The organism is Nocardia transvalensis NBRC 15921 (assembly GCF_000308875.1).
In the GTDB taxonomy this organism is placed as follows: domain Bacteria; phylum Actinomycetota; class Actinomycetes; order Mycobacteriales; family Mycobacteriaceae; genus Nocardia; species Nocardia transvalensis.
Window position 1 is genome coordinate 1 of sequence record NZ_BAGL01000019.1, and the last position, 55,554, is coordinate 55,554.

Sequence of the window (55,554 nt, forward strand, 5' to 3'; positions counted from 1 at the left end):
GCCTACACTCGCTCCAGACGTTAGTTTGTCCAAAGCACAGGAGGCCCAGTGCCCAGCCATGCCAGCGCGCAGATCACGAAGGTCCTGATTGCCAATCGGGGCGAGATCGCGGTGCGTGTGATCCGGGCCGCCAAGGATGCCGGTATCGCCAGCGTCGCGGTGTACGCGGAACCGGACGCTGATGCGCCGTTCGTGAAAATCGCCGACGAGGCGTTCGCGCTCGGTGGCCAGACGTCGGCGGAGTCGTACCTCGTGTTCGACAAGGTCCTCGACGCCGCTCGCAAGTCCGGCGCGGACGCCATCCACCCGGGCTACGGATTCCTGTCGGAGAACGCCGATTTCGCGCAGGCCGTACTCGACGCGGGGCTGATCTGGATCGGGCCGAGCCCGCAGTCCATCCGCGACCTCGGCGACAAGGTGACCGCCCGCCACATCGCGGAGCGCGCCCAGGCGCCGATGGCCGCCGGCACCAAGGACCCGGTCAAGGACGCGAACGAGGTCGTGGAGTTCGCGAAGACCTACGGCGTGCCCGTGGCGATCAAGGCCGCGTTCGGCGGCGGTGGCCGCGGTATGAAGGTCGCGCACACCATCGAGGAGATCCCCGAGCTGTTCGAGTCCGCGACCCGCGAGGCGACCGCGGCGTTCGGCCGGGGCGAATGCTTCGTGGAGCAGTACCTGGACAAGGCCCGCCACGTCGAGGCGCAGGTGCTGGCCGACCAGCACGGCAACGTCATCGTGGCCGGAACTCGTGACTGCTCGCTGCAGCGCCGCTTCCAGAAGCTGGTCGAGGAGGCCCCCGCGCCGTTCCTGTCGGACGAGACGCGGGCGAAGATCCACGAGTCGGCCAAGCGGATCTGCAAGGAGGCCGGCTACTACGGCGCCGGCACGGTCGAGTACCTGGTCCAGGGCGATACGGTCTCGTTCCTCGAGGTGAACACCCGCCTGCAGGTCGAGCACCCCGTGACCGAGGAGACCTCGGGCCTGGACCTGGTGCGCTGGCAGTTCCGCATCGCCAACGGCGAGGAACTGACCATCACCGAGGATCCGACCCCGCGCGGGCACGCGATCGAGTTCCGGATCAACGGCGAGGACGCGGGCCGCAACTTCCTGCCCGCTCCGGGTCCCGTGACCGTGTACAAGGAGCCGACCGGCCCCGGTGTCCGGATGGATTCCGGTGTCGTGGCCGGTTCCGTGATCGGCGGCCAGTTCGACTCCATGCTCGCCAAGCTGATCGTGGTCGGCGAGACCCGCACCCAGGCGCTGGAGCGGGCGCGGCGCGCGCTGGACGAGTACGAGATCGAGGGCCTGGCGACGGTGCTGCCGTTCCACCGGCACATCGTGTCGAACCCGGCCTTCGTCGGCGACGGCACCAAGTTCGACGTCTACACCAAGTGGATCGAGACCGACTGGGACAACCCGATCGAGCCCTACACCGGTGGGCAGCCGATCGAGGACGACGAGGCCGAGGCGCGCCAGAAGGTGGTCGTCGAGGTCGGCGGCCGCCGCCTGGAGGTCTCGCTGCCGGGTCAGTTCACCGTCGGTGCGGGCGCGGCGGTCGCCGCGGGCAACGGCGCCGGCGTCATCCGCAAGAAGCCCAAGGCGCGCAAGCGCGGTGGCGCCGGCGGCGGCGCGGCCTCGGGTGACGCGGTCACGGCCCCCATGCAGGGCACCGTGGTCAAGGTCGCCGTCGAGGAGGGCCAGTCCGTCGAGGCCGGCGACCTGATCGTGGTCCTCGAGGCCATGAAGATGGAGAACCCGGTCAACGCCCACAAGGCGGGCGTGGTCACGGGCCTGTCCATCGAGGCCGGCTCCGCCATCACCCAGGGCACCGTGCTTGCCGAGATCAAGTAGGTAGTAGCGCTTTCGCCGGGCCCGGCCACTCCATCGAGTGGGCCGGGCCCGGTGGTTTCCGGGGGTTCCCTCTCTTCGCGGCGTTCCGCTACTTCATTCCTCGGGGCGTTTCCTACTTCATTCCTCGGGCGTTCCCCACTTCATTCCTCGGGCGTTCCCCACTTCATTTCTCGGGGCGTCCCCTACTTCATTTCCCGGCATGCTTTTGGCCGGGATCTCCCGATGGATTCCGGCCGAAAGCGCGCCGGAATCAGGGTCTACTGCCCTCGTGGAGGAGGGAACGTGGGGAACGGGATCTGGAATGTGCTCGGGAAGACGGTGGGGAACGGCAGGGTGAATCCTGGTGGCGGCCAGGTGTTTCCGTTAGGCGTGGTGGTGGGCACCTGGGTGGTGCGCGGCTCGTTGGGGGCGGTGGTCGACGCGGCGGTGGCGGCGGGTCCCTGATTCGGCTGGCCCCCACCGCCCTGGAGCACCACGGCGGTGCACGCGGCCACGAGCGCGAATCCGAGCAGGGCTACCACTGCCAGCACAGCCACGATCTTGCCCACGGACCGTTGCTTTCGCGGCTGCTGCTGTGGCGGGGCCGGTGCCTGCCGAGGCGCTCCCACCCCGGTCGGCAACATCCGTGTCGGGTTGAGTGGCGGTCGCCCTGAACCGACCTCGGCATCCGGATGACCCGGCAGCATGCGTGTCGGGCGAGGCTGCTGCGTCGGTGTATACGCCTGTGCGCCAGGGTGTTCGGGAAGCGCCCGGGTCGGCCGGGGAGATATCTGTGCGGCAGCACTGTCGGGCAGCGCGCGGGTGGGCTGCGGGGAGCCCGATGTATTCGCCTGGGCGGCAGAGTTATCCGAGAGTACGCGGGTTGTCTGCTCCGAATCTGTTTTCGTCCAAGGCGATTCGCCCGGAGTCGACTGTTCGGGGAGTGGTGGGGTGCGAGGCACAGGGTGGGGCATGCCGACGGCGGCTCGGGCGGCCGCGGCGAGTTCGCCTGCGCTGGAATAGCGATCCTCGGGTTTCTTGGCCATGCCGCGGGCGATGACCGCGTCCAAGGCCGCCGGAATCGCGGAATTGCCGGACGACGGGCGCGGCGGGTCGGTGCTCAGGTGCGCGTGCAGGGCCTGGACCGGGTCGGTATCGCCGAACGGGCGCTGCGCGGTGAGACATTCGAACAGCACGCAGGCCAGCGAGTAGATGTCCGAGCGGGGCTCGGCGTCGCCGGTGAACCGCTCGGGAGCCATGTAGGCCAGCGTCCCGATGGTGAAACCCGTTGCGGTGATGGTGGTCTGGTTCGGCGACCGCGCGATCCCGAAATCGATGAGATACGCGAAACCACCGGAGTGCACGATGATATTGGCCGGTTTGACGTCGCGATGGACCAGCCCGGCGGCATGCGCGGCATCGAGGGCCTCGGCGATCTGCGAGACGATATCGACGGCCTCCGGCACCCCGATCGGCCCGGTGCGCAACCGCACCGACAGATCGGTGCCCGGCACGTACGCCATGTCCAGGAACAGCCGGCCGTCCTGCTCGCCGAAGTCGTGGATCGGCACGATGTGCGGATTCCGCAGGCTCGCGCCGACGCGCGCCTCCCGCTCGAAGCGCTGCCGGTAGCCCGGATCCTCGCCCGCGGTGATCGTGAGGATCTTCAACGCCACCTCGCGATCGGCGGCCGTATCGCGGGCCAGCCATACCTCGCCCACCGAGCCCCGCCCGATCAACCGATCGAGCCGATATCTGCCGAACTTCCGTGCCACTCTCAGGGCCTCCGTGTGACTGCGCGCGATGGGTTCCGAGTGGTTGTCGACCCTAATCGGGCAAAGCGGTCCGAGACCAGTGCGGGGGTCGGGCGACGCCGGTCGGCACGCGCTAATCTCGTGTCATGGCTGATTCTCCCGACATCCGCATCGGCACCGCGGAGCGCGAGCAGGCCATGCGACGACTGTCGGATCATTTCGCCGCCGGACGTCTGTCGGTGACCGAATTCGACGAGCGCAGTGCGGTCGTCGCGGCCGCGGTCACCCGCGGCGACCTGGTCCAGGTCTTCGCCGACTTGCCGGAATCGTCCGCCGCCGAGGAGAAGAAGCCGGAGCAGCCCCGCCCCGGCGGCCCGCCGGCATTCCGCGGTCCGGCCATGGGGCTCGTCGTCATCCTCGCGATCGTGCTGTTCTTCGTCACGAACACCTGGCTGTGGTTCCTGATGATCCCGGCGGCGGGCATCGTCTTCGGCGCCCTCGGGCAGGGACGCGAAGATCGCCGCCACGACGCCGAGGGGCGGCGGCAGATCGCCGAGGAGCACCGCCAGGAACTCGAGGAGCACCGCCAGGAGGCCCAGGCGCACCGCCTCGAGATCGAACAGCGCCGCCGGGAACTGAGGCACCAGTCCCGGGAACTCCGGCACCAGCGCCGCGATCGGCGGCGGGGTCGCTGATGGAGCCGATCGAGATCAACGCCGGCGGCTGGTACCTGCGCGCCCTGCGCGCCGACGACCGCATCGACGACCGCCCCGCGCTCGCCGACGGCGGCATCACCGATCCGGACTACGTGGCCCGCCGCGCCCGCGGCTGGGACGAGCAGACCTGCTACTCGTGGGCGGTGTGCGAGCCCACCACCGCCGAGATGGTGGCCGAGGTCGTCGTGACGCCGAATCCCGATGGCACCGCGGATGTTTCGGGCTGGTCCCGGGAGAATTACGAGGCCGCACTGGAATCCGGGGACCAAGCCGTGCGTCGCTTCGTCGCCGGCGCACTCGGGCTGCAGCCGGTCTGATCCTACCGTCTTGTGCGGCAGCGTCATTCGGTGCCGCGGGGGTGCCCGGCGAAAATCGCTGTCGCGGCGCGGGCGCTCTACGTTACGGTGGAGTTACCCCGAAATCGAGCGCAGGGGAGGCGCGTCATGTGGGAATGGAGCAGAACCGTCGCCGAAAGAGCCGCCGCCGCGGTGTGGACCAGGCAGGCCGGTGAACCGCAACCGACAGTGGTCGACCCGGAGGAGTGGAGGGACTCCGCAGACCACAACGACGACATGCCCGGCCCCGTGGCCATCGGGGAGTACTGCCTCATCGGGTGAGCGCGCCCGGCGGCCCCGCAGGCCGGCAGTAGTAGCCTGCGGGGTGTGCAGAGGCCACCGTTGGATGCCGACCTGTTGCGGCGCAGTATCGCCGAACACCCCGACCTGTCCCTGTTCTCCCACGTCGACGTGGTGGAATCGACCGGGTCCACGAACGCGGATCTGATCGCCCGGGCCGATGATCCCGGCTCGGACGGCCGGGTGCTGCTCGCGGAGTGTCAGGTCAGCGGGCGCGGACGGCACGAGCGCGTCTTCGTCAGCCCGTCACGGGCGCAGATCTCGCTGTCGATCCTGGTGCGCCCGCGCGGCGCCGACCCGGCGGTGCTGGGCTGGGTGCCGCTGCTGGCCGGGGTGGCCGCGGTGGACGCCGTGCGTGAGACGACCGGCCTGCGGGCAAACCTCAAGTGGCCCAACGATGTTCTCATCGACGGCCGTAAGGTCGCGGGCATCCTGGCCGAGGCCGCCTTCGGCAGCGGGACACCGGCCATCGTCGTCGGCACCGGGCTCAATGTCAGCCTGACCGAGGACGAACTGCCGGTGCCGCACGCCACCTCACTGGTCCTGGCCGGTGCCGAGGAGGTCGACCGGACCGCGCTGGCGCTGTCGATGCTGCGCGAATTCGCTCGCCAGTACACCGCCTGGCGCACCGCCAACTGGGATATCACCGGCCTGGCCGAGGAGTACCGCAAGCGGTGCGCCACGCTCGGCACCGAGGTCCGCGCCGAGCTACCCGGCGGCGAGGTGCTCACCGGCGTCGCCACCGATGTGGACGACCACGGCCGGCTCCTGATCGGCGGCCGCGCCGTGGCCGCGGGCGACGTCACGCACCTGCGCGCCGGATACTGAACCGGCGCACCGGGTCACACCACGGCCATATCGCGGGCCCGCTCCCGCGCCAGCAGACGGTCGCGCTGCTCCTCGAACTTGATCACGTCCCGCGCCAACTGCTCCAGGTGCGCGGCCAGCCGTTCGCGGTCCTGTTCGCCGCGCGGCCCGAAATCGTTGCGGTCGAAGATGTTCCAGTGTTTCAGCACAGGCTGCACCACCTCTTCGAGGTGCTGGCGCAGGTCGTAGATGCCGTGCTTGGCCATCAGCACGCCGTTGCGGCGGAAGTTGGGCATGCCGTGGCCGGGCATGGTGAAGTGCGTGAGCACCTTCGTGATCGCCGCCATCGCCTGGTCGGGCGCCAGGTCCAGGCCCGCGGCGCACATCGTCCGGTAGAAGATCATGTGCAGGTTCTCGTCGGCGGCGACGCGTTGCAGCATGCGGTCGGCGATCGGGTCGTCGCACACCTTGCCGGTATTACGGTGCGACACACGCGTTGCCAGCTCCTGGAAGGTGACATAGGCGACATTCTCGAGGAAGCCGCCCCAGTCGTCGGGGGAGTGCGCGCCGTTGGTCATGTGGATCATCCGGGCCTCTTCGAGGGCGACCGGATCCACGCCGCGAGTGACGACGAGATAGTCGCGAATCACGATGCCGTGCCGGTTCTCCTCGGCGGTCCAGCGGCCGACCCAGGTGCCCCAGGCGCCGTCCTGCGAGAAGTTCTCGGAGATCTCGCGGTGGTAGGAGGGGAGGTTGTCCTCGGTGAGCAGGTTCGTGACCATGGCGACCTTGGCGACCTCGGTCAGCCCGGACTGCGCCGGATGCCAGTCCTCGCCGCCCAGCGCGGCGAAGTTACGGCCGTTGTCCCAGGGCACGTAGTCGTGCGGGTGCCACTCCTTGGCCATCGCCAGGTGCCTGTTGAGATTCTGCTCTGCTACCGGCTCGAGCTCGGTCAGCAGTTCCAGCTGAGTCAGTTCCTTGGTCACGCACGCCTCCGCTATCGCAATCGACATGGAAAAGCCGGGCAGTACTTCGTGCAGGGAAGAGCCGTCGAGATGACGCGCGCCGATTGTGCAGCACAACGTCGTTCGCTGTCAGGGGATTCTCGCATCCGGACGCGGTAGGGTTCGCGTATGGGTTATCCGGAGGAGCTGCTGGCGCCGGAGGAGCGTCTGCTGCTGCATCGTCATCCGCATTGGAAGATGCTGTTCTGGCCGGCGGTCACATTGATCGTGGCGACCGCGCTCGCCGGATTCGCCGGGGGGTACGCGTCGCGCAATACCGAGGGCACCACCCGCAGCGCCGTACTCATCGCGGTCGTCGCGATCTGGGCCGTGCTGGTGGTGTGGCGCTGCGCCGGCCCCGTATTGCGCTGGAAGTCAACGCATTTCATCATCACCGACCGTCGCGTGCTGGTGCGCGAGGGCGTGCTCACCCACACGGGCATCGATATCCCGATGAACCGCATCGCGAATATCCAGTTCCGCCACGGCCTGTCCGACCGGCTGCTCGGCACGGGCACGCTGATCATCGACGCGGCCTCCGGCGATCCGCTGGAGTACGACGACATCCCGCAGGTGCAGAAGGTCCACGCCCTGCTGTACCACGAGGTCTTCGACAACCCGCAGAACCCGCCCTACGACCCCCGCTACGACCGCGGGCAGCAGGGGCGGCATTGATACCGGCCACCACGGTTTGCGGCGCGGCCCGATTTTCCGAGGTCGCTGCGCAAGCGACGCAGGAGCGAGCAGCGGCCTCGGAAAATCGGGCCTTCCGGGCGCCGCAAACCCGCGTTGTCGGAGACGACGCAATAAACCCTGCGTAATCTTGGGGCGTGACCGTCGTACTGCTGGCCGAAGACGATGAGGCCATCGCAGCCCCACTCTCGCGGGCATTGGGACGCGAGGGCTATTCGGTAACCGTCGAGAGTTTCGGGCCGGCGGTGTTGCAGCGGGCGCTCGAAGGCGGCCACGATCTGCTGATTCTCGATCTGGGCCTGCCCGGTATGGACGGCCTGGAGGTGTGCCGCCAGGTGCGGGCCCGCGGTGCGGATCTGGCCGTGCTCATGCTCACCGCGCGCACCGACGAGGTCGACTTCGTGGTCGGGCTGGACGCGGGAGCCGACGACTACGTGGGCAAACCCTTCCGGCTGGCCGAACTGCTGGCGCGGGTGCGGGCGCTGTTGCGGCGCAGCGGGATCGGCGACGAGGCGGTCGAGGTCGGCGGCATCCGGCTGGAGCCGCAGGCTAGGCGCGTCCTGGTCAACGGCCACGAGGTGAATCTGGCCAACAAGGAGTACGAACTGCTCAAGGTGCTCATCGACCGCGCCGGCCAGGTCGTGCCGCGCGAGACCATCCTGCGCGAGGTCTGGGGCGACGCCGACCTGCGCGGATCCAAGACGCTCGATATGCACATGTCCTGGCTGCGCCGCAAGATCGGTGACGAGGGCCCGGTGGCCGAGCGCCGGATCGTGACCGTCCGGGGCGTCGGCTTCCGGTTCAACACCGACTGAGGAGCACATGCGGCGCCGAATACTGCTGTCGATGCTGGCCGCCCTGACCCTCACCACGGTGGTGCTGGGCATCCCGCTGGGTTTCACGGCCTGGCAGTGGGTGGCCGACATCACGCGCGGTGACCTGCGCGCCCGGCTGGATCGGATGGCGGTGGAGATCGTCGCCCAAGAGCGTGACGACGGGCAGGTGCACGGGACGCTGGACCTGCGGTCGGTGCGGCCGCTGATCCCGCCGGGCGGGCGGCTGACCATCGTCTATCCCACGCCGGAGGATGCCGCGATGCGGATCGACGTGGGCGTGGCGCAGGTGGGTGATCCGGTGGTGGAGTCGCTGTCGATGGGCACCTCGGGATCGCTGCGGCTGGAGGTGCCGGCGCGGCCCATGCATTCCATGCAGCGGCAGGCGGTCGGGGCGGTGGCGCTGGTCGCGCTCGCATCGCTGGCCGCGGGGGCCGCGGTCGCGGTGGTGACCGCGCGCCGGGTCGCCGATCCGCTGCGCGATGTCGCCGCCCGCGCCGCGCGGATCGCGGTCGGCGACTTCCGGCTGGACGCGCGCCGCCACGGCATCACCGAACTGGATCGCGTCTCGGATGTGCTGGATTCGGCGGCCGTCGAGATCTCCGGCCGGTTGCAGCGCGAGCACGCGCTGGTGGCCGACGTCTCCCATCAGCTGCGCAGCCGCCTGACGGCCGTGCGGCTGCGCCTGGACGAGCTGTCGGCGCACACCGATCCGGATGTGGTGCACGAGTCGGAGGAGGCGATGGCGCAGGTCGACCGGCTGACCGCGGCCATCGACGATCTGGTGCGCGCGTCCCGGGACGAGGGCGCGACCGACCGCGATCCCGTGCCGGTGGTCGCGGAACTGCGTGGCGTGGTGACCGAGTGGCGGCACCCGTTCGCGGAGGCCGGGCGCAAACTGATCCTGTCCGGCGATCCGACGCTGACCGCTCCGGTCACCGGATCCCGGCTGCGCGAGGCGGTGGCGGTGCTGGTGGACAACGCCCTGATGCACGGCGGCGGCGACTGCACGGTCTCGGTCCGGACGGTCTACGGCGGCCCCGACCGCGAGCCGCTGGTAGCCGTGGAGATCGCCGACGAGGGCGACGGCGTCAGCGACGACCTCGCCCCGCACATCTTCGACCGCGGCTTCTCCGGCGCCGGCTCCACCGGCGTCGGCCTCGCCCTGGCCCGAGCCCTCATCGAAGCCGACGGCGGCCGCCTGGAACTACACCGCCGCCGCCCCGCCCTCTTCGCCGTGTTCCTGGGCAAACCCACAGCCGGACGAGCAGACAACGGCGGCACCATCAGCGAGCCCAGATGAGTAGTGGACCCTATAGGTCGCGGCCCGCCCCGAGTCTGGACTGACGGAGCGGGGGAGCGAAGCGGAGGAGCGGAGGAGGGAAGACTCGGGGCAAGAGGGCCGCGACATGCGGCGGCGGAGCCGACGCCGAATCAACTGTGCCCTAGCTGCTCTTCCTCTTCGTACAATTCCTCGAATTCCTCTACGAGGGTGTCGATTTCGTTGGGGAAGACCCAGCGGCGCATGGACCAGAAGCGGAATACCATCTGCAGGAGATTGCCGATGATGTAGGCGCTGAGGAAGTCGGTGATGTTCTCCGTCATCAGGCTGACGTTGGGCACCTGCAGGTTGAACACGTACCGCGAGGCCCACAGGGGCAGGAAACTGAGGACGACGCCGATGCCGCTGACTACGAAGAACAGCAGCGCCTCGTGATGCTTCTCGCGCCCGCCGCGGCCCTTGAACGACCATTCCCGATTGAGAATGTAGGACGCGATGACCGCGATCACACCCGAAATGATCTTCGCGGTGATCGGCTTGGGCGACAGTACGGTCAATTTCAGGATGTAGAAGATGCCGCTGTCGATGACGAACGTGGTGGCGCCCACAATCGCGAACTTGATCAGTTCGTGATGGCGTTGGACGAGATCCCGGACGGTTCGGGGTAGGGCGCTGACCACGTCGTCGACGATTGACACCACCCGAGTCTACGTGCCGCGATTTTCCGGTAACCAACCCGCACGCGATTACCGTGCACCCGCCATGACACCATTGAGGGCCGTGAACGAGCACAGCGAGCGAGCCGCCGATCCCGGTTCCCGTCCCTTCGACGCCTCCGTCATGCCGACCGTGACCATGATCGGCGGCGGTCAGCTGGCGCGCATGACCCATCAGGCCGCCATCGCGCTGGGCCAGCGGCTCCGCGTGCTCGCCGAGCGCCCCGACGATCCGGCCGCGCAGGTCACCCCCGAGGTCGTGATCGGCTCGCACACCGATCTGGCCGCGCTGCGCAAGGCCGCGGTGGGCTCGCACGCCCTGACCTTCGACCACGAGCACGTGCCGACCGAGCACCTGCTGGAGCTGGTCGCCGAGGGCGTGAACGTGCAACCGCCGCCGCAGGCGCTGGTCTTCGCCCAGGACAAGCTGGCCATGCGCCGCCGGCTCAGCGAACTCGGCGTCCCGGTCCCGGCCTTCGCCCCGGTCGAATCCGTCGCGGACGCGGTCGCGTTCGGCGACGCGCACGGCTGGCCCTGCGTGCTGAAGTCGGTGCGCGGCGGCTACGACGGTCGCGGGGTGTGGATGCCTGAATCGGCCGCCGAGGCGGAGTCGATCGTGAACGACCAGCTCGCCCACGGCGTCTCGCTGATGGCGGAGGCCAAGGTCGCGCTGCGGCGGGAGCTGTCGGCGATGGTGGCGCGCTCGACGTTCGGCCAGGCCGCGGTGTGGCCGGTGGTGGAGACCGTGCAGCGCGACGGCCAGTGCGCGGTGGTGATCGCCCCCGCCCCCGGGCTGCCGGAGCACGCCTCCGACGAGGCGTCCGCGCTGGCGCTGCGGCTGGCCGCCGAACTGGGCACCACCGGCGCCATGGCGGTGGAGCTGTTCGAGACCCACACCGGCGACCTGCTGGTGAACGAGCTGGCGATGCGCCCGCACAATTCCGGCCACTGGGGCATGGACGGCGCGGTGACCGGCCAGTTCGAACAGCATCTGCGCGCGGTCCTGGACTATCCGCTGGGCGATACCGCGCCGCTGGCCCCGGTCACCGTGATGGCCAATATCCTCGGCGCGCCCGAGGCCCCGGCGATGTCGATGGACGAGCGGCTGCACCATCTGTTCGCGCGCATGCCGGAGGCCAAGGTGCACCTGTACGGCAAGGGCGAGCGCCCGAACCGCAAGATCGGGCACGTCAACATTCTCGGCGACGACGTGGCCGAGGTGCGCGAGAAGGCCGAGCGCGCGGCACGCTGGATGTCGCACGCGGAATGGACCGACGGATGGGATCCGCATGGGGAATGAAACGGAAGCCGAAGCTGTGCCCGATGGTCGCTCCGCAGGCTCCGCTCCGCAGGTCGGCCTCATCATGGGCAGCGACTCCGACTGGCCGACCATGGAGGCGGCGGCGGAGGCGTTGGCGGAGTTCGGAATTCGCTTCGAGGTCGGGGTGGTCTCGGCGCACCGCACCCCGCAGCGCATGCTCGACTACGCGCGCGAGGCCGCCGGGCGCGGCATCCGGGTGATCATCGCGGGCGCGGGCGGCGCCGCCCACCTGCCCGGCATGGTGGCCTCGGCGACCCCGCTGCCGGTGATCGGCGTCCCGGTGCCGCTGAAGTACCTCGACGGCATGGATTCGCTGCTGTCCATCGTGCAGATGCCCGCCGGCGTCCCGGTGGCCACGGTCTCGGTCGGCGGCGCCCGCAACGCCGGGCTGCTGGCCGTGCGCATTCTCGGCGCCGCCGACCCCGAATTGCGTTCGCGCATGGAGCAATTCCAGGCCGGGCTGGAAAAGATGGTGCTGGAGAAGGACGACGCGCTGCGCACCCGGCTGCTGGGCTGAGCGGGCGGGCACGAGCCGATGAGCACCGCCGGGGACTCCGGGTTCAAGCTGGCCGTGGTCGGCCACGCGCTGCGGTTGTTCGCCGAGAAGGGTTACGAGGCAACGACGGTCGACGAGATCGCGGAGGCCGCCGGCATCTCGCGGCGCACCTTCTTCCGGCAGTTCCGGTCCAAGGAGGACGTCGTCTTCGCCGACCACGAGGCGCAATTGGCGCAGGCGCGGGCGTATCTGTCGGCGGCGCAGGACGATCCGTGGGATGCGGTGTGCGAGGCCGTGGTGGGCGTCTTCGAGCGATTCACCCAGACGCGGGAGCTGGCGGCGCGGCGGTACCGGGTCGTGCGTCAAGTCCCGGCGCTACGAGATCGGGAGATCGTCACGGTCTTCCGGTACGAGCGGCTGTTCACCGACTATTTGCGGCAGCGGCTACCGGAGGCGTCGGATCTGGCCCTGATCCAGTTCACCGCCGCGGTCACCGCGACGCACAACTACCTGTTGCGCCGCATGGTCCGCGCGACCCCGGCCTCGGGGACGGCGCCGGTGTCCGCGCCGGATGCGAGCGCCGCGGATCTGCGGTCGGCGCTGGCGGCCATCCCGCGCGGCGGGGCCACGGCGGCCGAGGCGGACATGGTGGTCGCGGTATTTCCGCGGGACATGCCGCCGCGACAGGTCGCCGACCTGGTAGCGCGTCGGCTCGGTAACCTCGATACGTAGAGATCATCGGTGCCGTGACACTCGGTGCCACGTGAAATTGGGAACATCCGCGCATGTGGCCGCGATGTTCGGTCCTATACTAGATCGTGAATGGCACTGAGTGCCGACATGCTGGAGATTCGCGGAATCAGGCGATCCACCCCCGACGACCAGGAGCGCACCCATGACGGGCAACCCCGACTTCGACCTGTTCAAACTCGACGACGTCCACCACGAGTTGCGCGAGGCCATCCGCGGCCTGGCCGAGAAGGAGATCGCCCCGCACGCCAAGGACGTCGACGAGCACGCCCGCTTCCCGCAGGAGGCACTGGATGCCCTCAACGCCGCCGGATTCAACGCGGTGCACGTCCCCGAGGCCTACGGCGGCCAGGGCGCGGATTCGGTCGCGACCTGCATCGTGATCGAGGAGGTCGCGCGGGTGTGCGGCTCGTCGTCGCTGATCCCGGCCGTGAACAAGCTCGGCACCATGGGCCTGATCCTGAAGGGCTCCGAGGAGCTCAAGACCAAGGTCCTCGCCGATATCGTCGACGGCAAGATGGCCTCGTATTGCCTGTCCGAGCGTGAGGCCGGATCGGATGCCGCCGGCATGCGCACCCGGGCCCGCCGCGACGGCGACGACTGGGTGATCAACGGCTCCAAGTGCTGGATCACCAACGGCGGCCAGTCCACCTGGTACACGGTCATGGCCGTGAGCGACCCGGACAAGGGCGCCAACGGCATCTCGGCGTTCATGGTGCACAAGGACGATCCGGGCTTCGTCGTCGGCCCGCTGGAGCACAAGCTGGGCATCAAGGGTTCCCCGACGGCCGAGCTGTACTTCGAGAACTGCCGCATCCCGGGTGACCGCCTCATCGGCGCCGAGGGCACCGGCTTCAAGACCGCCCTCGAGACCCTCGACCACACCCGCCCCACCATCGGCGCGCAGGCCGTGGGCATCGCGCAGGGCGCGCTGGACGCCGCGATCGCCTACACCAAGGAGCGCAAGCAGTTCGGCAAGGCCATCGCCGACTTCCAGAACACCCAGTTCATGCTGGCCGATATGGCGATGAAGGTGGAGGCCGCCCGCCTCATGGTCTACACCTCCGCCGCCCGCGCCGAGCGGGGCGAGAAGAACCTGGGCTTCATCTCCGCGGCGGCGAAGTGTTTCGCCTCCGACGTGGCGATGGAGGTCACCACCGACGCGGTGCAGCTGTTCGGCGGCGCCGGATACACCACGGACTTCCCGGTCGAGCGAATGATGCGCGACGCCAAGATCACCCAGATCTACGAGGGCACCAACCAGATCCAGCGCGTGGTCATGTCCCGCGCGATCCTGCGGTAGTCCGGTCGCGCGGGTCGGCTGCGCACAATCCTGTGGCAGTCCGGCCGCGCGCAATCCCCGCGAGCCGGCTGCGCGCAATCCTGCGGTAGTAGGCTCGCGCGCAATCCCGTGGTAAACCAACCGCCCATGATCCCGGCGTGCTTGTGGCCGGGATCTGTTCTTACATACGTACTTTCAGTCGCAATCGGGCGAATTGGGGCTATCTAACCGGCCGTGTACGGAGCACTATTGATGCATGGCCGGCGTCGAGATCAACGACAGATTCGTCCGGCGCACGTTGGACAACGGACGGATCGAAGAGGTGGCATGGCACGACCTCACGGAGGTGCGGATCATCACGACAGCGGACGGACCGTTCGCCGACGATGTCTTCTTCGTGTTGATAGGCGCCCAGGGAAATGGTTGCGTCGTGCCACATTCGGCGGCCGACTCGGCCTTTCTCGTGCGCCTGCAGCGGCTGCCGGGTTTCGACAACAGCAAGGTGATCGAGGCGATGGGTAGCGTCACGGACCGGCAGTTCCTGGTGTGGCGGCGCAAGAGCTCGAACGCGGGCACCTCGCCCACCAGGAATTAGCGCCGCTCAGGCGACCAGGTCGGCGTATTCGCGGTGCTCGCCGATGAACTTTTCCACATACCAGCAGGTCGGAATGATGGCGAAGCCCGCCTCGCGGGAATCCCGCAGCGCGTATTCGACGACCTGCGCGGCCACGCCCAAGCCGCGGAATTCCGGGAACGTCAGGGTGTGCTGGAGATCCCGGGCCTTCCGATCGCCGACGACCACTTCGCTGTAGTCGGCATAACCGGCGAGAGTGTCGTCGAGGTAGATCTCGTATCGGGTGTCGTCGACGTTGTGTTCGAGCCTGGTCGTCATGTGCGGTGAAACTCCTCGGTGGTATCCGTTTGTTCCTACAGCACCGCGCCGGGATTGAGAATGCCGTGCGGGTCGAGCGCGTCCTTGATGCGGCGGGTCAGGTCCATCACATCGGGGCCGAGCTGATCGGGCAGCCATGCCTTCTTCAGGCGGCCGACGCCGTGCTCGCCGGTGATGGTGCCCCCCAGGGCGATGGCCAGCTCCATGATCTCACCGAAGGCGAGGTGGGCGCGGGCGGTCTCGTCCGGGTCGTGCGGATCGTGCACGATCAGGGGGTGGGTGTTGCCGTCGCCGGCGTGTGCGATCACCGACACCAGGACGTCGCGGCGCGCGGCGATCTCGGCGATGCCGGCCACCAGCTCGCCCAGCCGCGGCAGCGGCACCCCGACGTCCTCGAGCAGCAGCGTGCCGCGGCGTTCCACCGCGGGGATGGCGAATCGCCGTGCGGCGGTGAACGCCTCGCCCTCCTCGGCGTCCTCGGTGCTGAAAACCTCCACCGCCCCGGCCTTCTCGCACGCGGCGACGATGACGGCGGCCTCCTCGGCCGCATGCTCGCCCGGTGCGTCCGAGCGGGCCACCAGCAGGGCGGCGGCGGAACGGTCCAGGCCCATGCGCAATTCGTCCTCGACGGCGTTGATCGCCACCGAGTCCATGAATTCCAGCATCGAAGGGCGCAGCCGGCCGGTGACGCCGAGGATCGCCTCGGTGGCGGCGGTGAGCGTGGAAAACGTTGCGACGACGGTACTCTGGGGCGGCTGCGCGGGCAGCAGGCGCAGGGTGAGTTCGGTGATGATGCCGAGGGTGCCCTCGCTGCCGACGAACAGCTTGGTCAGCGACAGTCCCGCGGAATCCTTCAGCCGCGGGCCGCCCAGGCGCACCGCGGTGCCGTCGGCCAGCACGACCTGCATCCCGAGCACGTAGTCGGTGGTGACGCCGTACTTCACGCAGCACAGGCCGCCGGCGTTGGTGGCGGCGTTGCCGCCGATCGAGCAGATCTCGAACGAGGACGGGTCCGGCGGGTACCACAGCCCGTGCTCGGCGACGGCCCGCTTGACCTCCGCGTTCAGCAGCCCCGGCTGCGCGATCGCCGTCCGGGTCACGGGGTCGACGCTGATCTCGCGCATGCGCTCGGTGCTCAGCAGCAGCGCGCCGTCCTGAGCCGTGGCGCCGCCCGACAACCCGGTCCCCGCCCCGCGCGGGACCACGGGCACGCGATTCTCGTTCGCCCACCGCACGGTCTCCGACACCTGCTCGGTGGTCGTGGGCCGCACCAGCGCCAGCGGCGTCCCCGCCTCCGGATCCAGCGCCCGATCCTGCCGATACCCGGCGAGTATGTCCGGATCGGTGATCACAGTGCCCTTGGGAAGCAGCGCGGCAAGGGTGTTCACATCCACACCTCCGAAACTACGTGCTCACGGGCTGAACGAGCGTCCCCGCCCTTGATTCCGGCACGCTTTTGGCCGGAATCCACCGGAAATCTCCCCCTTCCGCGGGAGTACACTGCCGCGGTGCCCGATGCCAAGCTAGAGATCCAGATGCTGCACGACCGGGTCATGGTGCACGTGGCCCAGGAGTCCGGGGAGCGGCGCAGCAGTGGAGGCATTCTGATTCCGGCCACCGCGCAGGTCGCCAAGCGCCTCGTCTGGGGCGAGGTATCCGGCGTCGGCTCGCACGTCCGCAGCGTCGCCGTCGGCGACCGCGTCCTGTTCGGCGCCGAGGACCAGTTCGAGGTCGAGCTCCAGGGCCAGACCTACCTGGTCCTCCGCGAACGCGACCTCCACGCCGTCGCCAGCGAGCGCCCCGAACACGGCACCGGCCTCTACCTCTAGCGCAGTACGGCACTCAGGCCGCCACGGCACTCACCTCACCACCCCATTGTCCCGGCACGCTTTTGGCCGGGACCTACCACCTGCGTGCAGTAGATTCCGGCCGAAAGCGCGCCGGAAAACGGAGTACCGGCGGGCTATGCGGGCTGACGGGGGAGGGTGAGGGCGGCGGCCAGGACCGTCGCCAGGACGGCGAGGCCGGCCAAGGCCGCGGCCTGCATGGCGAAGACGTAGTCGCCTGTGCCGTGGGCGGTTCCGAGGGCCGAGAAGTAGATGGTGCCCAGAACCGTTGCGCCGATGGCATTTCCGAACTGCTGTGAGGTGGTCAGCACCCCGGCGGCCATACCGGCCTGCTGCGGCGGGATGCCCGAGGAGAGGACCGCGCCGATCGCCGAGGGGATGGTCAGCCCGTTGCCGATGCCCACGATCATCATGCCGGGGATGAGCGCCCACACGCTGAGATCCGTTCCGGCCCAGGTCAACACGATCAGAATCAGACTGATCCCGACCAGGCTGGTGAGCGTGCCCGCCACCATGACCCGATTGCCGATCCGATTCGCGACCGGGCGGGCCAGGAAGAACGAGCTGCCCGCGAAGCACAGTCCCAGCGGCGCGAAGGCGAGCCCGGCATGCAGCGGCGTCAGCCCGAGCCCGTTCTGCAACAGCAGCGTCAGGCACAGCATGAATCCGGCGAAGAAGGTCAGGTAGCCGCCCGAGATCACCAGGCCGGACCGGAACACCCGCTCGCGCACCATGGCGAGATCGATCACCGGCTGCCCGCCGCGGCCCGGCAGCCGGCTCTCGTAGCGCAGCGTGAGCGCCATGACCGGGACCGCGGCCGCCATCGACAGCCACGTCCACAGCGGCCAGCCCACGGTGCGGCCCAGCGTGATCGGCACCAGCACCAGGGCCAGGGCACCCGAAATGCCCAGGGCGCCTATCGGATCCAGCCGGGGACGCTGGGTGCGCTCGTGCCCTGGCAGCCAGCGCACGGCCAGCGCCGCGGCGGCCAGCCCGACCGGCACATTGATGTAGAAGATCGTGCGCCAGCCCCAGCCGAACAGGTCGGCATCCAGCAGGATGCCGCCGAAGACCTGACCCGCGACCGCTCCGAGACCGACGGCGGCGCCGTAGGCGGCCATGGCCTTGGCGCGCTCGGCCACGGGGAACAGGGTGTTGATGAGGGCCAGCATCTGCGGCACCATCAGCGCGGCCGTCGCTCCTTGCAGGATGCGGAACGCCACCAGTGCCCAGGCATTGGGCGCCAGCCCGCACAGCAGTGAGGCGGCGGCGAAGGCGACCATGCCGATCACGAACAGCCGGCGGTGACCGTGCAGGTCACCGAGCCGGCCGCCGGTGATCAGCCCGGAGGCGAACGCGAAGCCGTAGCCGCCGACGATCAGCTCCAGCGCCGCTTCTCCGGCGTGCAGGTCGGTCTGTAGCGAGGAGGCCGCCACATTGACCACGAACCAGTCGAACATCGCCATGAAGATGGCGCTCAGCACCACGGGAAGGACCCGCCACCGCGCCGGGTACGGATCGGGTGCGGTGTGGACTGTCGCTGGGAGGGAAGGGGATTCGAGCATGGACACGTCGTGCTCCCGGAATCTGGGTGGGGCCGATAAGGCGCGACGTTGCGCCGTGGGGAGTGAGGCGCGTGCCTCACGAAAGCTGTAACTAACCGGTTGGTTGAAACTATTCCAGCGTCCCGCGGCCTCTGTCAACCAATTAGTTGGTTACCATCGACACCATGACTCCCCGAGATCCCGAGGCGACGAAGGCCCGCATCTTCGACGCGGCCACCAGCGAATTCGCCGCGTACGGGATCGCGGGCGCCCGGGTGGACCGGATCGCTCGCAACGCCAAGGCCAACAAGCAGCTGATCTACGCCTACTTCGGGGACAAGCAGGCCCTGTTCCAGCAGGTGCTGGAGAAGGCGATGGTCGACGTGGCCGCCGCGGTCACCACCGATATCAGCGATCTCGACAACTGGATCGACCAGCATCTCGACTATCACCGCGCGCATCCGGAGTTCCTGCGGTTGCAGATGTGGGAGGCGCTGGAGGTGGGCGCGAAGGACGCGGTCGCCGGTGAACAGCGGGCGGCGCGGTACGCGGACAAGAAGGACAAGGTCGCGGACGCGCAGCGCCGGGGGCTGATTCGCGACGACCTCCCCGCGGGGCAGGTGCTGACCCTGCTGATGGGCCTCATGAACTATTCGGAGGCGGTGCCGCAGGTCCGCCGATTCCTGGTCGGCGACGACTTCGATCCGGACGGGCTGCGGCCCGTCATCAAGGATGCCGCCCGGCGCGCGGTGGCTGCCCCGGACGAGAGCTGAGCTAGCCGGTCAGCACCTCGACGCGAGGCCCGTCGACTACCACCGCATCGTGGTCGGTGAGCGCCCAGTGCGCGACTCTTTCGGTCCGGTAGCGCTCGACCAGCCGGTTACTGGATCCGGTCGGGTCGGTATCGGGGGAGTTCACGTGCGGCACGATGCGATGATCGACCAGACCCAGTCCGTCCCACCGAGGTTCGATGCCGCAGGCGGTCCTGACCTCGGCGGGATCGTCGGCCTCCTCCAGCCCGTGCAGGTCGGGGGTGAGCAGGCACGCGCCCGCGCTGTATCCCGCGTACGCGAGGGCGTCCTCGGTCAGCAGCTGTGAAATGACCAGATCCGCTGCGCTGCGGGCGAATTGGGCGCGCAGGACGAAGGTGTTCCCGCCGCGCACCCACAGCAGAGGATAGCCGCGCAGGGTGCGCTCCAATTCCGCTGCGCGGCCGATGTATTCACGCAGATCGACCACGTCGGGCCGAAAGCCCAACCGGCGCAGCGGAACCACGTCGCTGGTCACCGCGCCCTGCCAGGCCGCGGGCCACGCGTCGCAGGCGTTCGGAATCACAGCCACCCGGCCGGGCGCGTCGATCAGCGCGGCGAGCCGGTCGTAGTGGGCGCCGAATCGGTAGCTGGACAGGAACAGTCGCATCAGATGGTGAAGGCGAGGTTGCGGACCAGTCGGTTCCCCAGCTCCGTATCGCCGGCGACGGTGACGTCCCCGGCGTGGGCGTCGGCGTCGACCCGGCCGCCGCGCAGCCGCGCGAACAGGCCAGACGGCATCTCGATCGTCACGGTCGCGGGCGCGTCCAGGGCGTCGACGAGTTCGGCGCGGCCGTCCACCACGATGTGCAGCCGCCGGCTCACGGGCCCGGTCAGCGAGAACGTGACGCGGGACCCGTCGGGCGCCTGGGCCTTCTTGACCACCGCACGGCCGATGGTGGGCGTGAGTTCCTCGAAGGCGATGGCCGCCCGCGGCCCGCCTTCGTCCACCGCGACGCCGAGCGCGTCGGCGATATCGAGTTCGTGCATCCAGCAGTCGAACAGGCGGACCTGCATGAACCGGGCGTAGGGCACCAGGCCGACAGGGGACTGGGTCGGCTCCAGCCAGGCCTCGTCGCTCATCCCGGCCAGCGCCTTGCGCCGCCGGTCGGTCACGTCCCGGAATTCCGCCAGTAACTGGGTTCCCGGCCGCGCGCGGCGCGCCTCGATCGCGCGTTCGTTGAGCGCGCCGATCTCGTTGCGCACGTGCGCGAATCCGCTGACGTCCGTGTCGAGGCTCGGCACCGGCACGCCCAGCAGCATGCATTCGGTGCCGATCACGTGCGCGATCACATCGAAGACGGTCCACCCCGGCAGCGCCGTCGGGGTGCGCCACCCCTGCTCGTCCAGTTCGGCGACCAGGCGTGCCAGTACGTCCCACTGGTCAGCCAGGGCCTGGGTGAGTTCGGCGCGGTCGATACTCATGGTCGGGTCCCCTTCTCCTCGGTGTCGAGCCGGTCCAGCCCGGCGCGGATCGCGGCCGCGGTGGCGTCGGGTTCGCGCGAGCGGCGCAGCACGAAACCCCGCGCGAAGGTGAACAGGTCGCCGTCGCGGCGCGGCACCACGTGCAGGTGGACGTGGTGCACCGTCTGGAAAGCCGACTTACCGTCGTTGAGCACCAGATTCGCGCCGTCCGCGGCCAGATCGCTGCGGCGCAGCCCCTTGGCGATGCGGTGGCCCAGAGTGAAGATCCGCGCCCCGAGCTCGTGGTCGAGATCGTCGAGGTTCGTGGCGTGCGCCCGCGGGACGACCAGGGTGTGACCCCGGGTGATCGGGCGGATATCGAGGAACGCACACAGGGTCTCGTCCTCGTAGACCTTGGTCGCGGGCGCGGCGCCGGAGACGATCCGGCAGAAGATGCAGCCACTCACCCGGCTGACATTACGGCGTACGACCGTGCGGGAACAGCCCCGCCGCGTCGACGGTAGCCCCTATATCCGGACAAGGGGGAGGAATTTCACTCAACAGTGTGACGTTGATCTCGGCTACGCTCACCGCGGGCCGGGTACAGTTGCGAAGATTCTCAGCAACCTACTGGAAAGTAAGTTGTGAATCGCTTGACCGGTCACAGCGGCCCACCACCGATGACGGGGGCCAGCTGCCACCACGAGTAAGGAAGTTGACCAGTGGAGACAACGCAAAGCGCAGACGCGGACGCGCCGCGCGGGACGTCTGTCGGAGTCGTGCGCGAATCGGGCGCCGACGAACGACGCGTCGCGTTGGTGCCGAAGATCATTCCAGCCCTGCAGAAGCTGGGCGTGCAGGTGATCGTCGAATCCGGGGCCGGCTCAGGCGCATTGATCCCCGACGAGGCGTATGTCGAGGCGGGCGCCACCCTCGGCGATCCGTGGTCGGCGGATGCGGTCGTGAAGGTCGCCCCGCCCAACGACGCCGAGATCGCGAAGCTGTCGAAGGGGCAGACGCTGATCGGCTTCCTCGCGCCGCGCAACGCCGACAACAAGATCGGCGCGCTGAAGGCCGCGGGCGTGCGAGCCTTCGCCGTGGAGGCGATTCCGCGCATCTCGCGCGCGCAGGTGATGGACGCGCTGTCCTCGCAGGCGAATGTGTCCGGCTACAAGGCGGTCCTGCTGGCGGCGTCGGAGTCGACGCGCTTCTTCCCGATGCTGACCACGGCCGCCGGCACGGTGAAGCCGGCGACGGTGCTGGTCCTCGGCGTCGGCGTGGCGGGCCTGCAGGCGCTGGCGACCGCGAAGCGACTGGGTGCCCGCACCACCGGCTACGACGTGCGGCCCGAGGTGGCCGATCAGGTGCGCTCGGTCGGTGCGCAGTGGCTGGACCTGGGTATCGACGCGGCCGGTGAGGGCGGCTACGCCCGCGAGCTCACCGACGACGAGAAGGCACAGCAGCAGCAGGCCCTCGAGGACGCCATCAAGGGCTTCGACGTGGTGATCACGACCGCCCTGGTGCCCGGCCGTCCCGCGCCGCGGCTGGTCACGGCCGCCGCGGTCGAGGGGATGAAGCCGGGCAGCGTGATCGTGGACCTCGCCGGGGAGACCGGCGGTAACTGCGAGCTGACCGAGCCGGGCAAGAACGTGGTGAAGCATCAGGTCACGATCGCGTCGCCGCTGAACCTGCCCGCGACCATGCCCGAGCACGCCTCGGAGCTGTACTCGAAGAACATCGCCGCCCTGCTGGAGCTGATGGTCGTCGACGGCGCGCTGGCGCCCGACTTCGACGATCAGGTGCTGGCCGATTCCTGCGTCACCCGCGACGCCGAGACGGAGAAGGAGCAGAGCTGATGTACACCGAACTGCTTGCCAATATCGCGATTCTGGTGCTGTCCGGGTTCGTCGGCTTCGCCGTCATCTCCAAGGTGCCCAATACGCTGCACACCCCGCTGATGTCGGGAACCAACGCCATCCACGGCATCGTCGTGCTGGGCGCGCTGGTGACGCTGGGGCGCATCGAGCACCCGTCGGTCGTCACGCAGATCATCCTGTTCGTCGCCGTGGTGTTCGGAACGCTGAACGTCATCGGCGGTTTCGTGGTGACCGACCGGATGCTGGGCATGTTCAAGGGTAAGAAGCCCGGTGCGGCTGAGAAGGCGGGGAAGTAACCGATGGATAATTTGGTCAACATCCTCTATATCGTCGCCTTCTCGCTGTTCATCTACGGCCTGATGGGCCTGACGGGCCCGAAGACGGCGGTGCGCGGCAACTGGATCGCCGCGGTCGGCATGGGTATCGCGGTGATCGCGACCTTCATCGCGGTGCGCGATACCACCAACTGGATCCTGATCATCGCCGGCCTGGTCGTCGGTGTGGCACTGGGCATTCCGCCCGCCCGGTTCACCAAGATGACCGCGATGCCGCAGCTGGTGGCCGCGTTCAACGGTGTCGGCGGCGGTACGGTCGCGTTGATCGCGTGGTCGGAATTCCTGAATACACAAGGGTTCTCGCGGATTCCCGAGGAGCCCACCGTGCACATCGTGATCGGCTCGCTGTTCGCGGCGATCATCGGTTCTATCTCGTTCTGGGGCTCGCTGATCGCGTTCGGCAAGCTGCAGGAGATCCTGCCGGGCAAGCCCATCGGCGTCGGAAAACTACAGCAGCCGTTGAACATTCTGCTGCTCGTCGGGGCCGTCGCGGCGGCCGTGGTCATCGGCGTCGGCGCCGCGGGTGACGGCGTGTCCGGCTGGTGGATGGCGCTGCTGCTGGTGCTGGCGGCGGTGCTCGGGCTGATGGTGGTGCTGCCGATCGGTGGCGCCGATATGCCGGTGGTCATCTCGCTGCTCAACGCGCTGACCGGATTGTCCGCCGCCGCAGCGGGTCTGGCGCTGAACAACACCGCCATGATCGTCGCGGGCATGATCGTCGGCGCCTCGGGTTCGATCCTGACCAACCTGATGGCCAAGGCCATGAACCGGTCCATCCCGGCGATCGTCGCGGGCGGATTCGGCGGCGGCGGAACGGCTCCCGGCGCCGGTGGCGACGGCGAGCAGAAGCAGGCCAAGGCCACCTCCGCCGCGGACGCCGCGATCCAGATGGCCTACGCCAACCAGGTCATCGTGGTGCCCGGCTACGGTATGGCCGTCGCCCAGGCGCAGCACGCGGTCAAGGAGATGGCGAATCTGCTGGAGGCCAAGGGCGTCGAGGTCAAGTACGCGATCCACCCGGTCGCCGGCCGGATGCCCGGGCATATGAACGTGCTGCTGGCCGAGGCCGAGGTGTCCTACGACGCGCTCAAGGAAATGGACGACATCAACGGCGAGTTCTCCCGCACCGATGTGGCGCTGGTGATCGGCGCCAACGACGTCACCAATCCGGCCGCCCGCGAGGACTCCTCCAGCCCGATCTACGGCATGCCGGTGCTGAACGTCGACCAGGCGCATTCGGTGATCGTGCTGAAGCGTTCGATGAACTCCGGCTTCGCGGGCATCGACAACCCGCTGTTCTACGCCGACCACACCTCGATGCTGTTCGGCGACGCCAAGAAGTCCGTCGGCGCCGTCACCGAGGAACTCAAGGCGCTGTAGTCGATCCGGTAGCGGCCCGTACCTCCGAAAGAGGTGCGGGCCGCGGCAATTGCCCGCCCGATTCGTACTACGCTGGACCGGGTACCGACATCCCGCGGCCGGGTCGGACTCGCCGCGAAAACCGGAAGGGGCGGGAATGACGCTGCGTGAGAAGGTCGGAATCCCCGTGGCGGATCCCTCGCCGATCTACGGCACGCCGCACGAGACGGCCGACGGGTCCACGGTCATCACCGTGTCGACGTCCGGTGGTCTGTTGCGGCCGGGCCCGCGACCGCTCGGGATCTTCGTTCTCCGGGGTGACGAGGTGACCTGGAAACCGGCCACCGACGACGGCCGGGTAGCCCTGATCGCGGTGGTGACCGGTCTCGTGGCGGCCACCTTCGCCACGCTGGCGATGGTGCGCCGGCCGCCGTGGCCGGATATGACGATCACTCAGACTCAGTAGTACCGGCGCTCCCGCTCCTCCACGGCGTCCTTCGCGTCCTTCAGCGAGACTCCGGGAAACGTCTCACGGTAGACCTTGATGGCCTGGATCTTTTTGCCCTGGGCCAGGAGGTCGTCTATTTGCGTCGCCGGGAAGCCCTCGGGCACCGGTCGCGCCTGTGAAATCGGGTGCGACGCAGGGATGTCGGCGATCTGAAGGTGCCGCATTATCGCGTCGAGTTTGCGTTCGACGCGATCGAGTTGCTGTTCCAGGCGGCGATTGGAGAACATGTCCGAACTGTAGCGGGGCATGTGATCCGGTGGTTCGATTCGCACGCCCCGCGCAGCTCAGGCGGTTTTCAGCGTCCCGCCGTCGATAACGTGATCGGCCCCGACGATATTGGCGGCCCGGGGCGACACCAGGAAGGCGACCAGCGCTGCGACCTCCTCGGGTTCCGAGATCCGCCCCGAGGCGATGCCGATCTGCTCGGCGATCCCCGCGAGCAGCGTCTCGTGCGAAATACCCTGTGCCTCGGCGACTTTGGCTCCGAAGCCCTTCGGATCGCGCCACAGCGGGGTCCCGACCACGCCCGGGGAGACCGTGTTGACCCGCACGCCGCGCGGCCCGAACTCCTCGCTGAGCCGCTTGCTCACCGAGGTCAGCGCGGCCTTGGCCTCGCTGTAGCCGACCGGCCCGACCGCGGGCAGGTGCGCGTTGATCGAGGACACGTTGACGATCGCGCCCCGTCGCTCCAGCAGGCTCGGCAGGGCGGCACGGGTCGTGCGGATCGCGCTGAACAGGTTGAGGTCGATCATGGTCTGCCACTGCTCGTCGGTGGAGTCGAGGAATCCGCCGAGGTCCAGGCTATTCGCGTCGCCGCCGCCGACATTGTTGATCAGAATATCGATGCCCCCGAGTTCGGCCAGCGCCGCGTCCACCACGGAGGTCGCCCCCTCTGCCGTGCCGAGATCGACGGATACAGCTGCGGCACTGGCTTTTTCGAGTTCCGGCGTGACGGTGCGCGCCGCGCCCACGACGCGCACCCCCTCGGCGGTGAGTTCCTCGGCGATCGCCAGGCCGATGCCGCGGCTGGCTCCGGTGACGAGGGCGGTCTTGCCGGTCAGTTCGAGATCCATGGAAATTACCTTTCTTGAACAACAGGTCAAAAACTTGGGTACAGATGTGGACGGAATGGGAAAACGTAAGGGTCAGAGGGTGGTCAGGGCCGTATCGATGATGCGGTACAGGGCGGGGGCGTCGTTGGTCTTGGCCATGACGCGCAGGCCCGCGATGGTGTTCATGAGGAACTCGGCCGCCTGCTGGGGATCGGTGGCGCGGTCCACATCGCCGTCGCGGCGGCCCTGATCGATGCGGGCGGCCATGGCGGCGACGGTGTGGTCCTGTGCGGACCGTATGGCGCGGGTGATCTCCGGATCCCGATCGGCGAACTCCGTCGCGGTATTCACCGCCAGGCAGCCGCGCCGAACCGGTTGGGCCGCATCGGTATCCACGAGGGAGCGCAGGAATGCGCGCAGCGCCTCGCGCGTGGTCCCCGGGCGGGACATGTATTCGCCGGCCACCTCCGCGCCGATGCGGTCGTACCGTTCCAGGACGCGGTCGAACAGCTCCCGCTTGCTCCCGAATGTGTTGTACAGGCTGCCCTTTCCGATTCCGGTGCACTCGGCGAGCTGTGCGGGGGAGGTGTTGGCGTAGCCGTACGTCCAGAAGGTGTCCATCGCCAGATCGAGTACCGTCTCCGGATCGAAGTTGCGCGGCCTGGCCATGACGGAGACGCTACGTGTTTTTGTCCTTGAGGTCAACAAAGAGGGTCGCGGCCGCCTTGTCCGGCGCGGCGATCTTGGCGAAAGCCGCGCACAGCACGACCAGTACCAGCGGAAATATCAGCGCGACGGTCAGCGAGGTGGGCTTGGACAGCCAGCCGATGACCGACGGCCCGGCCAGGAAACCGAGGTATCCGAGGCTGAATACCCGCGACATGTCGGTCGCCGCGGTCGCGGTGCCGAGATTGCCCGCGGCCGTGAAGATCTGCGGGACCCCGCCGGCCAGGCCGATGCCGAGCAGCGCCCATCCGGCCAGTGTCAGCGGCACCCACATCGAGGAGATGATCAGCACCAGCCCGGCCGCGGCGAGCACACAGCCCCAGCGCACCACCGCGACCGGGCCGAACCGGCCGCTGACGCGGTCCGCGCCGAACCGCCCCACGGTCATCGTCGTGGAGAAGGCGCCGAACGCCAGCGCGGCGGTGGCCTCGTCGGCGCCCAGATGCTCGCGTAGTTGCAACGCGCTCCAGTCGTTGGCGACGCCCTCGGTCATCAGCAGCGCGAACGCGACCGCCGCGAGCGCCAGGACCTTGCGCGATATCGCCCGGCGAGGACGGTCGGCTGGTGTATCGGCCGGATCGTTTGTGGCGGAGTCGGATCCGACCCTCGGCAGCAGGCGGGGCGCGCACGCCGCCACGAGTACGAGGCCGAACGCGCCCGCCGCGGCGAGCGTCGCCCGGATATCCCAATCCCCGCGCATCGCCGCCGCGCCCGCCAGTGACCCGACCAGGCCGCCGCAGGAGAACAGCGCGTGGAACGCGGACATGATCGGCCGCGGATATTCGCGCTCGACCTGGACGGCCTGGGCGTTCATCGAGACGTCGAGCGCCCCGTTGCCGAATCCGAACAGGGCCAGCGCGAGCCCCAGCTGCGCCGGCCCCGTCGCCAGGCCCGGACCGAGTACGGCCAGCGACACCCAGCACGCCGCCGCGGCCACCAGCGTCCGGCTGCCGAAGCGGTCGGCCAGCGGCCCGACGGCCTGCATGCCGACGATGCCGCTGCCGGCCATGAGCAGGATCAGCATGCCCAAGGTCGCGTTCGACGTGCCGGTGCGCTCGGTGATCGCCGGGATGTGCACCACCCACATGGCGGCCAGAAACCCGTTGAGGCCGAACACCGCGAAGACCGCGGCGCGCGCCATCCGGACCGGGGGAGCAAGCGTCGTTGCAGCCATTGATCCGACGGTACCGGCAACCATCGCCGGCAGCTCCCCGTTTCCCCCACCGCCCGCGGCCCCGTCGACGTGGCCGGCTGGGTGCCGAATAGTGCCCACCTTCAACCGGTTTCACTTCGATTCTAATGCGGGGCACCGACAAGTTCCGGCCCCGAGAATCAGGGTTGAGAAGGCTGGGGGCATCTGCAAGAGTTTGAGGGTGGATCCGCTGGAAAGCCTGCTCGAGGGGCCGCGGGCGCGTGGCGCCTTCGTCATGCGCTCATTGCTGGACCCACCGTGGTCCCTGCGCATCCGGGACGAATCGCCGCTGACGGTGGTGGCGGTGGTTCGCGGCAGCGGCTGGATCCTGCCCGACCCGCGCGGCGGGCGGCCCGACCCCCCTCGCGCCGGACTTCCGGGCACCGGTTCGGCCGTGCAGCTGCACGAGGGCGATGTGGCGATCATCCGCGGCCCCGACCACTACACGGTCGCCGACGATCCGGCCACCGAGCCGCAGGTGTACATCAATCCGGGTCAGGTCACCACGACGCCCGACGGCGAGGTGCTCTGCGAGGTGTGGAGCCTCGGCGTGCGCGGCTGGGGGCCCAATCCGGACGCCCCCACCATGCTCGTCACCGGGACCTACGAGCAGGAGAGCGCGGCCAGCCGCCGCCTGCTGCGGGCGCTGCCACCCCTGATCGTGCTGCCGGGCGCCGAACTCGACAGCCCGGTGCTCGATCTGCTGGTCGACGAGAGCGCCAAAGACCGCCCCGCGCAGGGCGCCATGCTGGACCGCCTGCTGGATCTGCTGCTCATCGCGACCCTGCGGGCCTGGTTCGCGCGCAACGACGCCCCCGCCTGGTACCACGCCTACGCGGATCCGCTGGTGGGCAAGGCCCTGCGCCTGCTGCAGAACAATCCGGCGCATCCGTGGACGGTGGCGGCGCTGGCCACCGAGGTCGGAGTGTCGCGGGCGGCGCTGGCCCGGCGCTTCACCGATCTGGTCGGCGAGCCGCCGATGTCCTTCCTCACCGACTGGCGCCTGGCCCTGGCCGCCGACCTCCTCCAGGACTCCGACGCCACCGTCGAATCCATCGCCCGCCGAGTCGGTTACGGCAGCGCCTTCGCCCTCAGCACAGCCTTCAAGCGCCATTACGGTGTGAGCCCGCGGGAGCACCGGCAGAGCGCCTGACGCACCGCCCCCCATCGTTCCGGCGCGCACTCCGTTGTTTCCGGCATGCTCGCGCACTCCCTTGTTTCCGGCATGCTTTTGGCCGGAAACCACCTCGCGAGCACCCGCAAAGCGCCCATACCGACCGCACTATTCTCCAGGGGTGACCACGCAGCAGGACTATCCGGTGCTCTGGCCGATGCCGACCCGGTGGGCGGACAACGACCACTACGGGCACGTCAACAACGTGACCTACTACTCGTACTTCGACACCGCGGTCAACGCCTGGCTGATGCACGCCACCGGCACCGATATTCGCGAACTGCCCGCCATCGGCGTGGTCGTGCAGACCTCCTGCCACTTCCGCGGCTCGCTCAGCTTCCCCGACCAGCTGCGCGTCGGCCTGCGCGTCTCCCGCCTCGGCCGCACCAGTATCACCTACGACCTCGCCATCTTCCGCGAGGACGGCGACGACCTGGAACTGGCCGCCACCGGCGAGTTCGTCCACGTCTACGTGGACAACGACACCCGCAAGCCGGTGGACATCCCTGCTGTCATTCGCACGGCGGCAGAGGCTCTGGTCCCCGCCGAAAACCTGCCGGGATAATCTCCGGCACGTGGGTAGCTCTTTTTCCCGGCACGCTTTTGGCCGGGATCACACCCTCCCCAGCAACGTGAGCGGGTCTTCGAGCAGCGAGGCCACCGTGGCCAGGAACCGCGCGCCCAGTTCGCCGTCGATCATGCGGTGGTCGAAACTGATGCCCAGCGTGGTGACCCAGCGGACCGCGAGTTCGTCGCGATAGACCCACGGCTGCTTGCGGATCGAGCCCAGGCACAGGATCGCACCCTCGCCCGGATTGACCAGCGGCACACCGGTATCGACACCGAAGACGCCGACATTGCTGATGGTGAACGTGCCGCCGCGCAGATCGGCGGGCGTCGCGCTGCCCGAGCGGGTGACGTCGGCCAGCCAGCCGATCTCCCGGCACAGCTCGCGCAGGCTCAGCGACTGGGCCTCCTTGACGCTCGGCACCAGCAGCCCGCGGTCGGTGGCGACGGCGATCCCCAGATTGACGTAGTGCTTGGTGACGATCTCCCGGCGCTCCTCGTCCCACGAGGAGTTGATGCCGGGGAACTCGGCCATCGCCGCCAGCGCGGCCTTCGCCACCAGCGCCAGCGGCGTGAGCGAGAGCCCGGAGAAGGAGTCGGTGCTGCGCAGATGGTCCAGCAGTTCCATCGAGGCCGTGAAGTCGGTGGTGGCGAAGGCGCTGGCCTGCGGGATGGTGCGGGCGCTGGCCACCATGGCGGCCGCGGTGCGCTTGCGGACCCCGCTGACCGGGGTGCGGGTCTCCCGCGTCGAGGGGACGGCGCGGATGATGCCGCCGTCGGGACGCATGGTCGGCACCGGCGGGGTGCTCGGGCGCGGCTCGTCGGAGTCGGCGGCCGCGTCCTGCCGGGCCCGGCCGGGCGGCTGCGAGACGGGCACCGCGTGGCGGACATCCTCCACGGTCACCGCGCCACCGGGCCCGGAACCGGCGACGAAGGAGATGTCGATACCCAGCTCGCGAGCCAGTTTCCGGGCGGCCGGGGTCGCCGGGGGACGGCCGGGAATATCCGGATACGTCGGCGTGGTCTCGGAATCCGGCTGTATCGCAACGGTATTCGTGGCGGGCCGCTTGCGCCGCGAGCCGATGTCGCTCTCCGGGCCGTAGCCCACCAGCACGGCCTGCCGCTCGGAGGTCTCCACGACCTCCGGCGGGGTGACCGCGAATTCGGTGGCGACCCGGATCAGCGGCGCGCCCACCGGCACGGTGTCGCCGGGCTGTGCCAGCAACTCCAGGACCTCGCCGGCGAACGGGCACGGTAGCGCCACCTGCGCCTTGGCGGTCTCGACCTCGGCGATGGTCTGGTTCAGCTCCACCCGATCGCCGACGGCCACCGCCCACGACACCAGTTCGGCATCGGTCAGACCCTCACCGAGATCGGGTAGCCGGAACTCCAGGACGTGGTTCTGATCAGCTGCAGCCGGGTCTTCCAACGGGCACCTTCTGTCTGAGCGGTCATGGTCAGGCGGCGAGCGTGCGGTCGACCGCGGCCAGGATGCGGTCGGGGTCGGGCAGGTGGTGCCGTTCGAGCTTAGCCGGGGGATAGGGGATGTCGAAGCCTCCGACGCGCAGGACCGGCGCCTCCATGTAGTAGAAACAGCGTTCGGTGACGCGGGCGGCGATCTCGGCGCCCAGACCGGCGAAGACCGGCGCCTCGTGCGTGACGATCAGCCGTCCGGTCCGGCGCACCGACGCCTCGACGGTGTCGAAATCGATCGGCGACAGGCTGCGCAGGTCGATCACCTCCAGCGAATGCCCCTCCTCCGCCGCGATTTCCGCTGCGGTCAGAGCCGTGCGCACCATCCCGCCGTAGGCCACCACCGTGGCATCGTCGCCCTCGCGCCGGATGCGGGCGCGGTCGAGCGGGAACGGATCGTCGTCGAGGGCGTCGAAGTCGACCTCGGCCTTGTCCCAGTAGCGCCGCTTGGGCTCGAAGAAGATGACCGGATCGTCCAGTGAGATCGCCTGGCGGATCATCAGATAGGCGTCGGCGGGATCGCTCGGCGCGACGACCCGCAGGCCCGCGGTATGCGCGAAGTACGCCTCCGGCGACTCGGAATGATGCTCCACCGAACCGATGCCGCCGCCGAACGGGATGCGAATCGTGATGGGCGCGAACACCTTTCCCTGCGTGCGATAGTGGATCTTGGCGACCTGCGAGACGATCTGGTCGAACGCCGGATAGACGAACCCGTCGAACTGGATCTCGCAGACGGGCCGGAGTCCGCGCAGTGCCATGCCGAAAGCCGTTCCGACGATGCCGGATTCGGCCAGCGGGGTGTCGATGACACGATTGTTGCCGAAGTCCTTCTGCAGGGTGTCGGTGACGCGGAAGACGCCGCCCAGCCGCCCGATGTCCTCGCCCATCAGGACGACCTTCGGATCGTCCTCGAGGGCCCGGCGCAGTCCGGTGTTGAGAGCGTTCGCGAAGGTGGTGTTCATGGCCGGGCTCCTTCCAGATACTCGGCGTACTCCCGCCGCTCCTCCTCGATCAGCGGATGCTGGGTGGTGTAGACGTGGTCGAACAGCTGCGCCGGATCCGGGTCGGGCATATCGATCGTCGCCGCGCGGACGATGCCGCCGACCTCGTCGGACCGCTCTCGTACCCGTTTCTCGAAATCGTTGTCCCACTGGTCTTCCCGCTCCAGCAGGCGCCGGATGCGGTCGATCGGGTCGCGGCGCTGCCACACCTCCGTCTCGGCGGCGGAGCGGTAGCGGGTGGGGTCGTCGGCGGTGGTGTGCGGGCCCATGCGATAGGTGATGGCCTCGATGAACGACGGCCCGCCGCCGGCGCGGGCCCGGGCCACCGCCTGACGCGTCACCGCCAGCACCGCCAGCACGTCGTTGCCGTCCACCTGGACGCCGGGAATGCCGTAGCCGTAGGCGCGCCGCGCGATCGGGGTCGGGCTCTGCACCTCGACCGGCGCGCTGATGGCCCACTGGTTGTTGGTACAGAAGAACACCACCGGCGCGCTCCACGACGCGGCGAAGCCGAGGGCCTCGGCCATATCGCCCTGGCTCGTCGCGCCGTCGCCGAAGTAGGTGAGCACCGCGATCTCGGTGCCCTCCAGATGCGCGGCGTAGGCGTAACCCGTGGCGTGCAGGCCCTGCGCGCCCACCACGATCGCGGGGTTGGTCATGTTGATATCGGCCGGATCCCAGCAGTGGTGCGCGGTCCCGCGCCACAGCCGGGTGATCAGGCCCGGGTCCACGCCGCGGCAGTAGGCGACGCCCGCCTCGCGGTAGCTGCAGAACACGTAGTCGTCGGAGTGCAGGGCGTGCGCCGAGCCGATCTGGGCGGCTTCCTGACCCAGCAGGGGAGGCCACAGTCCCAGCTGGCCCTGGCGCTGCAGCGCGGTCGCCTCGGTATCGATGCGGCGGGCGACCACCATGTCCTCGTAGAGCTGCCGCAGGTCGGCGGGCCCGATATCGGATATCGGGGCGGCATGCTCTCGATCGAGCACGCGGCGCCCGTCGGGCTGGACCAATTGCACCGGATAGGTCATCGGATCGGCCATCACCATCGCCTCCCGTCCGCCGCGGTGCCGGGGTCTCCGTACTTCGCGACGTAGAAGTGTGCTGTACCTCACAGCATCCACGATTGAGCGACCTGCGCAAGTACGGACACGCCAAATGCGCAAAATGCTCGAAACCCGGCCCCTGCACCCTGACAAGCTGCATCCACTGATCAGCTGCCCCACCCCGAGCCTCACCATTCGCACCCTCGCGGAGGCGCACATTCCCGGCACCCTCCCTCCACACTGGGCGAACTCATCCGTCCGCCCAGCTTTCCGGGCGCACTTGCCTGCGGGCGGCGTCCCCCTCCTCGTCCCGCCATGTCCTCCTTGTTTCCGGCGTGCCCTCCTTATTCGTTCCGGTGTGCTCTTCGTTGTTTCGGGCGTGCCCTCCCCGTTTCCGGCGTGCCCTTCGTTGTTTCCGGCATGCTTTTGGCCGGAAACTCACACCGTTGAGCTTCCTGCTCACGTCCTGACATACAGACTGGGCAGGTTGCTCGCACTGCTCGTGTGATGGCTGTCATACTGCCTGCATGTCGAGTGGAGAGCCTGTCGGAGCCGTGGTGGACGCAACGGATGCGCGACTGTTGCTGGAACTGGTGGCGAATCCCCGCGCCACCGGCGTGGAACTGGCCACCCGGCTAGGGCTGTCGCGTAATACCGTGCAGGCCAGGCTGGCTCGCTGGGAGGCGGGGGGCGTGCTGGCGAGCTTCGAGCGCCGCGTCGACCCGCGCGCCCTCGGCTACCCGCTGGCGGCATTCGTCGCGGTGGTGGTCGATCAGCACACGCTGGACTCGGTGGTCGACGAACTGGCCGAGGTCCCCGAGGTGACGGAGGTGTGCGGCATGACGGGCCCCACCGACCTCACGGTCCGCGTGGTCGCCCGCGACGCCGACGACCTCTACCGCATCGCCGGCCGCATCCTCAAGATCCCCGGCGTGGAACGCACCAACATGGCCCTGGTCATGCGCCAACTGGTAGGCCCCCGCACGGCCCCCCTCCTCCGCCGCATGTCCACCCCCAACGGCGCCCCCCGCCCCCTGGGCAACCCGGCCCCCACCCGCTAAGTCCAGGCCCCCTCGCCGCCCTAAGTTCACGCACCCCCTGTGCACTCTCGCACCCGTTCCAGCGTTATGGAACGGGTGCGAGGGTGTGCAAGGGGTGCGTGAAGCGCGGGTGCGTGGAGCGCGGGTGCGTGGAGCGCGGGTGCGTGGAGCGCGGGTGTGCCCCGCTTGCCTCTGAATTAGTTATCTGAATAATATTATTCAGATAACTAATTTGGGAGTGCTCATGGATTTCGAACTCGCCGATAGCCTCAACCAGGCCATTCGGCTGTTGAGCCTGCGTCATCGGGCCAGGGCTGCGGCTTTGCTGTCACCGCTGGGGCTGCATCCGGGTCAGGAAGCGCTACTGCTCGAACTTGCCCGGACCGGGCCGATGATCGGTGCGCAGCTCAGTGAGGCGCTCGGGTGTGAGCCGCCGAGTGTCACCGTGATGACGCGCAAACTCGAAGCCACCGGGCACATTCGCCGGACACCCGCGCCCACCGACAAGCGGGCCGGCATCTTCGAACTCACCGACAGCGGTAAGGCCCTTACGGACCAGGTGAAACAGCTCTGGTGCGGCCTGGCGGAGGAAACCGTGGCCGGGTTGCCCGCCGACACCGTGGCGGGGATACCCGCGCTCCTGGAGACCATGACCGCCAACGTCGACACCAGACAGCCTCGCCGCCAACACGATTCGTTCACCCGATCGCAGCAGGCCGTTGCGCCCGTCGAGCAGGCGGCAGCGAAGGCGCCCGAGCAGCATGAGCCGAGCGCTCTGGGCTGGGTCCGCGACCACGTCGACCAGATCGTGCGCACCGGCACGACCGACAGCGTCACGATGGGCGGCAGTCCGACCGTGCTGATGAGTTACCGAGGGGCCAAGACCGGCAAGGTTCGCAAAACACCCCTCATGCGCGTCGAACATGAGGGCTCCTTCGCCGCGGTCGCATCGAACGGTGCCCAGCCGACCAACCCGCAGTGGTACGCGAGCCTCGTCGCCACCCCGGTCATCGAACTTCAGGACGGGACGGTGACGCGGTCCTACCGTGCACGCGAGGTGTTCGGGGACGAGAAGGCCCGCTGGTGGCGTCGAGCCGTGGACGCGTTCCCGGACTTCGCCGACTACCAGCGGCAGACCGACCGCCAGATCCCGGTCTTCGTACTCGAGCCGATCCACGAGAACCAGCCCGCGAGCGGCACTTAGGCCGACAACCACGGGAATTCGGTCCAGTTTCGGGGGAGTGGCTCGTGACTGGACCGGGTGGGTTGGTGAGGATTGCGCGGTGACCGCGACCGCTGATGCCGAATCGAATGCCGCCGAGACCGAGGTGGGGGTGTGGCATCCGGTGGGGGCGGGGGTCGTGGCGACGCTGGTGGGGTTCACCAGTTCGTTCGCGGTGGTGCTGGCGGGGCTGCGGGCGATGGGGGCGACCCCCGCGCAGGCGGCGTCGGGTCTGCTGGCGCTGTGCGTCACCCAGGGCATCGGGATGGTGCTGCTCAGCAGGCGATACCGGATGCCGATCACGCTGGCCTGGTCGACGCCGGGCGCGGCCCTGCTGGCGAGCGCGGGTGCCGCGGCGGGTGGATGGCCCGCGGCTGTCGGGGCTTTCGCGGTGACCGGCGTGCTCATCGTCGTCACCGGATTCTGGGCGCGGCTGGGCCGCTTGATCGCGGCCATTCCGGTCGAGATCGCGCAGGCCATGCTGGCGGGAGTGCTGGTGCCGCTGTGCCTCGCGCCCGTGCACGCGCTGACGACCAGTCCGGCCGTGGTGATTCCGGTCCTGGTGGTGTGGCTGGTGCTGCAACGCTTCGCGGCGCGCTGGTCGGTGCCCGCGGCCTTCGCCACCGCCGCGATCGGGGCATGCGTCGATATCGCGGTCGAGCATCGCCGGGTGGATTTCGGCGCCATGGTCCCGCACGTGGAGTGGACCGTGCCGCACTGGAGTTGGCAGGCGATGATCGGCGTGGCGGTGCCGCTCTACATCGTCACCATGGCCGCGCAGAACATCCCCGGCACCGCGGTCATGAGTTCGTTCGGGTATCGCGTGCCGTGGCGGGCGGCGCTGAGCACGACCGGACTGGGCACTGTCGCGGGCGCCTGCGCGGGCGGGCACGCGATCAACCTCGCCGCGATCAGCGCCGCGCTGGCGGCCGCGCCCGCCGCGCACCCGGATCCGCACCGGCGCTGGATCGCGGCGTTCACGACCGGATGCAGCTACCTGGTGCTGGCGCCGGCGTCCGGCGCGCTGGTGGTCCTCGTCGCCGCGGCCCCGGAGGGCGTGCTGGAAACCGTTGCGGGACTTGCCCTCATCGCCACCCTGGCCGCGGCGCTGACCTCCGCCCTGAGCGTGGCCGAGCACCGGATCGCCGCGGCCGTCACCTTCCTGATCTCGGCCTCGGGCGTCGCCCTGCTGGGAATCGGGGGCGCGTTCTGGGCCTTGGCCGCCGGCCTTCTGGTGCGCTGGACGCTGCGCCCGCGCCCGCCGTCCTGATCACTGACCTCGATCCCCGACGGCGACGAGATCGGTTTCGGGCAGGCCCCGCGGTGACCGGCGAAGCACGCGCATCCGGCAGTGCGGCGGGCGATCTGTCGTAGGGTGGGTGTGTTCGCGTCCCGGGTACAGATCTGACAGAGGAGCTGGCTTGACCGCGGTATTGATTTCGGCCGACGACCTTCGGAAAGCGCTGTCCGACAGCGACTCCCGCGTGCACGTTCTGGATGTGCGCTGGGCGCTGGGCGACCCGGACGGGCCGCAGCACTACCTCGACGGCCACATACCCGGCGCCGTATTCGTCGATCTCGAGACCGAGCTGGCCGACCCGCCGTCGCCGGCGCACGGCCGTCATCCGCTGCCCGACCTCGCCCATCTGCAGAAGTGCGCGCGCAGCTGGGGTCTGCGGGAGGGGGAGCCGGTCGTGGTCTACGACGCCACCGGGGGCATGGCCGCCGCGCGCGCCTGGTGGCTGCTGCGCTGGGCCGGGGCGCCCGACGTGCGGATTCTCGACGGCGGCCTGCCCGCCTGGGAGCGCGCGGGCGGGGAGACCGCCACCGGCGGCGAGCCCGATCCGGTCCCCGGCGACGTGGTGTTCAGCCCCGGCAATATGCCCGTGATCGACGCCGACGGCGCCGCGAACTGGGCGGGCGTGCTGCTGGACGCCCGCGCCGGGGAGCGCTATCGCGGTGAGGTCGAACCGGTCGACCCCCGCGCCGGGCACATCCCGGGCGCGGTGAGCGCGCCGACGGCCGAGAACCTCACGGCCGACGGCACTTTCAAATCCGCCGAGGAGCTGCGGGCCCGGTTCGCGGACCTGGGCTCGGACGAGGTCGCGGTCTACTGCGGGTCGGGAGTCACGGCCGCGCACCAGGTCGCGGCACTGGCCGTGGCCGGTATCGAGGCCAGCCTCTATCCCGGCTCGTGGTCGCAGTGGTCCAACGATCCGAAGCGCCCGGTCGCCACCGACTGATCCGGTCACGGGCACCCCCTGGCCACCCGTTCCAGCGCGTCGCGGTCCGCGACGGTGACGGGCAGATCGTATTGCGTTGCGGCCGTGAGGTATTTCCCGGCGTAGAAGCAGCGGTAGGCGCGGGCAGGCGGGAGCCAGTCCGCGGGCGTGCGGTCGCCCTTGTCCTCGTTGGTCCGGCCGTCGACGGCCAGCAGGGTGAAGTCGATGTCGTTGGCGAATCGGATGCGCTGGGGCAGCGGCCATGCCGAGGCGCCCATATCCCAGGCGGCGGCCAGCGGGTAGACGTGATCGATCTGCACCTCGCGCGCCTGCGCCTTGTCGAAGTCGATGCGAGTACCGGTATAGGGGTCTTGCAGAACACCCGCGACCACCACGCAGTCCCGGCTACCCGGGCGGTAACGGACCTCGGTCAGCTGCCGGGCCAGCACGCTGTTCCGCGAATCGCAGCCGTCGTGCCCGCCGGGCCCGTCGTGGTCATCGGACCAGGCCGGACCGAACACGCAGCCCTCGCCCGACCGGCACCCACGCTGATATCCGCCCGGATGCGTCCTGCGCTCGACAACCCGTACGACGGACAGCAACCCGTCGAGCTGAGCGCGCGTAGGACTGCCCGGCGCGGGCGGCCCACCCGACAGTATCGAGCACCCCGCGATCATCACCACGACGGCCAGCACCGCCGCACCCCACCCTCCCCGTTTCACGATTCAGGTGTACACGGGGACACCGACAGGAACGCCGGCTCCCACCCCCGTCCGGGGCCGGTACCCCACCGCCGCAGCCCTACAACCAGGCCCTGGCCAGCAGATCCTCGGGGAGTTCGGCCGGCTGGGGCGGGAACCTGGTCGCCGCGATGGAGTCGATCCGCGACCCGTCGTGCCCGATCAGCCACGAACCGCCCCGCTCCTCGCATTCGGCGATCTTCGCGAACGTCGTGAGCAGGAACGTGACCGCGTCGCGCGGATCGACCGTCCGCGCGAGCCGCTGCGACTCCCCGGGCCGCGACAGATCCAGCCACACCCCGGCCTGCCCGTCCAACCGCATGCCGACGATCTTCCCGGCGTCGACAAAGGTGAACTTGCGCCGCTCCCACGGCGTAGTCGGCGTGAAACTCTGCTCGAGTACCTGGAGCAGAATAGTCATATTCACTGCCCTCCTCGTGCGCGCACAGCACACGGCCGACCTCACCCTCGGCTGTGACCAGCGGATATTCCAGTATGGTCCAATTCGCGGCCGATGGGTATAGGTATGGGTATAGGCGAGGCGGTCCACGTGGCCCCGACCATTGACAGACCCGTATGACGCGGGTCGGAGAAGGCGATGGGAAGGCGTCGGCGCGGCCTCCCGAAGCCCTGGTAGGGAGGACTGCCCTCGCAAGCGTGCGGCGTACAAGGTTCTCGTCAGAAATGGTCGTATCAAACCGGATTCGGGCCGCACTCGATGAGAACACGGGGGAGTAACGAATTCCGTGTGTCAGGGGTGTGGAACCACTGGGCTTCGAATTCTGCTGTGCCGCAATCGGATACTTCGTAACCTTTGTCTGTCAGGGTTGGGCGTGAGGGGATCGGCATGTCGCCCGGTATTCGAACAGTGTGGGTATTCGTTGTGTCGGCGATCGTTTCGTGCGTCATGCTGGCGGCGACGGTGGTGGCGGCACCGGCCGCGTCGGCACAGGCGTGGATCGATCACGTCGTCGCGCGTACGGATCGATGGCTCCAGGTTTTCGTGTGGTCGCCCGCGATGGATCGGGTCGTCCAGGTGGATGTGTTGTTGCCGAGGAATACGGCGGGGCCGCATCCCACGCTGTATCTGCTCGACGGGAATTCCGCGGACGAATCGGTGGGGCAGAGCACCTGGACGCTGAAGACCGACGCCGTGCGGTTCTTCGCCGACAAGCCGGTCACGGTCGTGCTGCCCGTGGGCGGTGGCGGCACCTTCTACACCGACTGGCTGCGCGACGATCCCGAACTGGGGCGCAATCAATGGGAGACCTTCCTCGCCGAGGAACTTCCCCCGCTGATCGACACGCGTTTCCACGGCAGCGGCGCGAACGCCGTGGCGGGCGTCTCCATGGGCGGGCAGGCGGCGATGGCCCTGACCTTCCGCAACCCGGCCCTTTATCGCGCGGCCGCCGCGTACAGCGGCTGCCTGTTCACCAGCACCCTCGGCCAGGGATACGTGCGCACGGCGGTCGTCCAGCGCGGCGGCGATCCGGACAATATGTGGGGCCGGGCGACCGATCCGCAGTGGCGTGCGCACGACGTCAGCCTCCACGTCGGTGACCTGCGAGGTAAGTCGCTCTTCGTCTCCGCGGGCAGCGGCATTCCGAGGCCCACCGATGCCGAGATCGACCGGCGATCGTCCTGGCCGGACACCTTGATCGAGTCCGTCGTCATCGAACGCGGCGCCTACGAGTGCACGGGGGTCCTGGACGCCCGCCTGCGCGCCCAGGGCGTCCCGGCCACCGTGACGTATTACACGTTCGGCGTCCACTCCTGGCCGTACTGGCAAGCGCCCCTGCACGATTCGTGGCCGGTGCTCGCCCGGGGCCTCGGCGTCGGCTGACGACAGTTCCGGAAACTGCCTCGTGCGCGCACTGAGCTGCCCCAGGGGCGGTGCGGGATGTCGGAGGGAGCTGATTTGATGGGTGGATGCTGCACGGGTTGTGGACGCCGGGATCCGGGTTGGTGCTGTGGCGCCATCCGGAGGACGCGCGCGACCTCGGTGCGCTGCCGGATTCGCTGGGGTCGCTGATCGCCGGGGCGCGGTTCCGGCACAGGGCGCAGGTGCTGGTGGCCGGGCCGGACGGGCCCGAGGTCGTCGAGGTCCCCGCCCACGCGCTGATCCCCGCGGCGGCCGCGGAGGTTCTGCTCCAAGAGCTGCCTGCCTCGTCCGCTGCCGCCGACCTGCGCTTCCTCGGACATGTGGCGCGGGGGATCGAGCGGTGGGTGCGGTCCGGGCGCGTAGTGCCCGAGATGCGGCGCGACGACGGCGACTGGTGGGTGCGGTGGCGGCTGGTCGGCGGTCAGCGGCAGCGGGCCTGGCTGGCCGAACTGACCGCCGCCGTGCCGCCCGCCCTGCGCGTGCCGGGGCGGCCCGCCGCGATACTCGAGGACCTGGTGGCCGAGCTGGCCGACCCGATCGCGCGCCTGCACCTCGACGCCGACGCGCGCGAGCAGGAGCATCCGCTGCCGGCCGCCCTGGTCGCGGGCGAGCCCCTGGAAACCGGATCGCACCGGGTGTCGGGGGCGCTCGAGGAATGGCGTACCAGCCTCACCGCCGGGGAACCGGAGCTGGTGCTCCGCCTGCTGGAACCCGACGACGATCCCGAGACGGGCGCGGAGGGTTTCGACGCGCTCTGGCGGCTCGAGGTGTGTCTGCGCGCGGAAGGCGAAGCACCGCAACCAGTTTCGATTCACGGTGACCCGGTGCAACTGAAGCTGGCGGCGGAGAAGGTGACCGGGGCGGTCCAGGCGTACCCGCGGCTGCGCGATCTGCCCCGCGAACCGGGCGGGATCGACTTCCTCCTGCCCACCCCGGTGGTCCAGGACCTGGTGGCCCACGGCGTGCACGTCCTGCGCGCGTCGGGTGTGCACCTGCTGCTGCCCCGGGCCTGGCGCGTGGTCGCGCCGAGTATGCGGCTCAGCGTGCAGAGCCCGGCCGCGACGGAAACGGCGGTCGGCCTGAGCGGCCTGGTGTCCTACCACTGGGAACTCGCCCTCGGCGACACCGTACTCACCCCGGCGGAGATGGCCCGGCTGGTACAGGCGAAATCGGATCTGGTGCGGCTGCGCGGCCAATGGGTGCAGGCCGACCACCGGGTACTGGCCGCCGCCGCGGCCTACCTGGACGGCCGCACCACGGAGACGACGGGTTCGCTGACCGACGTCCTCGGCCAGATCGCCACCTCCGAGGTCAAGAACGTGCCGATCGAGGAGGTCCGGGCCACCGGCTGGGCGGCCGGGCTGCTCGACTCCACCCGCCGCGCCGAACCCGTCGACCCGCCCGCGGGCCTGAAGGCCGAACTACGCCCGTACCAGCTGCGCGGATTGTCCTGGCTGGCCACCATGAACCGCTACGGCTGCGGCGGCATCCTCGCCGACGATATGGGCCTGGGTAAGACCGTGCAGGTGCTCGCTCTGCTGCTGCACGAAAAAGAGAGCGCGGCAAGGGATTCCGCCCCCGGCCCGACGCTGCTGGTGTGCCCCATGTCGGTCGTCGGCAACTGGCAGCGCGAGACCGAGCGTTTCGCCCCCGAACTCCGCGTCCTGGTCCACCACGGCGCCGGGCGGCGCACCGGCGCGGAATTCGATGCGGCCGTGTCGGATTCGGACCTGGTGATCACCACCTACGCGCTGCTGGCCCGCGATGTCGAGCAACTGCGGCGGCAGCGTTGGGAGCGCACCGTGCTGGACGAGGCGCAGCACATCAAGAACGCCAATACCCGCCAGTCCCGCGCGGCACGGCTGATCCCGGCGCGACAACGCCTGGCGCTCACCGGAACTCCGGTCGAGAACCGCCTGGAAGAGCTGCGCTCGATTCTCGACTTCGCGGCGCCGAATCTGCTGGGCAAGGCCTCGCAGTTCCACGCTCGCTTCGCCGTCCCGATCGAGCGCGAGCACGACGAGAACGCGATCACCCGGTTGCGCACCGTCACCGGGCCGTTCGTGCTGCGCCGCGTCAAGACCGATCCCGCCGTGATCTCCGACCTGCCCGACAAGATCGAGATGACGGTGCGGGCCAACCTGACCGTCGAACAGGCCGCGCTGTATCAGGCCGTGGTGGACGATATGGTGGCACAACTGAAGCACTCCAAGGAGATTCAGCGCAAAGGCGTGGTGCTCGCGGCGCTGACCCGGCTCAAGCAAGTGTGCAACCACCCCGCGCATTTCGCCAGCGACGGTTCCCCGGTGCTGCGGCGCGGGCAGCACCGCTCCGGCAAGCTCGCCCTCGTGGAGGACGTGCTCGAGTCGGTGCTGGCCGACGGCGAGAAGGCCCTGCTGTTCACCCAGTTCCGCGAGTTCGGGGAGCTGATCGAGCCGTACCTGACCGAGCGATTCGGCACCCGGATCCCGTTCCTGCACGGCGGCGTGCCGAAGAAACGCCGCGACGATATGGTCACCGGATTCCAGCAGGACGACGGCCCGCCGCTGATGCTGCTGTCGCTCAAGGCCGGCGGCACGGGCCTGAACCTCACGGCCGCCAATCATGTTGTGCACCTGGATCGCTGGTGGAATCCGGCGGTGGAGAACCAGGCCACCGACCGTGCCTTCCGGATCGGCCAGCGGCGCGACGTCCAGGTCCGCAAGCTGGTGTGCGTCGACACCATCGAGGAGCGCATCGACGACATGATCAGCGGCAAGCAGCAGCTGGCGAATATGACCGTCGGCGCGGGCGAGAACTGGATCACCGAATTCAGCGACGACGAGATCCAGCGGCTGTTCGCGCTCGGATCCGAGGCGGTGGGCGAATGAGTCCGTATCCCGATTACAGCAAGTACGGCAAGCGGCTGCCGGTGCGCGGCGGCGTCGAACCCCGCAACCGGCGTGGATCGTTCGCGCGCACCTGGTGGGGCCGCTCGTTCATCGACGCGGTCGAACAGGTCGCCGACGCGGGCAGGCTGGCGCGGGGCCGGTCGTACGCCCGCTCGGGCCAGGTCGTCACCTATCACGTGGAATTCGGCGCGGTGACCGCCGAGGTGCAGGGCAGTCAGCCGCGCCCCTTCACCGCCGTGCTCACCCTGCGGAAACTCCGCGACGAACGCCTCGACGAGCTGGTCGAGCTGGTGCGCGACACCCCCGGCATGCTGGCGCAGCTGGCCTCCGGCGCCGTGCCGCGGGAGCTGGGTCCCCTGCTGCTGCCCACCACGGCCTCGGAACTGGATTTCGGGTGCAGCTGCCCGGATTCCGGCTGGCCCTGTAAGCATGTGGCGGCCGTCTGCTACATCGTCGCCGAGCGGCTCGACGGCGAGCCGTCCGTCATGCTCACGCTGCGCGGACTCGACCTGGACACACTGATCAGCGGGGTCCAGAGCGACAGCGGCACAACGGTTTCCGACGACCTCTACGGCGAAAACGTCGCCCTGCCGCGCCTCCCCGAACCGGACTTCCGCCCCGCGCTGGACGATCTGGATCCGGTCCCGCTGCGTCAGGCGCTGCGGATGACGGCCGAGGACGAGCACACCGCCGAGACCGGCCTGCGGGAGTTGCGCGACCTCTACCGGGCGTTCGGCTCGTAGGGCGGACCGCCGGTCAGGACCGCCGCGAACTGACCGCCGAGAATAGGGTGGTGATCGTGGCAGGCAAGATCTCGTGGCTGGAATCCGGCCTGGTGATCCTCGGGGCATCCGGGCCCACGGCCCTGACCATCGATCGGCTGGTGGCGGAGACGGGCGTGAGTACCGGCTCCTTCTATCACCACTTCCGGGGCATGCAGGGCTACAAGGCGGCGCTGCTCGAGCATTTCGAGTCGGTGCACACCACGCACTACATCCAGGAGGTGGAGGCGACCGCCGGCCTGGACGCGCGGGGCCGCCTCGAACTCCTGGTGGATCTCGTCCTCGACAGCGACGAGCCCGCCAATATCGAACTCGCGATCAGCGCGTGGGCGCTGAGCGAACCGCTCGCGGCGGCCGCCAAGCAGCGGGTGGACAAGACCCGCGTCGACTTCCTGCACGGCCTGCTGTTGCAGGGCGGGTGCACCGAGGACGACGCCCGGGCCACGGCGGGGATTCTGTACCTGATGGTGCTGGGCGCGGCGAGTATGCGGCCCGCCATGCCGCCGGAAGAACTGCGGGCCCTGTGTGAGAGGGTGCTGCCGTGACCGGGGTGCGCGATGATCTGGATGCCGAGGTGCCGGTGAGACATCCGGTGCGCCGGGTGGTTTCGCTGGTCCCCTCGCTCACGGAGGCCATCGCGGCGACCTGTCCGGAGGTCCTGATCGCGGCGACCGACTGGTGTACGCATCCACGGGATCTCGCCGTGGAGCGGGTGCGTGGGACGAAGAATCCTAACGTGCGGCGGATCGCCGAACTGTCACCCGATCTGGTGGTGTGCAACCAGGAGGAGAATCGCCGCATCGATGTGGATCGGTTGCGGGAGGCGGGAATTCCGGTGTGGGTCACCCGGATTCGCACCGTGGACGAGGCGTTCGCTTCGATGGGGCGGTTGTTCGAGATCGCGCTGCGCGCCGGACGTCCCGGCTGGCTCGATCAGGCCGTGGCCGCGTGGGCGGACCCAGCTCCGGAGCCGTTGCGGGCCACGGTGATTCCGATCTGGCGCAAGCCGTGGATGGTGGTCGGGCGTGACACGTTCACCGGCGATCTGGCCCATCGCCTGGGGCTGCGGCTGGTGCATGCCGACGGCCCCGGCCGGTACCCGACCGTCCCCGACGACGAGCTGACCCGCGGCGTCGAGCTGGCTGTCCTCCCTGACGAGCCGTACGAGTTCACCGAAACCGATGGGCCCGAGGCATTTCCGGACATCCCGGTCGCGCTGGTCTCGGGCCGGAACCTAACCTGGTACGGCCCGTCGCTGGTCACCGCGCGGGCGGAGCTGACCGATCAGCTGGCGCGGGCGAAGCGGTAGTCGTCGAGATCGAAATGCCCTGCGCGCCAGGCGGCCTCGACGGTACTCATCGGCTTCAGTGGCACGTCGCCGTTCTTGTCGAAGTAGTAGCTGTTGGCCAGCGTGCAGCTGTCCTGCCAGAACACCTGCCCCTCACGGCGATTCAGCATCTCGCGGAAGTACCGGTCGTTGGCCTCGCGGGTCACCTCCACGCGCGTCGTCCCGAGCGAGCGGGAGCGGCGCAGTAGCCGCAGGATGTGATGGGTCTGCATCTCGATGAGCGTGAAGTACGACGAGCCGTTGTAGCCGTAGGGCCCGATGATGGAGAAGAAGTTCGGGAATCCCGGCACGCTCACGCCCTCGTACGCCTGTAAGCGGTTCTCGTTCCACCACTTCTCGAGATCCAGCCCGTCGAGGCCGCGCAGCCCGAAGGTGGGCATATTGCCCGCCTCCATCACCTTGAAGCCGGTGGCCAGGATCAGCACGTCCGCCGCGTGGTCGGCGCCGCTCGCGGTGCGGACGCCGGTCGGTGTGATCTCGGCGATCGGATCGGTCTCCAGCAGGACGTTGTCGCGATTGAACGTCGCCAGGTACTCGTTGGAGAATCCGGGGCGCTTGCAGCCCAGAGCGTAACGGGGCGTGAGCTTCTCGCGGATCGCCGGATCGTGCACCTGGTTGCGGAGATGCGCGAGCCCCGTGCGTTCACCAAGCTTCGCCAGCGGGAGTTTCGAGTAGTAGTGCGCCGACAGCGGGAAGGTCAGCTCGACGAAGGTCTGACTGGCGAGCCGCGACACGGCCTTCCCGCCGGGCAGGTAGCGCAGGGCCAGCCGGACGGGTGCCGGGAGGGTCGTATCCGGGCGCGGCAGGCACCAGATCGGCGTGCGCTGGAAGACCGTCAGGTGGTCGACATCCGGCGCGATGGTCGGGATGACCTGGATCGCGGAGGCTCCCGTGCCGATGATCGCGACGCGCTTACCGCTCAGATCCTGCGCGTGGTCCCAGCGGGAGGTGTGCATGGTCAGTCCGGCGAAGGTGTCGACGCCGGGAATGTCGGGCAGTTTGGGGCGGGTGAGTACGCCCGTCGCCGCGATGACGTACCGCGCGGTCAGCTCGTCGCCGTCGGTCGTGCGTAGCCGCCAGATGTCCTGTGCGGCATCGAATTCCGCGTCGGCGATGGTGGTGCTGAACCGGATGCGCGGGCGCAGCCCGTACTTGTCGGCGCAGCGTTCGGCGTAGGCCTTGAGTTCCCGGCCCGGCGCGTACACCCGCGACCAGTCCGAACTCTGCTCGAACGAGTACTGGTAGCTGAACGACGGGATGTCCACCGCGATACCGGGATAGGTGTTCCAGTGCCAGGTGCCGCCGACGCCGTCCGCTTCGTCGACGATCAGGAAGTCGTCGAATCCGGCCTCGCGCAACGTGATCGCCGCGCCGATCCCGGAGAATCCGGAACCGACGATGATCACCTCGTGGTCGAAGGCCGCTGCCTTGGGTTCGGTCATGTGTCGCTCCTCGAATTCCCTACCGCACCAGTCGTTCCAGCAGTCCGGCGGCGCGGGTGTAGGGGACGGGCAGCAGCCGCTTGGACTGCCAGATGAGCTTCGCCTCGACCTGCGGGACCACGTAGAGCTTTCCGTGGTCGACCGCGTCGAGGGTGGTGCGGGCGATCGATTCGGGGGAGCGGCCGGTCCAGCGCAACATGGCGTCGCCGAGCCGCGCGACCGCCGGGTCGTCGATCGGAACGTCTTGCAGGATATTGGTTCTCACCGCAGTCGGGCACAGCGCGGTGACGGTGACGCCGCTGCCCGCCAGCTCCGCGGCGAGGGTCTCCGACAGCGCCAGCACGCCCGCCTTGCTCACGTTGTAGGCCGCCATGCGCGGGGCCGATCCGAAGGCGGCGGCGGAGGCGGTGTTCACGATCGCGCCGCGGCCCGCCTCGCGCAGGCGCGGTGCGAAGACGTGGCAGCCGTGGATGACGCCCCACAGGTTGACGTCCAGCACCCGATGCCATTCCGACAGGTCCACCTGTCCGATGAGGGCCCCGCCCCGGCCGATCCCGGCATTGTTGATCACGACCTCGGCGGGGTTGCCGAACCACTGCTCGGCGGTGTCGGCCAGCGCCGTCACCTGCTCGGCCCGGCCGACATCGCACGCGACGTCCAGGGCCTTTCCGCCGGTGCCGCCGATGATCTCGACGGTCTCGCGGGCGCGGTCGGCATCGATGTCGGCGCAGACCACGCGCCCGCCGCGCCGGCCGAGTTCCACCGCGAACGCCCGCCCGATGCCGCTGCCGGCGCCGGTGACCACCGCATCCGCCCGCTGGGTGCGGCGGGGGCCGCCGAAGGGGTTGAGCCGCATGAGAACTCCCGAAGCCGTGTGGCGGCGGTCCAGGAGGCAAGTGGTGTCGCATGCCACCATTGGCCGCACCTGCCACCAATTAGGCGCGCGACGGGGCAGAATGTCAACCATGGAGGTGCATGCGCCGTCGGAGCCGGACCGGGCCGGAGGGTCGAGCCGGGCCGCCGCGCGCACCTGGGGCGGACGCACCCCCGAGCAGCGCCGCGCCGAACGCCGCGCCCGCCTGATCGAGGCGGCCCTCGGGATCTGGCTGGACAGCGGGTGGGCCGCGGTCACCATGCGCGGCGTCTGCGGCCGCGCGGCGCTCAACGACCGGTACTTCTACGAGCAGTTCGCCGATCGCGAGGAGCTGCTGGCCACCGTCTGGGACGAGGTCTGCCTCGAGGTGTTCGGCGAACTCTCCGCCGTCGTCGCCGAAAACCTCGGCCGCGCACCGCTGGACATCCTGCGCGCCGCGATTTCCCGTGCGGTGGAACTACAGTCGGGCGGCCACGCGCGAATCCTGCTGGCCGACCACGCGGGCAGCGCCGTCCTCGAGGACCGCCGCACCAAGATGCTCACCGACGCCACCGACCTCCTCATCGCCGCCGCCGGACCTTACCTGCGCCCGGACGTGGACGAGACCACCTTCCGAATGAGCACCCTCATGGGCATCGGCGGCTTCGTAGAACTCCTCGCGGCCTGGCGCACCGGCGCCATCGACGTCGACGCCGCCCGCATCATCGACCACACCAGCGCCCACGCCGCCCTCCTCTCGTCCCAGTACCTCCCCGAACTGCCGGTCTAGTACTCCGCGCCCAGCGTGCGGAGGGCTGCGGCGGTGAATTCGTCCAGGGGATAGAACAATTCGATGGCCAGTTCGGAGAGGGTGATGTCGGCGGGGGCGCCGAAGGTGGCCATGGTGCTGAACATGGAGAGTTCGCCCATGGGGGTGCGGATGCGGAGGGGGACCTGGAATGGGGTTGGTTGGGCCGCAGTGGGTTCCGGGTCTTCGGGGGGTTCGGGGTAGGCGAGGACTTCTTCGTACAGGTGGCGAAGGGTGGAGTCGCCGGTGGCGGTGGACTGGCGGATCAGTCTCTCCAGGAACAGTTCTCGTACCTGGCGGCCGTTGGCGAGATGGGCGGACAGGCCCTCCGGGTGCAGGACCAGGCGGTATACATTGGCCTCCGGCTCCAGCAGGTGCTTCGGGATGCCGTTCATCAGGACGCCCATGGCGCGGTTGCCGGTGACCAGATTCCAGTAGCGGTCGACGACGACCGCGGGGAACGGTTCGTGGGCGGCGAGCATCGTGTCCAGGGCGGTGCGGGCGGCGGCCAGTTCGGCGTCGTCCAGGCTGCTCTCGCGGTATTCCGGGGCGTATCCGGCGGCGACCAGGAGCGTATTGCGTTCGCGCAGTGGGACATCCAGCGTTTCGCACAGGCGTAGCACCATGGTGTGGCTGGGGCGCGAACGGCCGGTTTCCACGTAGGACAGGTGCCGCGCGGAGGTGTCGGCGGCCAGCGCCAGATCCAGCTGGCTCAGCCTGCGCCGCTGCCGCCACTCGCGCAGCAGCGCGCCCACCGGGGAGGCCGCCGTGGAGGTCATTGCCGCAGCATATCCGGGTGCGTACCGCCATGACCTCGGAGGTTATTGAGGACGCGGGCCCGCCCCGGCAACCTCGACGGTGCGGCTCGCTCGAGCCGCCGGAACGACAGGAGAGGGATTATGACGACGGCCACCGCCATCACCACCCGCGTCGACCTGCGCAATGCGCTGCGCGTGGACGGCTGGAGCACGGGCCTGTTCGGTGTCGTCATGCTGGCCGCCGCGCCGGTGCTGCGCGATCCGCTGGGGCTGCCGACGGCCTGGTCGATCCCGTTCGGGGTCGCGATGCTCGGCGGGGCGGCGGCATTGCTGCTGATCGCCGGCTACCCGGAGATTCCCGAGCGGCTCGCGGTAACCGTCGTCATCGCCAACGCGGTCTCCGCCGTGGCGATGCTGGTGCTGGCATTCACCGGCATGATCGGGCTGACCGGGTGGGGTATCGCGTTCATGGTCGTCGGGGCGGCGGTCGTCGCACTCTTCGCCGATGTCGAGTATTTCGGGCTGCGCCGCGAATTTCGGTGACGGTGTCCTGCCGAGGTATTCAGGCGAGAAGTTCGGCGTCGATGCCGTACACGCGCTGGGCGTTGCCGCGGAATATCTGCTCGAGTTCCGCGGCCCCGCCGCCGTGGTCGGCCAGGACGTCGACGATCACCCTGGCGCTGTTGCCGATACTCGTAATCGGTTTGTCCACAGGGTAATCGGAGCCCCAGATGAGGCGTTGCGCACCGAAGACGTCCAAGGCGTGATGCAGCATCGGCGCGGTCCGGTCCAGCAGCTCCGGCACCGGAGTCGGGTTGCCGCGCACGGGGACCGGATGCCCGAGGATCGGCATGGCCATCCCGCTGACCTTCGCGACCACATTGGGATGCGTTGCGAGGGTGGCGATCTCGTCGCGCCAGCGGACGAACAGCTCGCGCCGCCGCCCGGGATCCGCGCCGGTCCGCTTGCCGACCGGCCCGAAGATCCCGGCGGGCGTACCCAGATGGTTGAGCACGATGGTGACCTCCGGATAGCGCTGGGCCAGCGCCGTCACCTCCGGGATCTGGTGGGAGTACACCCAGGCCTCGAACGACAGCCCGCGCTCGGCGAGCACCGCGAAACCGTCGAGGAACGGCTTGGTGGTCAGCGCGCCCGGCTCCTTGCAGAACGATCGGACGCTCGGGTCGGGGTGGTGCGCCACCATCGTCCGGATGCCGCGGAACAGCGGCGATGCCGACTGGTGCGCGTCGATCAGCGCGGCGAAGCCGTCGTCGGCAGGATCGCCGCTGCCGATGATCGCGCCCAGTGCGGGCGTATCGACGCCGAACGGCAGGCTCGCGACCCAGCGGGTCTCGTCGGCCTTGGCGTCCGGCGCCCGCCCGGCCCACTCGACCTCCACGTGCACGATCGCCTCGACCGGGACCTCGCCCAGATCGGCCCGATAGTCGGCGGGCAGGTACGGGCGGACGTAGATGTCGGGATCGCCGACGAATTCGCGGTCGCGCCGCGGGGCCAGGCGGGCCGCGGCGTCGATGGACATCGGCAGGTAGCGGAACAGCCTGGCCAGCGTGCTGAAATCGCGTGGCGTCGTCAGCGGGTCCCATTGGTGGACGTGCGCGTCGACGACGCTGATACCCGCCAGATCCATATCTGCCCTTTCGCCTCGGCAACCCGTGCGACCAGGCGATTGTCACACGGGCCGGCCGTCGATCGGGGGAGATCGGCGGGTTTCACACGTTGCGGCGGTACTGACCACCCACGGTGAAGAAGGCGTCGGTGATCTGCTGCAGCGTGCACACCCGCGCGGCGTCCATCAGCACGTCGAAGACGTTGTCGTCACCGCGGGCGGCGGCCTCCAGCCGGGCCAGCGCGTCGTGCGCCGCGTCGCGGTGGTGGTCCTGGTACTCGCGGGTGCGCTTCAGCTGCGACTGCTTCTCCTCCTCGGTGCCGCGCGCCAGCTCGAGCACCGGATGCTCCTCGCCGTGCGGGTTGCGGAAGGTGTTGACGCCGATGATCGGCAGGCTGCCGTCGTGCTTGCGGTGCTCGTACAGCATCGACTCGTCCTGGATGCGACCGCGCTGATAGCCGGTCTCCATCGCGCCCAGTACGCCGCCGCGCTCACTGATCCGCTCGAATTCGGTCAGCACCGCCTCCTCGACCAGATCGGTGAGTTCGTCGATGATGAAGCTGCCCTGTAGCGGGTTCTCGTTCATCGCCAGGCCCCACTCCTTGTTGATGATCAACTGGATGGCCAGGGCGCGGCGCACCGACTCCTCCGTCGGGGTGGTGACGGCCTCGTCGTAGGCGTTGGTGTGCAGGCTGTTGCAGTTGTCGTAGAGGGCGATGAGGGCCTGCAGCGTGGTGCGAATGTCGTTGAAGCTCATCTCCTGTGCGTGCAGCGAACGCCCGGAGGTCTGAATGTGGTACTTCAACTTCTGCGACCGCTCGTTGGCGCCGTACTTGTCGCGCATGGTGATCGCCCAGATGCGCCGCGCCACCCGGCCGATGACCGAATACTCCGGATCCATGCCGTTGGAGAAGAAGAACGACAGGTTGGGCGCGAAGTCGTCGATATGCATCCCGCGCGCCAGATACGCCTCCACGTAGGTGAATCCGTTGGAGAGCGTGAAGGCCAGCTGACTGATCGGGTTCGCCCCGGCCTCGGCGATGTGATAGCCGGAGATCGACACCGAGTAGAAGTTCCGAACGCTGTTGCGCACGAACCATTCCTGGATGTCGGCCATCATGCGCAGGCTGAATTCGGTGGAGAAGATGCAGGTGTTCTGGCCCTGATCCTCCTTGAGGATGTCGGCCTGCACCGTGCCGCGCACGGTGGCCAATGCCTTCGCGCGGATCTCGGCAGCTTCCTCGGCGGTGGGCTCGCGGCCCTCGGATTCGGTGAAACCCTCTGTGGCGCGGTCGATCGCGGTGTTGAGGAAGAAGGCCAGGATGGTCGGCGCCGGGCCGTTGATGGTCATCGAGACCGATGTGGTGGGCGCGGTCAGGTCGAAGCCGTCGTACAGCGCCTTCATATCGTCGAGCGTGGCGATGGAGACCCCGGAGGTGCCGACCTTGCCGTAGATGTCGGGACGCTCGGCCGGGTCGTGGCCGTAGAGGGTCACCGAATCGAAGGCGGTGGACAGGCGTTTCGCGTCCGAATGCTCGGACAGCACCTTGAACCGCCGGTTGGTGCGGAACGGATCGCCCTCACCGGCGAACATGCGCGCCGGATCTTCGTTGTCCCGCTTGAACGCGAACACCCCGGCCGTGAACGGGAACCGCCCCGGCAGATTCTCCGACCGCAGGAACCGCAGCAGCTCACCGTGATCGGTGAAGCGGGGGAGGGCGACGCGCGGAATCGAGCTGCCCGACAGCGACGTCCGGCGCAGCGTGGTGCGCAGCTCGCGATCGCGAACCTTCACCACCTGCTCCTCGCCCTTGTACGACTCGGCGACGGCGGGCCAATCGCTCAGCAGGGCAGTGTTTTCGGGGGCCAGGTCGGTGCGGGCTTGGTCCAGCAAGGCGCCGACCGCAAGCTGTGCTTCCATGCTTCCGGCATGCTTTTGGCCGGAATCTCGCGAAGGTTCCCGGCCAAAAGCATGCCGGGAAAACGAAGTGGTGGTGGCCGTGGAGGAGGTGGCAGCGTCCGGCGAACCTCCGAGTTCGTCCAGGACCTGCTCCAACCGCTGAACCCGTTGTGCCGCAGCGACTTGCCGAACAGTATCAGCGTGATAATCCCGCACCGTCTCGGCGATCTCCGCCAGATACCGCACTCGCGACGGCGGGATGATCTGGGCGAAGCGGGTGGAGAACTTGGTGTTCACCCTCGGCAGCGCACCGGATTCCAGGGGCAGGCCCAGCTCGCCCAGCCGCGCGGCCAGGTGCTGGTACAGGGCGGTGACGCCGTCGTCGTTGAAGGTCGCGGCGCTGGTGCCGTAGACGGGCATGTCGTCGGGGGAGGCGCCGAACGCCTCGCGGTTGCGGACCAGCTGGCGCGAGACGTCGCGCAGCGCGTCCGCGGCGCCGCGGCGCTCGAACTTGTTGATCGCCACCACATCCGCGTAGTCGAGCATATCGATCTTCTCGAGCTGCGAGGCCGCGCCGAACTCGGGCGTCATCACGTACATCGAGAGATCGACGTGGTCGGTGATCGCCGCGTCGCCCTGCCCGATGCCCGGCGTCTCCAGGATGACCAGGTCGTATCCGGCGGCCTTGCAGGCCAGGATCATCGCCTCGACATTGGTCGGCAGCTCGCGCCCGCCGCGGGTGGCCAGCGAGCGGAAGTAGACGTGATCGCCGTCGAGGGCGTTCATCCGGATGCGGTCGCCCAGCAGCGCGCCGCCTCCGCGCCGGCGGGTCGGGTCGACCGCCAGGATCGCGATGCGCAGCTTGTCCTGCTGATCCGAACGCAGGCGTCGCACGAGTTCGTCCGTCAGCGAGGACTTTCCGGAGCCGCCGGTGCCGGTGATGCCGAGCACGGGGACCGTCTTGTTCTCGGCGGCCGCGGTGATCGCCGCCAGATCCGCGGCCGGCAGCGCGTCCTGCTCCAGGCAGGTGAGGGTGCGCGCCAGGGCGGGCCGCTCACCCGACAGCACGGCGTCGACCGGCGCCGGGGTCAGCGACAGATCCACGTCGCAGTCGCGGACCAGTTCGTTGATCATGCCCGGCAGCCCGAGCCGCTGGCCGTCCTCGGGGGAGAAGATCCGCACGCCGGACTCGGCCAGCCGCGCGATCTCCTCGGCGACGATCACCCCGCCGCCGCCCCCGAAGATGCGCACGTGCCCGGCGCCCGCCTCGCGTAGCGCGGTCGCCAGATATTCGAAGTACTCGACGTGCCCGCCCTGATAGGAACTGACCGCCACGCCCTGCGCGTCCTCGGTCAGGACCGCGTCGACCACCTCGTGCACGGCGCGGTTGTGTCCCAGGTGGATCACCTCGGCGCCCTGTGACTGCAGGATGCGCCGCATGATGTTGATGGCCGCGTCGTGCCCGTCGAACAGCGCGGCCGAGGTCACGAAGCGCACGGGGTGGACCGGTGTGTGCAGGTCGGGCATGGGATCCTCCGACGATTTGTATGGCGTCAGATACTAGGACGTCAAACTAATACTACGGTGAGGCCAGTCACAGCGCCAGGCGGGCCCGCTCTCCGGTTTCCGGACGTTTGCGGGCGTATTTCGGTTCAGCCTGACCGCAACCCGCGACATCCGCCGGGACTCGAGTTGCCATGGACGTGTTGCCGGGAAACCGCGCATTCATCTCGCACTATCGAAGGACGAAGTCATGGGACGGACCCTGTACCGGCTGGCCGCCGCGGTGGCTGTGCTCGGTGTCTCGGCGGTTGCGAACCCACCCGCGCACGCGGACCCGGCTCCGCTGAACGGGCTGTTCGCGCTGTCCTCCGGTGTCTGCTCGAACGGGGCCGTCACCGGCAGTTTCTTCCGGATGATCCTGCCGACCGGTGATGCGGGCGGGCCCTATCTCCAGAACAGCGATTCGGGATGCAGCGACCAGACGGTGACGCCGCTGGCGGCCGGTACGGACGGCGGGCTGATCGCGGGCGACTACCAGCCCCAACCCGACGCGGCCTTCGACGGGTCCGGCAACGCCCGGTCGGGGCGGGTGACCACGCCGGTCCGGTTCTACGGCGTCGACTTCGCCACGGCGACCAACCCCACCGATCCGCAAACCGGGGCGGGGACGGGGCTGCCGCAGATCCTCGCCGACGGCGGTCAGCTGTCCGGCGATCTCAGCAGTCTGGGGGTCACCTGGAACAACCAGGTGTTCAACCAGGGTGCGCCCAAACCCGGCGGCGGGCTGCCGGGGAAGACCAGCCCGGTCCGCGGAAGTATCGACGCCGCAGGCAATTTCGTGCTCGAGTGGACCAGCCAGATCGTCGGCGGGCCGTTCAACAACTTCACCGGGTTGTGGCATCTGGCGGGGCAGTACCGCGGGGGCGGACTCGCGCAGGGTGCGCCGGCGGCCCAGGTGGTCCCGGCCCAGCCCGCCGCAGCCCCGCCCGCACCCGGCGCACCGCTCGCGCCGGTCGCCTCGCCAGTGCCCGGTCGCGCCTGCGCCCGCTGCGCCACCTGCGCCCGGCGCGCCACCCGCACCGGCCGCACCCGGTGGGTCGCCCGCATCTGGTGCGTTGCCTGCGTCTGGTGCGCCCTCCGCGCCCGGTGTGCAGTCTGTGCCCGGTGCGTCGGCCGTGCCCGGTGCGGCGTCAGGGCTCACCGCGCCCCCCGCTCCCGGTGCGTCTCCTGCTTCCGGTGCGCCGGATGTGGCGGGCGGGAATGCTGCTGTCGCGCAAGGGCAACCCGCGTTGGCGGCGAGGACTGCCGAGCTTCCGGGGCGGCGGCGGGATCCGGTGTGGCTGGTGCCGTTGCTGGTGGTGCTCGCGGTGGTTGCCACCGGCGCCTTCTTCAGTGCTGATCGGCTGACCGGGCGGCGGCGCTCGTGACCTCGGCCTCGCGGAGTTCCGGGCTGCCCGCTTATGCGGACTTCGTGTCCAGTGTGGAGGTGGCGCGGGCGGCGCGGCCGCGATGGCCGTTCGTGATCCTGACGGCTGTCGGGGTTGCGCTGATCGTGGTCCCGATCGTGACCGGGATGTTTCCGCGAACGGTGAAGGGAGAGGCCATGATCGACGG

The 55,554-nt window shown here is 69.1% G+C and carries 56 protein-coding genes and 2 pseudogenes (1 of these 58 only partly in view); 35 read left to right on the forward strand and 23 right to left on the reverse strand.

Annotated elements, in window-relative coordinates:
• Positions 1–48 precede the first annotated feature (48 nt).
• Positions 49–1,851: an acetyl/propionyl/methylcrotonyl-CoA carboxylase subunit alpha gene (locus ON41_RS07405; RefSeq protein ID WP_040746330.1), complete on the forward strand. Its 1,803-nt coding sequence runs from the start codon at positions 49–51 to the stop codon at positions 1,849–1,851.
• 257 nt (positions 1,852–2,108) lie between these two features.
• Here ON41_RS07405 and ON41_RS42230 read toward each other — a convergent pair whose 3' ends face one another.
• Positions 2,109–3,605, reverse strand: coding sequence for a serine/threonine-protein kinase (locus ON41_RS42230; protein ID WP_051161084.1), 1,497 nt, complete (start codon positions 3,603–3,605; stop codon positions 2,109–2,111).
• Between the two features lie 125 nt (positions 3,606–3,730).
• Here ON41_RS42230 and ON41_RS42940 point away from each other — a divergent pair.
• The 4 genes and pseudogenes from ON41_RS42940 to ON41_RS07425 all read left to right on the forward strand — a co-directional run.
• Positions 3,731–4,120 (forward strand): annotated as a pseudogene (locus ON41_RS42940) (DUF1707 SHOCT-like domain-containing protein); the annotation flags it as partial.
• Between the two features lie 158 nt (positions 4,121–4,278).
• Positions 4,279–4,617 (forward strand): hypothetical protein, encoded by a 339-nt coding sequence (locus tag ON41_RS07420; RefSeq protein WP_040746332.1) that lies wholly within the window; start codon positions 4,279–4,281, stop codon positions 4,615–4,617.
• A 126-nt stretch (positions 4,618–4,743) separates the two neighbouring features.
• Entirely contained in the window at positions 4,744–4,917 is a 174-nt protein-coding gene (locus tag ON41_RS41420; RefSeq protein WP_157185395.1) for a hypothetical protein, read from the forward strand.
• Positions 4,918–4,962: 45 nt separating this feature from the next.
• Complete coding sequence (locus tag ON41_RS07425; RefSeq protein WP_246829466.1) at positions 4,963–5,763, forward strand: biotin--[acetyl-CoA-carboxylase] ligase; 801 nt, start codon at positions 4,963–4,965, stop codon at positions 5,761–5,763.
• 14 nt (positions 5,764–5,777) lie between these two features.
• On the opposite strand, the gene ON41_RS07430 is transcribed toward ON41_RS07425, so the two are convergent.
• A complete protein-coding gene (locus ON41_RS07430) occupies positions 5,778–6,728 on the reverse strand; it encodes an acyl-ACP desaturase (RefSeq protein WP_040746336.1) in 951 nt (316 codons plus the stop codon).
• A gap of 147 nt (positions 6,729–6,875) precedes the next feature.
• Between ON41_RS07430 and ON41_RS07435 the strand changes: the two genes are divergently transcribed.
• The 3 genes from ON41_RS07435 (at position 6,876) to ON41_RS07445 (ending at position 9,575) form a co-directional block, all read left to right on the forward strand.
• Entirely contained in the window at positions 6,876–7,421 is a 546-nt protein-coding gene (locus tag ON41_RS07435; protein ID WP_040746338.1) for a PH domain-containing protein, read from the forward strand.
• A 155-nt stretch (positions 7,422–7,576) separates the two neighbouring features.
• Entirely contained in the window at positions 7,577–8,254 is a 678-nt protein-coding gene (locus ON41_RS07440; protein WP_040746339.1) for a response regulator transcription factor, read from the forward strand.
• A gap of 7 nt (positions 8,255–8,261) precedes the next feature.
• The gene (locus tag ON41_RS07445) at positions 8,262–9,575 is read left to right on the forward strand and encodes a sensor histidine kinase (RefSeq protein ID WP_040746340.1); all 1,314 of its coding nucleotides are present in this window, start codon (positions 8,262–8,264) and stop codon (positions 9,573–9,575) included.
• 131 nt (positions 9,576–9,706) lie between these two features.
• Here ON41_RS07445 and ON41_RS07450 read toward each other — a convergent pair whose 3' ends face one another.
• Positions 9,707–10,252 carry a GtrA family protein gene (locus ON41_RS07450; protein WP_040746469.1) on the reverse strand — a complete coding sequence of 182 codons (546 nt, stop codon included), beginning with the start codon at positions 10,250–10,252 and terminating at the stop codon, positions 9,707–9,709.
• A gap of 142 nt (positions 10,253–10,394) precedes the next feature.
• Between ON41_RS07450 and ON41_RS07455 the strand changes: the two genes are divergently transcribed.
• The 5 genes from ON41_RS07455 to ON41_RS07475 all read left to right on the forward strand — a co-directional run bounded on the left by ON41_RS07455 (position 10,395) and on the right by ON41_RS07475 (position 14,714).
• Positions 10,395–11,570 carry a 5-(carboxyamino)imidazole ribonucleotide synthase gene (locus ON41_RS07455; protein WP_246461501.1) on the forward strand — a complete coding sequence of 392 codons (1,176 nt, stop codon included), beginning with the start codon at positions 10,395–10,397 and terminating at the stop codon, positions 11,568–11,570.
• Positions 11,560–12,108 (forward strand): 5-(carboxyamino)imidazole ribonucleotide mutase, encoded by a 549-nt coding sequence (gene purE / locus ON41_RS07460; RefSeq protein WP_083905202.1) that lies wholly within the window; start codon positions 11,560–11,562, stop codon positions 12,106–12,108. Before ON41_RS07455 ends, purE begins: the two co-directional genes overlap by 11 nt.
• Positions 12,109–12,126: 18 nt before the next feature.
• Positions 12,127–12,819 (forward strand): TetR family transcriptional regulator, encoded by a 693-nt coding sequence (locus tag ON41_RS07465; protein WP_040746343.1) that lies wholly within the window; start codon positions 12,127–12,129, stop codon positions 12,817–12,819.
• Positions 12,820–12,982: 163 nt separating this feature from the next.
• Positions 12,983–14,140, forward strand: coding sequence for an acyl-CoA dehydrogenase (locus ON41_RS07470; RefSeq protein ID WP_040746345.1), 1,158 nt, complete (start codon positions 12,983–12,985; stop codon positions 14,138–14,140).
• A gap of 235 nt (positions 14,141–14,375) precedes the next feature.
• Positions 14,376–14,714 (forward strand): hypothetical protein, encoded by a 339-nt coding sequence (locus tag ON41_RS07475; protein WP_040746347.1) that lies wholly within the window; start codon positions 14,376–14,378, stop codon positions 14,712–14,714.
• Between the two features lie 6 nt (positions 14,715–14,720).
• Here ON41_RS07475 and ON41_RS07480 read toward each other — a convergent pair whose 3' ends face one another.
• The gene (locus ON41_RS07480; RefSeq protein WP_040746349.1) at positions 14,721–15,011 is read right to left on the reverse strand and encodes a GNAT family N-acetyltransferase; all 291 of its coding nucleotides are present in this window, start codon (positions 15,009–15,011) and stop codon (positions 14,721–14,723) included.
• Between the two features lie 35 nt (positions 15,012–15,046).
• On the reverse strand, positions 15,047–16,405 hold the full coding sequence (locus tag ON41_RS07485) for an FAD-binding oxidoreductase (protein ID WP_040746351.1): 1,359 nt from the start codon (positions 16,403–16,405) through the stop codon (positions 15,047–15,049).
• 114 nt (positions 16,406–16,519) lie between these two features.
• Here ON41_RS07485 and ON41_RS07490 point away from each other — a divergent pair, with 114 nt between their 5' ends.
• A complete protein-coding gene (locus tag ON41_RS07490) occupies positions 16,520–16,840 on the forward strand; it encodes a GroES family chaperonin (protein WP_040746353.1) in 321 nt (106 codons plus the stop codon).
• Positions 16,841–16,974: 134 nt separating this feature from the next.
• Here the strand turns inward: ON41_RS07490 and ON41_RS07495 are convergent, their stop codons facing one another.
• Entirely contained in the window at positions 16,975–18,423 is a 1,449-nt protein-coding gene (locus ON41_RS07495; protein WP_040746354.1) for an MFS transporter, read from the reverse strand.
• 164 nt (positions 18,424–18,587) lie between these two features.
• On the opposite strand from ON41_RS07495, the gene ON41_RS07500 reads away from it, so the two are divergent.
• Positions 18,588–19,175, forward strand: coding sequence for a TetR/AcrR family transcriptional regulator (locus ON41_RS07500; protein WP_040746356.1), 588 nt, complete (start codon positions 18,588–18,590; stop codon positions 19,173–19,175).
• A 1-nt stretch (position 19,176) separates the two neighbouring features.
• Here the strand turns inward: ON41_RS07500 and ON41_RS07505 are convergent, their stop codons facing one another.
• From ON41_RS07505 to ON41_RS07515, 3 genes are read right to left on the reverse strand one after another with little or no spacing between them, the layout of a single operon-like run.
• The gene (locus tag ON41_RS07505) at positions 19,177–19,821 is read right to left on the reverse strand and encodes a Type 1 glutamine amidotransferase-like domain-containing protein (RefSeq protein WP_040746358.1); all 645 of its coding nucleotides are present in this window, start codon (positions 19,819–19,821) and stop codon (positions 19,177–19,179) included.
• Positions 19,821–20,636: a maleylpyruvate isomerase family mycothiol-dependent enzyme gene (locus tag ON41_RS07510; protein WP_040746360.1), complete on the reverse strand. Its 816-nt coding sequence runs from the start codon at positions 20,634–20,636 to the stop codon at positions 19,821–19,823. The genes ON41_RS07505 and ON41_RS07510 overlap by 1 nt, the downstream gene beginning before the upstream one ends.
• The gene (locus ON41_RS07515; protein ID WP_040746362.1) at positions 20,633–21,082 is read right to left on the reverse strand and encodes an HIT family protein; all 450 of its coding nucleotides are present in this window, start codon (positions 21,080–21,082) and stop codon (positions 20,633–20,635) included. The genes ON41_RS07510 and ON41_RS07515 overlap by 4 nt, the downstream gene beginning before the upstream one ends.
• 255 nt (positions 21,083–21,337) lie before the next feature.
• Between ON41_RS07515 and ON41_RS07520 the strand changes: the two genes are divergently transcribed.
• The 4 genes from ON41_RS07520 to ON41_RS07535 all read left to right on the forward strand — a co-directional run bounded on the left by ON41_RS07520 (position 21,338) and on the right by ON41_RS07535 (position 24,652).
• The gene (locus ON41_RS07520) at positions 21,338–22,471 is read left to right on the forward strand and encodes a Re/Si-specific NAD(P)(+) transhydrogenase subunit alpha (protein WP_040746364.1); all 1,134 of its coding nucleotides are present in this window, start codon (positions 21,338–21,340) and stop codon (positions 22,469–22,471) included.
• The gene (locus ON41_RS07525) at positions 22,471–22,788 is read left to right on the forward strand and encodes an NAD(P) transhydrogenase subunit alpha part 2 (RefSeq protein WP_040746366.1); all 318 of its coding nucleotides are present in this window, start codon (positions 22,471–22,473) and stop codon (positions 22,786–22,788) included. Before ON41_RS07520 ends, ON41_RS07525 begins: the two co-directional genes overlap by 1 nt.
• A gap of 3 nt (positions 22,789–22,791) precedes the next feature.
• Entirely contained in the window at positions 22,792–24,207 is a 1,416-nt protein-coding gene (locus tag ON41_RS07530) for an NAD(P)(+) transhydrogenase (Re/Si-specific) subunit beta (RefSeq protein WP_040746368.1), read from the forward strand.
• Between the two features lie 136 nt (positions 24,208–24,343).
• Positions 24,344–24,652 carry a hypothetical protein gene (locus tag ON41_RS07535; RefSeq protein ID WP_040746370.1) on the forward strand — a complete coding sequence of 103 codons (309 nt, stop codon included), beginning with the start codon at positions 24,344–24,346 and terminating at the stop codon, positions 24,650–24,652.
• Here the strand turns inward: ON41_RS07535 and ON41_RS07540 are convergent.
• From ON41_RS07540 to ON41_RS07555, 4 genes are all read right to left on the reverse strand, one after another.
• Positions 24,646–24,921: a ribosomal L7/L12 family protein gene (locus ON41_RS07540; RefSeq protein WP_157185396.1), complete on the reverse strand. Its 276-nt coding sequence runs from the start codon at positions 24,919–24,921 to the stop codon at positions 24,646–24,648. The genes ON41_RS07535 and ON41_RS07540 overlap by 7 nt on opposite strands.
• Before the next feature lie 57 nt (positions 24,922–24,978).
• Positions 24,979–25,767: an oxidoreductase gene (locus ON41_RS07545; protein WP_040746374.1), complete on the reverse strand. Its 789-nt coding sequence runs from the start codon at positions 25,765–25,767 to the stop codon at positions 24,979–24,981.
• Between the two features lie 72 nt (positions 25,768–25,839).
• Positions 25,840–26,415 (reverse strand): TetR/AcrR family transcriptional regulator, encoded by a 576-nt coding sequence (locus ON41_RS07550; protein ID WP_040746376.1) that lies wholly within the window; start codon positions 26,413–26,415, stop codon positions 25,840–25,842.
• A 10-nt stretch (positions 26,416–26,425) separates the two neighbouring features.
• Positions 26,426–27,646, reverse strand: coding sequence for an MFS transporter (locus ON41_RS07555; protein WP_040746378.1), 1,221 nt, complete (start codon positions 27,644–27,646; stop codon positions 26,426–26,428).
• A gap of 199 nt (positions 27,647–27,845) precedes the next feature.
• On the opposite strand from ON41_RS07555, the gene ON41_RS07560 reads away from it, so the two are divergent.
• Both ON41_RS07560 and ON41_RS07565 read left to right on the forward strand, forming a co-directional pair.
• On the forward strand, positions 27,846–28,817 hold the full coding sequence (locus tag ON41_RS07560) for an AraC family transcriptional regulator (protein ID WP_040746380.1): 972 nt from the start codon (positions 27,846–27,848) through the stop codon (positions 28,815–28,817).
• A 178-nt stretch (positions 28,818–28,995) separates the two neighbouring features.
• Positions 28,996–29,403 carry an acyl-CoA thioesterase gene (locus tag ON41_RS07565; protein WP_051161096.1) on the forward strand — a complete coding sequence of 136 codons (408 nt, stop codon included), beginning with the start codon at positions 28,996–28,998 and terminating at the stop codon, positions 29,401–29,403.
• Between the two features lie 48 nt (positions 29,404–29,451).
• On the opposite strand, the gene ON41_RS07570 is transcribed toward ON41_RS07565, so the two are convergent.
• The 3 genes from ON41_RS07570 to pdhA are packed head-to-tail and all read right to left on the reverse strand — an operon-like array spanning position 29,452 to position 32,919.
• On the reverse strand, positions 29,452–30,834 hold the full coding sequence (locus ON41_RS07570; protein ID WP_083905203.1) for a dihydrolipoamide acetyltransferase family protein: 1,383 nt from the start codon (positions 30,832–30,834) through the stop codon (positions 29,452–29,454).
• 28 nt (positions 30,835–30,862) lie between these two features.
• Complete coding sequence (locus ON41_RS07575) at positions 30,863–31,843, reverse strand: alpha-ketoacid dehydrogenase subunit beta (protein ID WP_040746383.1); 981 nt, start codon at positions 31,841–31,843, stop codon at positions 30,863–30,865.
• A complete protein-coding gene (gene pdhA, locus ON41_RS07580; protein ID WP_040746472.1) occupies positions 31,840–32,919 on the reverse strand; it encodes a pyruvate dehydrogenase (acetyl-transferring) E1 component subunit alpha in 1,080 nt (359 codons plus the stop codon). The genes ON41_RS07575 and pdhA overlap by 4 nt, the downstream gene beginning before the upstream one ends.
• 530 nt (positions 32,920–33,449) lie before the next feature.
• On the opposite strand from pdhA, the gene ON41_RS07585 reads away from it, so the two are divergent.
• The 5 genes and pseudogenes from ON41_RS07585 (at position 33,450) to ON41_RS07600 (ending at position 37,427) form a co-directional block, all read left to right on the forward strand.
• Complete coding sequence (locus ON41_RS07585; protein ID WP_051161085.1) at positions 33,450–33,983, forward strand: Lrp/AsnC family transcriptional regulator; 534 nt, start codon at positions 33,450–33,452, stop codon at positions 33,981–33,983.
• Between the two features lie 223 nt (positions 33,984–34,206).
• Positions 34,207–34,464: pseudogene (locus tag ON41_RS43370) on the forward strand (MarR family winged helix-turn-helix transcriptional regulator); the annotation flags it as partial.
• Positions 34,465–34,737: 273 nt separating this feature from the next.
• Positions 34,738–35,166 (forward strand): nitroreductase family deazaflavin-dependent oxidoreductase, encoded by a 429-nt coding sequence (locus ON41_RS42615; RefSeq protein WP_040746476.1) that lies wholly within the window; start codon positions 34,738–34,740, stop codon positions 35,164–35,166.
• Positions 35,167–35,245: 79 nt separating this feature from the next.
• Positions 35,246–36,454, forward strand: coding sequence for a benzoate/H(+) symporter BenE family transporter (locus ON41_RS07595; protein WP_040746385.1), 1,209 nt, complete (start codon positions 35,246–35,248; stop codon positions 36,452–36,454).
• 151 nt (positions 36,455–36,605) lie between these two features.
• Positions 36,606–37,427: a sulfurtransferase gene (locus ON41_RS07600; protein ID WP_040746387.1), complete on the forward strand. Its 822-nt coding sequence runs from the start codon at positions 36,606–36,608 to the stop codon at positions 37,425–37,427.
• A 5-nt stretch (positions 37,428–37,432) separates the two neighbouring features.
• On the opposite strand, the gene ON41_RS07605 is transcribed toward ON41_RS07600, so the two are convergent.
• Together ON41_RS07605 and ON41_RS07610 are read right to left on the reverse strand one after the other, a co-directional pair.
• Positions 37,433–38,083, reverse strand: a complete 651-nt coding sequence (locus ON41_RS07605) for an HNH endonuclease family protein (RefSeq protein ID WP_051161097.1) — start codon at positions 38,081–38,083, stop codon at positions 37,433–37,435.
• Positions 38,084–38,207: 124 nt separating this feature from the next.
• The gene (locus ON41_RS07610) at positions 38,208–38,567 is read right to left on the reverse strand and encodes a hypothetical protein (RefSeq protein ID WP_040746389.1); all 360 of its coding nucleotides are present in this window, start codon (positions 38,565–38,567) and stop codon (positions 38,208–38,210) included.
• 462 nt (positions 38,568–39,029) lie between these two features.
• On the opposite strand from ON41_RS07610, the gene ON41_RS07615 reads away from it, so the two are divergent.
• From ON41_RS07615 to ON41_RS07635, 5 genes are all read left to right on the forward strand, one after another.
• Positions 39,030–39,989: an alpha/beta hydrolase gene (locus ON41_RS07615; RefSeq protein ID WP_246829467.1), complete on the forward strand. Its 960-nt coding sequence runs from the start codon at positions 39,030–39,032 to the stop codon at positions 39,987–39,989.
• Positions 39,990–40,075: 86 nt separating this feature from the next.
• On the forward strand, positions 40,076–42,898 hold the full coding sequence (locus ON41_RS07620; protein WP_040746391.1) for a DEAD/DEAH box helicase: 2,823 nt from the start codon (positions 40,076–40,078) through the stop codon (positions 42,896–42,898).
• The gene (locus tag ON41_RS07625) at positions 42,895–43,662 is read left to right on the forward strand and encodes an SWIM zinc finger family protein (protein WP_040746393.1); all 768 of its coding nucleotides are present in this window, start codon (positions 42,895–42,897) and stop codon (positions 43,660–43,662) included. Before ON41_RS07620 ends, ON41_RS07625 begins: the two co-directional genes overlap by 4 nt.
• 56 nt (positions 43,663–43,718) lie before the next feature.
• Complete coding sequence (locus ON41_RS07630; RefSeq protein WP_157185397.1) at positions 43,719–44,246, forward strand: TetR/AcrR family transcriptional regulator; 528 nt, start codon at positions 43,719–43,721, stop codon at positions 44,244–44,246.
• Positions 44,243–45,010, forward strand: a complete 768-nt coding sequence (locus ON41_RS07635; protein WP_040746394.1) for a helical backbone metal receptor — start codon at positions 44,243–44,245, stop codon at positions 45,008–45,010. The genes ON41_RS07630 and ON41_RS07635 overlap by 4 nt, the downstream gene beginning before the upstream one ends.
• On the opposite strand, the gene ON41_RS07640 is transcribed toward ON41_RS07635, so the two are convergent.
• Together ON41_RS07640 and ON41_RS07645 are read right to left on the reverse strand one after the other, a co-directional pair.
• Positions 44,986–46,491 (reverse strand): flavin-containing monooxygenase, encoded by a 1,506-nt coding sequence (locus ON41_RS07640; RefSeq protein ID WP_040746396.1) that lies wholly within the window; start codon positions 46,489–46,491, stop codon positions 44,986–44,988. The genes ON41_RS07635 and ON41_RS07640 overlap by 25 nt on opposite strands.
• Positions 46,492–46,510: 19 nt before the next feature.
• Positions 46,511–47,347, reverse strand: coding sequence for an SDR family NAD(P)-dependent oxidoreductase (locus tag ON41_RS07645; RefSeq protein WP_040746398.1), 837 nt, complete (start codon positions 47,345–47,347; stop codon positions 46,511–46,513).
• 109 nt (positions 47,348–47,456) lie between these two features.
• On the opposite strand from ON41_RS07645, the gene ON41_RS07650 reads away from it, so the two are divergent.
• Positions 47,457–48,134 carry a TetR/AcrR family transcriptional regulator gene (locus tag ON41_RS07650; RefSeq protein ID WP_040746400.1) on the forward strand — a complete coding sequence of 226 codons (678 nt, stop codon included), beginning with the start codon at positions 47,457–47,459 and terminating at the stop codon, positions 48,132–48,134.
• Here the strand turns inward: ON41_RS07650 and ON41_RS07655 are convergent.
• Positions 48,131–48,931 (reverse strand): helix-turn-helix domain-containing protein, encoded by an 801-nt coding sequence (locus ON41_RS07655; protein ID WP_040746402.1) that lies wholly within the window; start codon positions 48,929–48,931, stop codon positions 48,131–48,133. The genes ON41_RS07650 and ON41_RS07655 overlap by 4 nt on opposite strands.
• A 120-nt stretch (positions 48,932–49,051) precedes the next feature.
• On the opposite strand from ON41_RS07655, the gene ON41_RS07660 reads away from it, so the two are divergent.
• Entirely contained in the window at positions 49,052–49,453 is a 402-nt protein-coding gene (locus tag ON41_RS07660; RefSeq protein ID WP_040746404.1) for a hypothetical protein, read from the forward strand.
• 19 nt (positions 49,454–49,472) lie between these two features.
• Here ON41_RS07660 and ON41_RS07665 read toward each other — a convergent pair whose 3' ends face one another.
• Together ON41_RS07665 and ON41_RS07670 are read right to left on the reverse strand one after the other, a co-directional pair.
• Positions 49,473–50,558, reverse strand: a complete 1,086-nt coding sequence (locus ON41_RS07665; RefSeq protein ID WP_040746405.1) for an amidohydrolase family protein — start codon at positions 50,556–50,558, stop codon at positions 49,473–49,475.
• Positions 50,559–50,640: 82 nt separating this feature from the next.
• Positions 50,641–53,964: a methylmalonyl-CoA mutase family protein gene (locus ON41_RS07670; protein ID WP_040746407.1), complete on the reverse strand. Its 3,324-nt coding sequence runs from the start codon at positions 53,962–53,964 to the stop codon at positions 50,641–50,643.
• Positions 53,965–54,190: 226 nt separating this feature from the next.
• Between ON41_RS07670 and ON41_RS42950 the strand changes: the two genes are divergently transcribed.
• Positions 54,191–55,339 (forward strand): hypothetical protein, encoded by a 1,149-nt coding sequence (locus tag ON41_RS42950; protein ID WP_063709848.1) that lies wholly within the window; start codon positions 54,191–54,193, stop codon positions 55,337–55,339.
• A gap of 72 nt (positions 55,340–55,411) precedes the next feature.
• Positions 55,412–55,554 carry the start of a hypothetical protein gene (locus ON41_RS07680; protein WP_157185398.1) on the forward strand. It continues 832 nt past the right edge of the window, so 143 of the gene's 975 nt are visible here — the first part of the coding sequence; the start codon lies at positions 55,412–55,414; its stop codon lies off the right edge, out of view.

What these genes read in the sequence shown, in the direction of transcription:
- ON41_RS07420 (WP_040746332.1), top strand. Translation starts at nt 4,279, where the DNA reads ATGGAGCCGATCGAGATCAACGCCGGCGGCTGGTACCTGCGCGCCCTG.
- ON41_RS41420 (WP_157185395.1), top strand. Translation starts at nt 4,744, where the DNA reads ATGTGGGAATGGAGCAGAACCGTCGCCGAAAGAGCCGCCGCCGCGGTG.
- ON41_RS07435 (WP_040746338.1), top strand. Translation starts at nt 6,876, where the DNA reads ATGGGTTATCCGGAGGAGCTGCTGGCGCCGGAGGAGCGTCTGCTGCTG.
- ON41_RS07445 (WP_040746340.1), top strand. Translation starts at nt 8,262, where the DNA reads ATGCGGCGCCGAATACTGCTGTCGATGCTGGCCGCCCTGACCCTCACC.
- ON41_RS07455 (WP_246461501.1), top strand. Translation starts at nt 10,395, where the DNA reads ATGCCGACCGTGACCATGATCGGCGGCGGTCAGCTGGCGCGCATGACC.
- purE (WP_083905202.1), top strand. Translation starts at nt 11,560, where the DNA reads ATGGGGAATGAAACGGAAGCCGAAGCTGTGCCCGATGGTCGCTCCGCA.
- ON41_RS07465 (WP_040746343.1), top strand. Translation starts at nt 12,127, where the DNA reads ATGAGCACCGCCGGGGACTCCGGGTTCAAGCTGGCCGTGGTCGGCCAC.
- ON41_RS07470 (WP_040746345.1), top strand. Translation starts at nt 12,983, where the DNA reads ATGACGGGCAACCCCGACTTCGACCTGTTCAAACTCGACGACGTCCAC.
- ON41_RS07475 (WP_040746347.1), top strand. Translation starts at nt 14,376, where the DNA reads ATGGCCGGCGTCGAGATCAACGACAGATTCGTCCGGCGCACGTTGGAC.
- ON41_RS07480 (WP_040746349.1), bottom strand. Translation starts at nt 15,011, where the DNA reads ATGACGACCAGGCTCGAACACAACGTCGACGACACCCGATACGAGATC.
- ON41_RS07495 (WP_040746354.1), bottom strand. Translation starts at nt 18,423, where the DNA reads ATGCTCGAATCCCCTTCCCTCCCAGCGACAGTCCACACCGCACCCGAT.
- ON41_RS07500 (WP_040746356.1), top strand. Translation starts at nt 18,588, where the DNA reads ATGACTCCCCGAGATCCCGAGGCGACGAAGGCCCGCATCTTCGACGCG.
- ON41_RS07505 (WP_040746358.1), bottom strand. Translation starts at nt 19,821, where the DNA reads ATGCGACTGTTCCTGTCCAGCTACCGATTCGGCGCCCACTACGACCGG.
- ON41_RS07510 (WP_040746360.1), bottom strand. Translation starts at nt 20,636, where the DNA reads ATGAGTATCGACCGCGCCGAACTCACCCAGGCCCTGGCTGACCAGTGG.
- ON41_RS07525 (WP_040746366.1), top strand. Translation starts at nt 22,471, where the DNA reads ATGTACACCGAACTGCTTGCCAATATCGCGATTCTGGTGCTGTCCGGG.
- ON41_RS07530 (WP_040746368.1), top strand. Translation starts at nt 22,792, where the DNA reads ATGGATAATTTGGTCAACATCCTCTATATCGTCGCCTTCTCGCTGTTC.
- ON41_RS07535 (WP_040746370.1), top strand. Translation starts at nt 24,344, where the DNA reads ATGACGCTGCGTGAGAAGGTCGGAATCCCCGTGGCGGATCCCTCGCCG.
- ON41_RS07540 (WP_157185396.1), bottom strand. Translation starts at nt 24,921, where the DNA reads ATGTTCTCCAATCGCCGCCTGGAACAGCAACTCGATCGCGTCGAACGC.
- ON41_RS07545 (WP_040746374.1), bottom strand. Translation starts at nt 25,767, where the DNA reads ATGGATCTCGAACTGACCGGCAAGACCGCCCTCGTCACCGGAGCCAGC.
- ON41_RS07550 (WP_040746376.1), bottom strand. Translation starts at nt 26,415, where the DNA reads ATGGCCAGGCCGCGCAACTTCGATCCGGAGACGGTACTCGATCTGGCG.
- ON41_RS07555 (WP_040746378.1), bottom strand. Translation starts at nt 27,646, where the DNA reads ATGGCTGCAACGACGCTTGCTCCCCCGGTCCGGATGGCGCGCGCCGCG.
- ON41_RS07565 (WP_051161096.1), top strand. Translation starts at nt 28,996, where the DNA reads ATGCCGACCCGGTGGGCGGACAACGACCACTACGGGCACGTCAACAAC.
- ON41_RS07575 (WP_040746383.1), bottom strand. Translation starts at nt 31,843, where the DNA reads ATGAACACCACCTTCGCGAACGCTCTCAACACCGGACTGCGCCGGGCC.
- pdhA (WP_040746472.1), bottom strand. Translation starts at nt 32,919, where the DNA reads ATGGCCGATCCGATGACCTATCCGGTGCAATTGGTCCAGCCCGACGGG.
- ON41_RS07585 (WP_051161085.1), top strand. Translation starts at nt 33,450, where the DNA reads ATGTCGAGTGGAGAGCCTGTCGGAGCCGTGGTGGACGCAACGGATGCG.
- ON41_RS07605 (WP_051161097.1), bottom strand. Translation starts at nt 38,083, where the DNA reads ATGATCGCGGGGTGCTCGATACTGTCGGGTGGGCCGCCCGCGCCGGGC.
- ON41_RS07610 (WP_040746389.1), bottom strand. Translation starts at nt 38,567, where the DNA reads ATGACTATTCTGCTCCAGGTACTCGAGCAGAGTTTCACGCCGACTACG.
- ON41_RS07620 (WP_040746391.1), top strand. Translation starts at nt 40,076, where the DNA reads ATGCTGCACGGGTTGTGGACGCCGGGATCCGGGTTGGTGCTGTGGCGC.
- ON41_RS07625 (WP_040746393.1), top strand. Translation starts at nt 42,895, where the DNA reads ATGAGTCCGTATCCCGATTACAGCAAGTACGGCAAGCGGCTGCCGGTG.
- ON41_RS07640 (WP_040746396.1), bottom strand. Translation starts at nt 46,491, where the DNA reads ATGACCGAACCCAAGGCAGCGGCCTTCGACCACGAGGTGATCATCGTC.
- ON41_RS07645 (WP_040746398.1), bottom strand. Translation starts at nt 47,347, where the DNA reads ATGCGGCTCAACCCCTTCGGCGGCCCCCGCCGCACCCAGCGGGCGGAT.
- ON41_RS07650 (WP_040746400.1), top strand. Translation starts at nt 47,457, where the DNA reads ATGGAGGTGCATGCGCCGTCGGAGCCGGACCGGGCCGGAGGGTCGAGC.
- ON41_RS07655 (WP_040746402.1), bottom strand. Translation starts at nt 48,931, where the DNA reads ATGACCTCCACGGCGGCCTCCCCGGTGGGCGCGCTGCTGCGCGAGTGG.
- ON41_RS07660 (WP_040746404.1), top strand. Translation starts at nt 49,052, where the DNA reads ATGACGACGGCCACCGCCATCACCACCCGCGTCGACCTGCGCAATGCG.
- ON41_RS07665 (WP_040746405.1), bottom strand. Translation starts at nt 50,558, where the DNA reads ATGGATCTGGCGGGTATCAGCGTCGTCGACGCGCACGTCCACCAATGG.
- ON41_RS07670 (WP_040746407.1), bottom strand. Translation starts at nt 53,964, where the DNA reads ATGCCCGACCTGCACACACCGGTCCACCCCGTGCGCTTCGTGACCTCG.
- ON41_RS42950 (WP_063709848.1), top strand. Translation starts at nt 54,191, where the DNA reads ATGGGACGGACCCTGTACCGGCTGGCCGCCGCGGTGGCTGTGCTCGGT.